At 69.7% G+C, this 54,430-nt stretch carries 56 protein-coding genes, 5 tRNA genes and 1 riboswitch (2 of these 62 running past the window's edge); of the genes, 35 read left to right on the forward strand and 26 right to left on the reverse strand.

Going from position 1 to position 54,430, the window contains the following annotated elements; genetic code table 11:
- Positions 1-46, reverse strand: partial view of an MFS transporter gene (locus ABN273_RS33225; RefSeq protein WP_349453034.1) — the beginning only. Its footprint begins 1,226 nt before the window's first position; 46 of the gene's 1,272 nt are visible here — the first part of the coding sequence; its start codon is at positions 44-46; its stop codon lies off the left edge, out of view.
- A gap of 188 nt (positions 47-234) precedes the next feature.
- Between ABN273_RS33225 and ABN273_RS33230 the strand changes: the two genes are divergently transcribed.
- Positions 235-417, forward strand: coding sequence for a hypothetical protein (locus ABN273_RS33230; protein WP_349453035.1), 183 nt, complete (start codon positions 235-237; stop codon positions 415-417).
- A gap of 1,435 nt (positions 418-1,852) precedes the next feature.
- Here ABN273_RS33230 and ABN273_RS33235 read toward each other — a convergent pair.
- The gene (locus ABN273_RS33235) at positions 1,853-2,053 is read right to left on the reverse strand and encodes a hypothetical protein (RefSeq protein WP_349453036.1); all 201 of its coding nucleotides are present in this window, start codon (positions 2,051-2,053) and stop codon (positions 1,853-1,855) included.
- 263 nt (positions 2,054-2,316) lie between these two features.
- On the opposite strand from ABN273_RS33235, the gene ABN273_RS33240 reads away from it, so the two are divergent.
- Positions 2,317-2,688, forward strand: a complete 372-nt coding sequence (locus ABN273_RS33240; RefSeq protein WP_349453037.1) for a hypothetical protein — start codon at positions 2,317-2,319, stop codon at positions 2,686-2,688.
- Here the strand turns inward: ABN273_RS33240 and ABN273_RS33245 are convergent.
- The gene (locus tag ABN273_RS33245; RefSeq protein WP_349453038.1) at positions 2,685-3,029 is read right to left on the reverse strand and encodes a type II toxin-antitoxin system prevent-host-death family antitoxin; all 345 of its coding nucleotides are present in this window, start codon (positions 3,027-3,029) and stop codon (positions 2,685-2,687) included. The genes ABN273_RS33240 and ABN273_RS33245 overlap by 4 nt on opposite strands.
- A 567-nt stretch (positions 3,030-3,596) precedes the next feature.
- Between ABN273_RS33245 and ABN273_RS33250 the strand changes: the two genes are divergently transcribed.
- A complete protein-coding gene (locus ABN273_RS33250) occupies positions 3,597-3,815 on the forward strand; it encodes a hypothetical protein (protein ID WP_349453039.1) in 219 nt (72 codons plus the stop codon).
- Here ABN273_RS33250 and ABN273_RS33255 read toward each other — a convergent pair.
- Positions 3,793-4,233 carry a MarR family winged helix-turn-helix transcriptional regulator gene (locus ABN273_RS33255; protein WP_349453040.1) on the reverse strand — a complete coding sequence of 147 codons (441 nt, stop codon included), beginning with the start codon at positions 4,231-4,233 and terminating at the stop codon, positions 3,793-3,795. The two genes, ABN273_RS33250 and ABN273_RS33255, sit on opposite strands and share 23 nt — an antisense overlap.
- A gap of 87 nt (positions 4,234-4,320) precedes the next feature.
- Here ABN273_RS33255 and ABN273_RS33260 point away from each other — a divergent pair, with 87 nt between their 5' ends.
- Entirely contained in the window at positions 4,321-4,734 is a 414-nt protein-coding gene (locus ABN273_RS33260; RefSeq protein ID WP_349453041.1) for a nuclear transport factor 2 family protein, read from the forward strand.
- Between the two features lie 96 nt (positions 4,735-4,830).
- A complete protein-coding gene (locus ABN273_RS33265; protein ID WP_349453042.1) occupies positions 4,831-5,919 on the forward strand; it encodes an epoxide hydrolase family protein in 1,089 nt (362 codons plus the stop codon).
- Positions 5,920-6,145: 226 nt separating this feature from the next.
- Here the strand turns inward: ABN273_RS33265 and ABN273_RS33270 are convergent, their stop codons facing one another.
- Positions 6,146-8,098 carry a tetratricopeptide repeat protein gene (locus ABN273_RS33270; RefSeq protein WP_349453043.1) on the reverse strand — a complete coding sequence of 651 codons (1,953 nt, stop codon included), beginning with the start codon at positions 8,096-8,098 and terminating at the stop codon, positions 6,146-6,148.
- Positions 8,095-8,802: an SGNH/GDSL hydrolase family protein gene (locus ABN273_RS33275; RefSeq protein ID WP_349453044.1), complete on the reverse strand. Its 708-nt coding sequence runs from the start codon at positions 8,800-8,802 to the stop codon at positions 8,095-8,097. Before ABN273_RS33275 ends, ABN273_RS33270 begins: the two co-directional genes overlap by 4 nt.
- Before the next feature lie 51 nt (positions 8,803-8,853).
- Between ABN273_RS33275 and ABN273_RS33280 the strand changes: the two genes are divergently transcribed.
- Both ABN273_RS33280 and ABN273_RS33285 read left to right on the forward strand, forming a co-directional pair.
- Positions 8,854-9,441: a TetR/AcrR family transcriptional regulator gene (locus ABN273_RS33280; RefSeq protein WP_349453045.1), complete on the forward strand. Its 588-nt coding sequence runs from the start codon at positions 8,854-8,856 to the stop codon at positions 9,439-9,441.
- 141 nt (positions 9,442-9,582) lie between these two features.
- On the forward strand, positions 9,583-10,464 hold the full coding sequence (locus ABN273_RS33285) for an SMP-30/gluconolactonase/LRE family protein (protein WP_349453046.1): 882 nt from the start codon (positions 9,583-9,585) through the stop codon (positions 10,462-10,464).
- Positions 10,465-10,610: 146 nt separating this feature from the next.
- Here the strand turns inward: ABN273_RS33285 and ABN273_RS33290 are convergent.
- From ABN273_RS33290 to ABN273_RS33325, 8 genes are all read right to left on the reverse strand, one after another.
- Positions 10,611-10,685, reverse strand: a tRNA-Pro gene (locus tag ABN273_RS33290).
- A 178-nt stretch (positions 10,686-10,863) separates the two neighbouring features.
- On the reverse strand, positions 10,864-11,880 hold the full coding sequence (locus ABN273_RS33295; protein ID WP_349453047.1) for a mechanosensitive ion channel family protein: 1,017 nt from the start codon (positions 11,878-11,880) through the stop codon (positions 10,864-10,866).
- A 56-nt stretch (positions 11,881-11,936) separates the two neighbouring features.
- Positions 11,937-12,932 (reverse strand): ribonucleotide-diphosphate reductase subunit beta, encoded by a 996-nt coding sequence (locus tag ABN273_RS33300; protein ID WP_349453048.1) that lies wholly within the window; start codon positions 12,930-12,932, stop codon positions 11,937-11,939.
- Positions 12,933-12,944: 12 nt separating this feature from the next.
- On the reverse strand, positions 12,945-15,200 hold the full coding sequence (locus ABN273_RS33305) for a ribonucleoside-diphosphate reductase subunit alpha (protein ID WP_349453049.1): 2,256 nt from the start codon (positions 15,198-15,200) through the stop codon (positions 12,945-12,947).
- Positions 15,201-15,221: 21 nt separating this feature from the next.
- A riboswitch (cobalamin riboswitch) is annotated at positions 15,222-15,415 on the reverse strand.
- A gap of 43 nt (positions 15,416-15,458) precedes the next feature.
- The gene (locus tag ABN273_RS33310; RefSeq protein ID WP_349453050.1) at positions 15,459-16,367 is read right to left on the reverse strand and encodes a Bug family tripartite tricarboxylate transporter substrate binding protein; all 909 of its coding nucleotides are present in this window, start codon (positions 16,365-16,367) and stop codon (positions 15,459-15,461) included.
- A 69-nt stretch (positions 16,368-16,436) separates the two neighbouring features.
- Entirely contained in the window at positions 16,437-17,207 is a 771-nt protein-coding gene (locus ABN273_RS33315) for an SAM-dependent methyltransferase (protein ID WP_349453051.1), read from the reverse strand.
- A 58-nt stretch (positions 17,208-17,265) separates the two neighbouring features.
- Complete coding sequence (glmS, locus tag ABN273_RS33320; RefSeq protein WP_349453052.1) at positions 17,266-19,086, reverse strand: glutamine--fructose-6-phosphate transaminase (isomerizing); 1,821 nt, start codon at positions 19,084-19,086, stop codon at positions 17,266-17,268.
- 13 nt (positions 19,087-19,099) lie between these two features.
- Positions 19,100-19,375, reverse strand: coding sequence for a hypothetical protein (locus tag ABN273_RS33325; RefSeq protein WP_349453053.1), 276 nt, complete (start codon positions 19,373-19,375; stop codon positions 19,100-19,102).
- A gap of 263 nt (positions 19,376-19,638) precedes the next feature.
- Between ABN273_RS33325 and ABN273_RS33330 the strand changes: the two genes are divergently transcribed.
- The 13 genes from ABN273_RS33330 (at position 19,639) to ABN273_RS33390 (ending at position 26,506) form a co-directional block, all read left to right on the forward strand.
- A complete protein-coding gene (locus ABN273_RS33330) occupies positions 19,639-21,624 on the forward strand; it encodes an N-acetylmuramoyl-L-alanine amidase (protein WP_349453054.1) in 1,986 nt (661 codons plus the stop codon).
- A gap of 91 nt (positions 21,625-21,715) precedes the next feature.
- A tRNA-Gly gene (locus ABN273_RS33335) sits at positions 21,716-21,787 on the forward strand.
- 15 nt (positions 21,788-21,802) lie between these two features.
- Positions 21,803-21,873: transfer RNA gene (locus tag ABN273_RS33340), tRNA-Cys, on the forward strand.
- Positions 21,874-21,924: 51 nt separating this feature from the next.
- Positions 21,925-21,996 (forward strand) — tRNA-Gly (locus tag ABN273_RS33345).
- Between the two features lie 19 nt (positions 21,997-22,015).
- A tRNA-Val gene (locus ABN273_RS33350) sits at positions 22,016-22,090 on the forward strand.
- Positions 22,091-22,299: 209 nt separating this feature from the next.
- Positions 22,300-22,554, forward strand: a complete 255-nt coding sequence (locus ABN273_RS33355; protein WP_349453055.1) for a hypothetical protein — start codon at positions 22,300-22,302, stop codon at positions 22,552-22,554.
- Positions 22,529-23,041 (forward strand): DUF6879 family protein, encoded by a 513-nt coding sequence (locus tag ABN273_RS33360; protein WP_349453056.1) that lies wholly within the window; start codon positions 22,529-22,531, stop codon positions 23,039-23,041. Before ABN273_RS33355 ends, ABN273_RS33360 begins: the two co-directional genes overlap by 26 nt.
- A 9-nt stretch (positions 23,042-23,050) precedes the next feature.
- Positions 23,051-23,899: a helix-turn-helix domain-containing protein gene (locus tag ABN273_RS33365; protein WP_349453057.1), complete on the forward strand. Its 849-nt coding sequence runs from the start codon at positions 23,051-23,053 to the stop codon at positions 23,897-23,899.
- Between the two features lie 59 nt (positions 23,900-23,958).
- Entirely contained in the window at positions 23,959-24,228 is a 270-nt protein-coding gene (locus ABN273_RS33370) for a hypothetical protein (protein WP_349453058.1), read from the forward strand.
- Between the two features lie 38 nt (positions 24,229-24,266).
- Positions 24,267-24,899: a hypothetical protein gene (locus tag ABN273_RS33375; RefSeq protein ID WP_349453060.1), complete on the forward strand. Its 633-nt coding sequence runs from the start codon at positions 24,267-24,269 to the stop codon at positions 24,897-24,899.
- Between the two features lie 125 nt (positions 24,900-25,024).
- Positions 25,025-25,237, forward strand: coding sequence for a DUF397 domain-containing protein (locus ABN273_RS33380; RefSeq protein WP_349453061.1), 213 nt, complete (start codon positions 25,025-25,027; stop codon positions 25,235-25,237).
- 73 nt (positions 25,238-25,310) lie between these two features.
- Complete coding sequence (locus ABN273_RS33385; protein WP_349453062.1) at positions 25,311-25,697, forward strand: hypothetical protein; 387 nt, start codon at positions 25,311-25,313, stop codon at positions 25,695-25,697.
- A 74-nt stretch (positions 25,698-25,771) separates the two neighbouring features.
- On the forward strand, positions 25,772-26,506 hold the full coding sequence (locus ABN273_RS33390; RefSeq protein ID WP_349453063.1) for an aminoglycoside 3'-phosphotransferase: 735 nt from the start codon (positions 25,772-25,774) through the stop codon (positions 26,504-26,506).
- A gap of 267 nt (positions 26,507-26,773) precedes the next feature.
- On the opposite strand, the gene ABN273_RS33395 is transcribed toward ABN273_RS33390, so the two are convergent.
- The 4 genes from ABN273_RS33395 to ABN273_RS33410 all read right to left on the reverse strand — a co-directional run bounded on the left by ABN273_RS33395 (position 26,774) and on the right by ABN273_RS33410 (position 31,651).
- Entirely contained in the window at positions 26,774-28,384 is a 1,611-nt protein-coding gene (locus ABN273_RS33395) for a hypothetical protein (RefSeq protein WP_349453064.1), read from the reverse strand.
- Between the two features lie 351 nt (positions 28,385-28,735).
- Positions 28,736-29,506: a DeoR/GlpR family DNA-binding transcription regulator gene (locus ABN273_RS33400; protein ID WP_349453065.1), complete on the reverse strand. Its 771-nt coding sequence runs from the start codon at positions 29,504-29,506 to the stop codon at positions 28,736-28,738.
- A 16-nt stretch (positions 29,507-29,522) separates the two neighbouring features.
- Positions 29,523-30,524: a 4-hydroxythreonine-4-phosphate dehydrogenase PdxA gene (gene pdxA, locus ABN273_RS33405; RefSeq protein ID WP_349453066.1), complete on the reverse strand. Its 1,002-nt coding sequence runs from the start codon at positions 30,522-30,524 to the stop codon at positions 29,523-29,525.
- Positions 30,525-30,535: 11 nt separating this feature from the next.
- Positions 30,536-31,651, reverse strand: a complete 1,116-nt coding sequence (locus ABN273_RS33410) for a four-carbon acid sugar kinase family protein (RefSeq protein ID WP_349453098.1) — start codon at positions 31,649-31,651, stop codon at positions 30,536-30,538.
- A gap of 177 nt (positions 31,652-31,828) precedes the next feature.
- Between ABN273_RS33410 and ABN273_RS33415 the strand changes: the two genes are divergently transcribed.
- Both ABN273_RS33415 and ABN273_RS33420 read left to right on the forward strand, forming a co-directional pair.
- Positions 31,829-32,749 (forward strand): aldo/keto reductase, encoded by a 921-nt coding sequence (locus ABN273_RS33415; RefSeq protein WP_349453067.1) that lies wholly within the window; start codon positions 31,829-31,831, stop codon positions 32,747-32,749.
- Positions 32,750-32,758: 9 nt separating this feature from the next.
- Entirely contained in the window at positions 32,759-33,523 is a 765-nt protein-coding gene (locus ABN273_RS33420; protein ID WP_349453068.1) for an HpcH/HpaI aldolase family protein, read from the forward strand.
- A 9-nt stretch (positions 33,524-33,532) separates the two neighbouring features.
- On the opposite strand, the gene ABN273_RS33425 is transcribed toward ABN273_RS33420, so the two are convergent.
- Positions 33,533-33,886 (reverse strand): VOC family protein, encoded by a 354-nt coding sequence (locus ABN273_RS33425; RefSeq protein WP_349453069.1) that lies wholly within the window; start codon positions 33,884-33,886, stop codon positions 33,533-33,535.
- A gap of 129 nt (positions 33,887-34,015) precedes the next feature.
- Here ABN273_RS33425 and ABN273_RS33430 point away from each other — a divergent pair, with 129 nt between their 5' ends.
- Positions 34,016-34,834, forward strand: coding sequence for a mechanosensitive ion channel family protein (locus ABN273_RS33430; protein ID WP_502911171.1), 819 nt, complete (start codon positions 34,016-34,018; stop codon positions 34,832-34,834).
- 51 nt (positions 34,835-34,885) lie between these two features.
- Here the strand turns inward: ABN273_RS33430 and ABN273_RS33435 are convergent, their stop codons facing one another.
- Genes ABN273_RS33435 through ABN273_RS33450 form a run of 4 tightly spaced genes read right to left on the reverse strand, consistent with a single transcriptional unit; the run spans position 34,886 to position 38,812 of the window.
- Positions 34,886-35,197, reverse strand: a complete 312-nt coding sequence (locus ABN273_RS33435; protein ID WP_349453071.1) for a DUF6401 family natural product biosynthesis protein — start codon at positions 35,195-35,197, stop codon at positions 34,886-34,888.
- A 27-nt stretch (positions 35,198-35,224) separates the two neighbouring features.
- Entirely contained in the window at positions 35,225-36,367 is a 1,143-nt protein-coding gene (pcaDC, locus tag ABN273_RS33440; protein WP_349453072.1) for a bifunctional 3-oxoadipate enol-lactonase/4-carboxymuconolactone decarboxylase PcaDC, read from the reverse strand.
- Positions 36,364-37,623: a lyase family protein gene (locus ABN273_RS33445; protein ID WP_349453073.1), complete on the reverse strand. Its 1,260-nt coding sequence runs from the start codon at positions 37,621-37,623 to the stop codon at positions 36,364-36,366. The genes pcaDC and ABN273_RS33445 overlap by 4 nt, the downstream gene beginning before the upstream one ends.
- 22 nt (positions 37,624-37,645) lie before the next feature.
- Positions 37,646-38,812 (reverse strand): 4-hydroxybenzoate 3-monooxygenase, encoded by a 1,167-nt coding sequence (locus ABN273_RS33450; protein WP_349453074.1) that lies wholly within the window; start codon positions 38,810-38,812, stop codon positions 37,646-37,648.
- 69 nt (positions 38,813-38,881) lie between these two features.
- Here ABN273_RS33450 and ABN273_RS33455 point away from each other — a divergent pair, with 69 nt between their 5' ends.
- Entirely contained in the window at positions 38,882-39,649 is a 768-nt protein-coding gene (locus tag ABN273_RS33455) for an IclR family transcriptional regulator (protein ID WP_349453075.1), read from the forward strand.
- Here the strand turns inward: ABN273_RS33455 and ABN273_RS33460 are convergent.
- Positions 39,618-41,378 carry a thiamine pyrophosphate-dependent enzyme gene (locus tag ABN273_RS33460; protein ID WP_349453076.1) on the reverse strand — a complete coding sequence of 587 codons (1,761 nt, stop codon included), beginning with the start codon at positions 41,376-41,378 and terminating at the stop codon, positions 39,618-39,620. The two genes, ABN273_RS33455 and ABN273_RS33460, sit on opposite strands and share 32 nt — an antisense overlap.
- 87 nt (positions 41,379-41,465) lie before the next feature.
- On the opposite strand from ABN273_RS33460, the gene ABN273_RS33465 reads away from it, so the two are divergent.
- The 7 genes from ABN273_RS33465 to ABN273_RS33495 all read left to right on the forward strand — a co-directional run bounded on the left by ABN273_RS33465 (position 41,466) and on the right by ABN273_RS33495 (position 48,390).
- The gene (locus ABN273_RS33465; RefSeq protein ID WP_349453077.1) at positions 41,466-42,359 is read left to right on the forward strand and encodes an SDR family oxidoreductase; all 894 of its coding nucleotides are present in this window, start codon (positions 41,466-41,468) and stop codon (positions 42,357-42,359) included.
- A gap of 115 nt (positions 42,360-42,474) precedes the next feature.
- On the forward strand, positions 42,475-43,053 hold the full coding sequence (locus ABN273_RS33470) for a helix-turn-helix domain-containing protein (protein WP_349453078.1): 579 nt from the start codon (positions 42,475-42,477) through the stop codon (positions 43,051-43,053).
- A gap of 34 nt (positions 43,054-43,087) precedes the next feature.
- Positions 43,088-44,206: an ABC transporter substrate-binding protein gene (locus tag ABN273_RS33475; RefSeq protein ID WP_349453079.1), complete on the forward strand. Its 1,119-nt coding sequence runs from the start codon at positions 43,088-43,090 to the stop codon at positions 44,204-44,206.
- Positions 44,207-44,212: 6 nt separating this feature from the next.
- Positions 44,213-45,088 carry an ABC transporter permease gene (locus ABN273_RS33480; RefSeq protein ID WP_349453080.1) on the forward strand — a complete coding sequence of 292 codons (876 nt, stop codon included), beginning with the start codon at positions 44,213-44,215 and terminating at the stop codon, positions 45,086-45,088.
- The gene (locus tag ABN273_RS33485; protein ID WP_349453081.1) at positions 45,085-45,879 is read left to right on the forward strand and encodes an ABC transporter permease; all 795 of its coding nucleotides are present in this window, start codon (positions 45,085-45,087) and stop codon (positions 45,877-45,879) included. The genes ABN273_RS33480 and ABN273_RS33485 overlap by 4 nt, the downstream gene beginning before the upstream one ends.
- Positions 45,866-46,975 (forward strand): ABC transporter ATP-binding protein, encoded by a 1,110-nt coding sequence (locus ABN273_RS33490; protein WP_349453082.1) that lies wholly within the window; start codon positions 45,866-45,868, stop codon positions 46,973-46,975. The genes ABN273_RS33485 and ABN273_RS33490 overlap by 14 nt, the downstream gene beginning before the upstream one ends.
- A complete protein-coding gene (locus tag ABN273_RS33495) occupies positions 46,972-48,390 on the forward strand; it encodes an NAD(P)/FAD-dependent oxidoreductase (RefSeq protein ID WP_349453083.1) in 1,419 nt (472 codons plus the stop codon). Before ABN273_RS33490 ends, ABN273_RS33495 begins: the two co-directional genes overlap by 4 nt.
- Positions 48,391-48,402: 12 nt before the next feature.
- On the opposite strand, the gene ABN273_RS33500 is transcribed toward ABN273_RS33495, so the two are convergent.
- Positions 48,403-49,290, reverse strand: coding sequence for an SDR family NAD(P)-dependent oxidoreductase (locus ABN273_RS33500; protein WP_349453084.1), 888 nt, complete (start codon positions 49,288-49,290; stop codon positions 48,403-48,405).
- A gap of 71 nt (positions 49,291-49,361) precedes the next feature.
- Between ABN273_RS33500 and ABN273_RS33505 the strand changes: the two genes are divergently transcribed.
- Positions 49,362-50,351: a LysR family transcriptional regulator gene (locus ABN273_RS33505; RefSeq protein ID WP_349453085.1), complete on the forward strand. Its 990-nt coding sequence runs from the start codon at positions 49,362-49,364 to the stop codon at positions 50,349-50,351.
- Here ABN273_RS33505 and ABN273_RS33510 read toward each other — a convergent pair.
- The gene (locus ABN273_RS33510) at positions 50,338-51,165 is read right to left on the reverse strand and encodes a helix-turn-helix transcriptional regulator (protein WP_349453086.1); all 828 of its coding nucleotides are present in this window, start codon (positions 51,163-51,165) and stop codon (positions 50,338-50,340) included. The two genes, ABN273_RS33505 and ABN273_RS33510, sit on opposite strands and share 14 nt — an antisense overlap.
- 103 nt (positions 51,166-51,268) lie before the next feature.
- On the opposite strand from ABN273_RS33510, the gene ABN273_RS33515 reads away from it, so the two are divergent.
- From ABN273_RS33515 to ABN273_RS33525, 3 genes are all read left to right on the forward strand, one after another.
- On the forward strand, positions 51,269-51,979 hold the full coding sequence (locus ABN273_RS33515) for an SDR family oxidoreductase (protein WP_349453087.1): 711 nt from the start codon (positions 51,269-51,271) through the stop codon (positions 51,977-51,979).
- A 35-nt stretch (positions 51,980-52,014) separates the two neighbouring features.
- Positions 52,015-53,412 carry a glutamate-cysteine ligase family protein gene (locus tag ABN273_RS33520; RefSeq protein WP_349453088.1) on the forward strand — a complete coding sequence of 466 codons (1,398 nt, stop codon included), beginning with the start codon at positions 52,015-52,017 and terminating at the stop codon, positions 53,410-53,412.
- A 64-nt stretch (positions 53,413-53,476) separates the two neighbouring features.
- A protein-coding gene (locus tag ABN273_RS33525; protein ID WP_349453089.1) for a hypothetical protein crosses the window boundary here: on the forward strand, positions 53,477-54,430 show its 5' portion. 75 nt of this gene lie beyond the right edge of the window; the window shows 954 of its 1,029 coding nt (coding positions 1-954); the start codon lies at positions 53,477-53,479; the stop codon falls past the right edge of the window.

Raw genomic sequence — 54,430 nt, forward strand, 5'->3', positions numbered from 1 at the left:
CGTCGACTGCAGCCGACCCGCCAAGGGCCTCCGTGGTACCGGTCATGCTGCGGGCTCCCTGGTGACTCCGGTGATCATTGGTGTTGGGCCTCCGCCGCCGACCGGAACCTCCAGTCCATACTTCGCGCAGGATATTGGGCCGGCCATCCGGGAACCGTTGCCAGCGCCGCGGCCATCTTCGGTGGAGGTGTCAAATGCTGGAAACAGTAGCTCCATTGGAAGACCTGCACGCTGGTGGACTGGGCCGCCGGCCGCACCTTCGTCTGGGTCGACGACGAAATCACCGACCATGACCGAACCTGGGTAGAGGCCCACCACCCAGGACGATCGCTCCTCCACCGCGTCGACCCGCGGTACGGCCTCACGGACACCGACTTCGCCGCCCTCGACCAGTGGCTCCAGCTCCACCAGGGCTGACTACCTCACAGCCAGGTCCAGGATCTTCCCAGAGGAAGAGCTCACCCGTACGACATCGGCATGCAGTACGGGCCTGCGGCTATCCGGCCTCGCCAAGGCCCCTGCGCAGGTCCTCGGCGAGAAGGTCTTCGATCTCGGCCTCGGCCTGATCTGGGCCAGCAACGCGGACCTGCGGGCCCCCACCCGGCCCACGACGAAAGCCCAACGTCACACCGACGACACTGAGCTGACCGGGTGACGACTCCGCCGACTACGGGGTTGAGGAACCCAGGAACAGCGGTTGGCGTCCAGAATGATCTTGAGCGGAACGTGACGTCCGGTTTCGGTGTGTGATCGTCTCGACTTCGAGATTCGGGCATCTGGCGCGATCGCCGCTTTGACGATGATCAGTGGTATCTCTACCGTTGTCACCCACGCCTGTGGGGTTTTTCTCTGATAACCAGGTCAGGGCGTAAACGGCGTTCGAGGAGCTGCCGTCGCTGTCGGCTCTGGAGAAGTTCTTCTTCCTGGACGCGTTCGATCGGGACGGTCCGTTACAAGGGGCTGTTCCTGGAGGATCCGCTGGCGGTGCCGTGGCCGGTGGTGGACTATCTGGCCGAGCAGCTGGGAATCCCCGCCACCAGATCAGGGGTGATCATCCAGGCCAAACTACCGCTTCACGAGGCCGAATCCAAGAATCGGGCTACTGCTGGCCATCCTCATCCGCGCGGGAATCGCGTACGCTGCGACGCTGCACTGGCGCGAACGCCACTACTCCGCCGGTTGAGGGCCAACTGCGGCCGGAGCGCCTTGTCAATAGCATGTAATCCACAGCTTGCATGCCCGTGGTCGACAGTATTGACCGTCGAACGAAAACACAGGGGAAGTGCCTTGTTTATCTCGCGCACGCCGGTACATTCATGACCATGAGTAGAGGAATCTTGGCCGCTGCCACAGCGGCTGCGTCTTTCGCGCTAATTTCGCTCACGCCCGGTGTCGCGAAGGCCGATCCCCCGCCCAGACTCTGCCACTCCACCGTGCATAAAACTACCGACTCGGTAATGGCAATCTGCTACAAAGGATCGGGGAAAGTGCGCGCCATCGCAATATGCACCAATGGCTCCACCAAGAAGGCCGTTCTCGGCCCTTGGAAGCCCATCGGCAAGTATTCGACCGCTTACTGCCCGGACAAATACCCCAAGGTCGTGGGCGGTAGATACAGCATCAGGACGTACTGAACCTCGCCGCCTGCCGCGTTCCGCGCCCACCGTGACCCGCACGACCTCCGAACCCGACGCGTTGTACGGCTGGACAGCCCTCGTCACCGCCCTCGCACAGCGCCTCGATACCGGGGTTGAGGAACCCGCGGACAGCCGTGGGCGGTTACCGCGAGTAACTTAGCTGGACGCTCCGGCAGGTCGTCCTGCGGTTGATCATTTCCGTTCAAGATCTGGCTTCAATCGCCGGGCTTAGTGGCCGTGACCGCGTCCCACATCGCGTCGGCGTACACCCACAGCACCTCCCGGGCGCGCACCTGGGCCCGGTCGAGCGGGTCCAGCTGCGCCAGCAACGCCGCGTCCAGCTCGGCGAGGTCGTCGGCCAGGTCGATCAGGTTCTGCTGGTGGCGGATGTTCCATGCATCGCTGTCGACTGTCACGACCGCCACGGTACGCCGCCGCCCAGGACGTAGCCAGGGCCGTCGTCGAGCACAGGACCACAGGCACCTGCTCCGCGCTCAGCCCGGCGGCTGCTGGCCGAAGGCTCTCCTCGGCCAGCGATGCGCCGGAGAGGCCACACCGCCGCTCGTCGGCCACCTTGAGATGTGGATCACACTTCTTCGGCCCCGCGTCACACTCAATCCCTTGCATCCGTCGTAAGAGGCGACTGGCAGAAAAGTTAGGCATGACAAAGGAGAAGCACGTGCGATTCAAGCGCTACACGACGGCGGCATTCGCTGGCATTGCCGCCGCCATGCTCATTGCTCCAACGGCTGCCTCGGCCGAGGCGAGCACGTCCGGAACGGCGGTAGCGAAAGCGGCCCCGGCGAGCACACTGGCCATCATCTGCCCAGCAAAGGTCCTCAGAACTACCTCGCGCTGGTTCCTAACCTCCGACGGCTTCGTCCGCTCCGGGTTTTTCCGGAAGGGCAGCCGGCTCAGCATTTACCAGGGAGAGATTCGCAAGCTTCCCAGCGGGGAGGTAGGCGTGAAGACGACCACGGTGGTGGGTCCCGTTCGCGCCTGGGTGAACCAGGGCGACATCGCCAGGACCGGCGAGGCTTGTCGTTCTTAGCCGCTTCTCACCCACCGCCCGCCGGATTCGGTGGTCAGCGGTGGGACGGCCGGGTCGTCGTTCTCCAGCGCCCGGTACAGCGTGGAGCAGCCGACGCCGAGCTCCCGGGCGATCTGGGCCGGCAACCGCTCGCCCAAGGCCTTCTCCTGTGCGCGCCGCTGCCGTTCGGCTTCCTGCTCGGCGAGGTGGCGCTGCCACACCGCGGCGGCCTCGACCGGCAGGAGCACGGCCTCGTTGCGGCCCGGGCCGCGCCGGGTGAGCGTCACCGGCTCGCCGCCGCCGGCCGCTTCGATGAGCTCGGCCAGGCGGGCGCGGGCGTCCCGAATCCCGATCTTCTTCATGATCCGCATTGTGTACACAACCGAACGTCGTTCTAGATCGTTTCACGCTAAGGCGGGCGGTCACCGGCGTCTGGCGTGTTTGGTCATGAGGTCGGCCAGCCGGTCCTGCAGGGTGCGTTCTGGCTGGTCCGCAGCGTCGGCGGTGCGCGCGGTGCCGGCGGCGCGGGCCTGCTGCGCGACCGGGCGCGTCGGGCCGGGCGTGCCTGGTAGCCGGCTGCGGGAACTATTGTCGTGCTTGGCCACGAGGGTGGCCAGCCGGTTCCGCAGGGGGCGCGCACCACCGTGGCGGGCCGGGCGTCGACCGGCGCCTTGTGAATAGGGTGAGGGCCTTTCGGTTGTGTGGATTGCGCCATCTGCCCGCCAACCAGGAACGGGTTGCGCCGCGATCTGCACGCGGAACCGGCCAAGCTCGACACCAGCGGCCGGCGGCCGCTGCGGCCTGCGCAGTTGCGCGGTTTGGGGCCGACGCCCTGAGCGGCCCTGCGCCGCGCTGCGAGACAGGCGCGGGCGAGGGGTGACGGCCCGCGCTGTGCGTGGGCCATCGTCGTGCGTTATGGCCCGACCTGAGTGAGGGCGGCGACGCTCGTCGTCCACCCCTCCTGCGGCCCCGCCGAGGAGCTGGAGCATCCGCAGGCGGCCGCCATGGTCTCGGCGCCGAACGCCACGGTGCGGCCCGCCGGCGGTCCGTGGCCCCTCGAACGCGGTCCGCGGCTCTCCGTCCTCGGCGAGGAGGGGGCATCCTTCGAGGCTCGAGCCGGCCTCCTCACCCCCGCTGGTGGTGCGTGAGCAGTTGAGTGAGCAGGCGGGTCAAGGTCCGCCGGTCCTCGGCCGGAAGCGGTCCAAGCAGGTCGTCCTGCACCTTGTCAAGCGCTCGGTCCATGCGTCGCAGTTGCCGATCACCCGCCGTGGTGAGGGTCACCATGTTGCGCCTTCGGTCATCCGGGTCCGGCGTCCGCTCGACGAGACCCTGCTCAGCCAGTTCGTTGATCGCCGCCACGACGTCGCTGCGGTCCATGTTGCACCGGCGGCCAAGCACGGCCTGACTGGCCACCCCGAACTCGTCCAGCGCGGCCAGGATTCGGTAGTGGTAGCCACGCGCCCCCACCTCGCCGAAGCCGTCGGACGCCAACCGGTGGGCGTGCACTGCCAGCTGGGTGAGCAGCCAACTTGGCTTCGCGGTCAATCGTGCGGGTGTCTCTTCCACGGCAACCACCCTACATCGTTGGCGCAGCCAATCAATCTATGTATAGTGGGTGGCGCCAATGTTGGAGTCGCCAACGAAAGGGACGTCATGTTTACGGATACTTTGCTCGCCGACCGTATCGAGATCGCCGACCTGTTCACCCGCTTCGCGCGCCTGCTCGACGAGAAGCGGTGGGAGGACGCAGACACCGTCTTCGCCGACGATGTGGCGGTGCACTCGCCGCGCGGGGGCGAACTGCACGGCATCGACAAGGTCGTCGGCTTCATGCGACAGGGTGAGGTCGAGGGGCAGCACACCCAGCACACGACTACCGACCTGCTGGTGAACGTCGAGGGCGACCAGGCGGCCGCCTCGGCGAACTCGCTCGTGTACTACTACCGCGATGGCCAAGCCCCCCACTTCACCGGCGGCCTGCGCATGACCTCAACCACCGTACGGACGCCGGCGGGCTGGCGATTCCGCGAGGTGCGGATCACGCCCGCCTGGACGCGCGAGAACTGATCTCTTTCCGGGAAGCTGTGGACACCCACGGGGGTGTGCCACGCACCACCGGCAAGCACGTCGTCTGTCCGAATGAATCCCCCTGGAGTCAAGACCATGATCAAGCCTTTCCGCATCGACATCCCCCAGGCCGACCTCGACGACCTGACCGACCGGCTCTCCCGTACCCGTTGGCCCAACGAGGTCGCCGACGCCGGGTGGGACTACGGCTTCCCGCTGGCGCGGCTCAAGGAACTGGCCGAATACTGGCGCACCGGCTACGACTGGCGCGAGCACGAGGCCAAGCTCAACGAGCTTCCGCACTTCACCACCGAGATCGAAGGCCAGAACATCCACTTCGTCCACGTCCGGTCTTCGAAGCCGGACGCGCTCGCGCTGGTCCTCACCCACGGCTGGCCCGGTTCGTTCCTGGAGTTCCTCGACGTGATCGAGCCGCTGTCGCGCGACTTCCACCTGGTGATTCCGTCCATCCCGGGTTACGGCTTCTCCGGGCCGACCCACGAGCGCGGCTGGGATGTCGTCCGGGTCGCGCGGGCCTGGGCTGAGCTGATGCGCCGTCTCGGGTACGAGCGCTATGGCGCGCAGGGCGGCGACTTCGGCTCGGGCATCTCAATGGCGCTCGGTGCGGTGGCACCCGAGCAGGTCGTCGGGGTGCACGTCAACTACCTGCCGACCCGGCCGGTCCCGGACGCCGACATTGAACTGTCCGAAACGGATGAAGCTCGGCTGGACAAGATCCGGCAGCTTATGGCGAATCGTCCGCCGTACCAGGCTCTACAGGCCCTCACCCCCCAGACCATCGGCTACGCGCTGACCGACTCGCCGGTCGGCCAGCTGGTCTGGATCGCCGAGCGCTTCGCACAGTGGACGGACCCTCGCTCGCAGATCAGTGACGATCGGATGCTCACCAACATCTCGCTGTACTGGCTGACCGCCACCGCGGCTTCCTCCGCACGGCTGCACCACGATGCTCCGCGGCGGATCGAGCCGTGCCCGGTACCGGTTGGCGTGGCGGTGTTCGCGCACGACATCACGCAGTCGGTGCGACCGCTGGCCGAGCGGCTGTACGACATCAGGCACTGGTCGGAGTTCGAGCGCGGCGGCCACTTCGCCGCGATGGAGGTGCCGGAACTGCTCGCCGAGGACATCCGGGACTTCTTCCTCACCCACATCAAGTACGACTAGCGGGTCGCCACCCGCCAGGAGGCCTTCGACAGGGCTCCGACGCCGAGCCCACCGCGCCCGCCGCGGTCGGCGACACCGTGCGCATCGCCGACGCGGCGCGGCCGTGCACCTGTGGGTGGCGGCCGGCGCGCGGTCGGGGATGGACCTGACCGCAGGACGCCCGCCAGCATGGTGACGAGAGTTCGTGCTGCGGAAGGCGCCGTCATCGATCGTGTTGCGTGCGTCGTCACCCCGTGCCGATCGTGGGATCGCCGCCGGTCCCCCCGTGGCCGTTCACCGTCTCGACGGCCTCGAGGTCCTGGGCATAGTGCTCGATCGCTCGCCGGTACCGGCGTACCTGGGGGTCCTGACTGGTGGTTGCGAGCAGCACCAGCAGGATACGCATGGCCTCGTGATGGTGGCGGGTGTTGTACAGGGCCATGGCGAGGAAGGCCCGTAGGGCGGCGTCGCCGGGGAACTCCTCGGCGCCTTGGCGGAGGGTCTTCTCCGCCTCCGTGTGGCGGCCGAGAATCCGGTAGGTGCTGCCAAGGCCGAGGAGGGCGCCGCGGCGGTCCTCGTCGGTGAGGTGCGATCCGGCGAGGCTGCGCTCGTAGAAGGGGACGGCGTCGGCTTCCAGGCCCAGGACGTCGTGGACCCAGGCCGTCTGGTAGGCGATCTCGGCGTCGTCGGGGTGTTCGGCGGCCAGGTCCAGCAGCCGCGAGCGGGCCTGGTCGGCATGGCCCTGTTCGCGGAGGCGTACGGCTTGCGCCAGCTTTGCGTCCCGCGGGTTCCCGACGTGAGGCCGCGCCCGAGGCAGGAGGAACACCAAGATCACCGCGATGACGGCCGCGGTGAAGGTGGCCAGCGACGCCATCGCCAGGGCATGGCCCGCGGATGCGGTCCTGTCGGTGGCGGCAGGGTCGAAGCTGGTGAAGAACACCGCCCCGATGACCGCGACGCCCAGCGCGCCGCCGATCTGCTGGGCGGTGGACAGCGCGCCCGAGGCGACGCCCGCGTCCTCCAGGTCGATCCGGCTCAGCACGGCGTTGAGTGCGGGTGTGATCAGCAGCCCGCCGCCGGCGCTCTGCAGGACGAGCGTCGGGATGACCGCGGCCGGGGTGTACGGGATGCCGCTGATGAGGAGCAGCGCGGTGGCGGCGTAGCCGAGCGCGAGCACGATCGCTCCGACCTCCAGGACGCGGCGGCCGTGGCGCGGGACCAGCTTGCCGGCGATGAGGCTGAAGACGAAGAAGGTGACCGCCGCAGGCGTGTAGACCAGGCCGGCCGCAATGGCCGACTGCCCCAGCCCGTCCTGCAACGAGACCGACAGCACGAGGTAGTAGGAGGTCAGCATGGTGTAGATGACGAAGATCAGGGCCACACCGACCGAGAAGGGCCGCGACCGGAACAGCGAGATCCGCACCAGCGGGGTGCCACCTCGCGCCGCGATCCGGCGTTCGAGCAGGACGAACAGGGCCAGGCAGGCAAGGCTCGCGGCCAGGCTGGCCCAAGCCCATCCGGGCCAGTTCGTCTGGGGGCCCTGGATGAGGGGGAACGTCACCAGGACCAGTGCGGCGCTGAGCACGGCCATGCCGGCCAGGTCGAGCCGGCGGGCGTGCGGCGCCGTGGACTCGGGCAACCGGTGGGCGGCGAGCAGCACCACGGCGAGCCCGATCGGCACGTTGATCCAGAACACCGACCGCCAGCCGGAGCCGAGCACGTCCGCGCCGATCAGCAGGCCGCCGGCCAGCTGTCCCACGATGGAGGCGGCCCCGAGCACCACCCCGAGCACGCCGAAGGCGCGATGCCTGTCCCGTTCGGAGACCACCACGGTGAGGAACACGTACGCCTGAGGCACCATCAGCGCCGCCCCCAGCCCCTGGGCGAAGCGGGCTCCGATGAGCAGGGCGGCGGTCGGTGCCAGCGCGCACACGACCGAGGCGCCGGTGAAGGCCGCCGTGCCGGCGATGAAGACGCGGCGGCGGCCGTACAGGTCGCCGAGGCGTCCCCCGGTGATGAGCAGGACCGCGTAGGTGAGCTGATAGCCGGCCAGGATCCACTGGAGCTCGCCCTCGCTCGCCCCGAGCTCCGCCTGGATCGACGGCCCGGCGACGATGACGATGAACGAGTCGAGGGTCGCCATGAACGCCCCGGCCAGCACGATCGAGACCGCACCCCACGACGTCTTCCGCACGCTCATGCCACCGTCTCCTCGCCCGCGGTCCCGGTCGTGATCCCGGTGGTGAGCAGGCGTGCCAGGCCTTTGATGATCTCGGTGGCCAGCACGGCCTGCCCGGCGGCGGCGAAGTGGATGCGGTCGGCGCTCAGCAGGTCCGGGCGGTCGTTGACCGGGTGGTCCCACATGTCGACCAGGACCGCGCCATGATCGGCGGCCAGGCCGCGGGTGATGTCGTTGACGCGGCGCACCCGCTCGCCCCAGTCCGCGAACCCCGGCACCACGAACGCGCGGCCGAGGGTGAAGGTCGTCAGCTGCGCCCCGGACGCGGCGGCGAGCTCGAACACCCGCGCCAGCGTGGTGGTGATGGCGGCGTAGTCCGGGACGGGCCGGAACAGGTCGTTGGCCCCGCAGGAGACATGGACCAGGTCGGGGGCGAATTCGGCGAGCCGGTCCAGCTGCGTGCCCAGCGTCCGGGCGGTGGTCGCGCCGACCTCGGCGGCCTTGAGGTAGGCCAGTTCGGGGTGGACGCGGCGCAGCACGTCGGCGACGCGGTCGGGCCAGCCGAGGCCGGCGTATCCGGGGCTGGGGTCGCCGGTCCCCGCCGCCAGGCTGTCGCCGACGGTGGCGAAGCGGCGCCAGGGCGCCCGGGCGAGAAGGTCTGCGGCACGTTCCGGCGGCAGGCAGAAGGGATCGGACTCTTCCGTCCGATGCGTTGTCGTGGTCACGAAATTAAGCGTACGATCGTTCGTACGTATTCACAACCGGGAAGGATCAGCATGACCACAGATCAACGCGTGGCGCGCGGAGCGCGCTCCAGGGTGGCCATCACCCGCCACGCCGTGGACGTGGCCTCCGTCGAGGGCTTGAGCGAGCTGAGCATCGGCCGCCTGGCCACCGACCTGGCGATGAGCAAGAGCGGGGTGGCGACGCTGTTCCGGAGCAAGGAGCAGTTGCAGCTCGCCACCATCGAGACCGCCCGCCAGGCGTTCCTGGACGCGGTCGTCCGGCCCGCCCTCGACGCGCCGCAAGGATCGGCCCGGGTGCGAGCACTCATCGAACGCTGGATCGCCTACGCCGAACAGCCGCTGTTTCCTGGAGGCTGCTTCTGGGCCGCGAACCTGCCCGTCTTCGACAGCCGCCCCGGCCCGGTCCGCGACGCGCTGCAGCGCCAGCGCCAGGCCTGGCTGGATCTGCTCGCCGAGCAGATCCAGCACGCCGCCCACGCCGGGGAGGCAATCGGCCGCGACGCCGATCTCACCGCGTTCCACCTCGATGCGGTGCTCACCGCGGCCAACACCGCCATGCGCCTGGGCGAACCGGACGCAGCGGACAAGGTGCGACGCCTGATCGACGAGCTCCTGTGAACGTCCGGCCGCTGCTGCGCCACGGGCCAAGACGAACGCGTCGATCGAACTGCGGCACGCGTCACGACGACGGCCTGCTCCGCACCCGAGCCAAGATCTCCGGTGACTTGACGAGCACGCTTTGGCATACCAGACATTTGCGTGTTTGATCTGTGGATGGCAAATTCCAAGATCCTCAACACCTTTGATCACAGCGCCGGAGAGATGGCGGAGAACCTCGTGATCCTCGCCGACGGGACGATCTGCGCGACGCTGCTGCTGGCGGGTGCCGTCTGGTTGTCCAGTGGTGAGCAGGAACAGGTGGTCCCGGAGCACACGGGCGCGATCGTGGTCGGGCTTGCCTCGGACGCCGACGACCGGCTCTATGCCGCTGTGCGCAGCGCGAGTGACACCGTGGCGGGAATCTGGCGGCGCGAGGCTCCCCACCGCTGGATTCGATTCGCCGCCGCGGAATCTCGGGCGGGGCTCAACGGCATTACCTTCGCCGAGGACGGCACTCTGTTCGCGGCAGACTCCGTCCATGGCGAAATCCTCTGCTGTCCCCCCGGCGATGACACGCTGCGGCTCTGGCTCGCCGACGAGCGCCTGGCGCCGACGTCGCCGGACGACCCGGTGTCGGCCACGGGCGTGAACGGGCTCAAGGTCTGGGACGGCGACCTGTGGGCGACCAACACGGCCCAGGGGACCGTCCTGCGCATCGGCATCGACGACGGGCGTCCGGGCGCGCTGACGCGGGTGCACACCGGCATACCCGCCGACGACTTCGCCTTCGACTCCGCCGGCACGCTGTACCTCGCCGTCCACCCACGCGACACCGTCCTGCGCATCACCCCGGACGGCGCCATGACGGTCCTCGCCACCGAGGCTGACGGACTGGACGGCCCGACCGCGATCGCCGTCATCGACGACGGGCTTGCCGTGACAAGCCTGGGAATGCTCGGCTCGAGGCATGAGCCCAACATCGTCCGCCTCACCCTGGACGTGGCCGGTCCCGCACTGCCCCGCCCGCGAATGCCCCGCTGACGACCAGGCGAGGTGCCGGGCCGGCGCGGCTGGACCCCGGGCGTGGCTGGCGTGGGCCGGCCCGGGGCGGGGGCTGGGTCCGGCCGGGGGGCGCCAATCCCGTCGGCCAGGCCGTGGCCCGCGGCCCTTTCCTTTCAGGGCCGCTGTCCGAGTGGCAGGATTCGAACCTGCGGTGCTCCTGCTCCCAAGGCAGGCGGGCTGACCAAGCTGCCCACACTCGGTGGTCAACGAATAAGCCGCCCCGGTAAATCCGAGACGGCTCTCCGAAACAATTCGAGGGTTTATCCGGAAAGCCTTCGCGGCGGCTCGGGAAGGGCCAGGAGGGTGCTCACTTCGCCGCCTTTCTCAGTTGCTGGACAATGTCCACGGTAAAGGCCTGATCGGCCCCGCGCCACATATTTAATTTTGCCCGCGGGATTCCGGGGTCGCCACGCGGAAGCGGGGCAGGGAGTCCGGATAGTTGTCCCTGACGTAGTTGACCAGGAACTCGCGTACGTCGCACTTGAGGTCCCACGAGGACGGCGAGTCCGCGGCGCTCATCAGGGCGCGCAGCTCCACCAGGCCGTTCGGCAGCACGTCGGTGACCTGGAGCGTCCAGTCCTTCTGGTCCCACAGCGGGTTGCCCTGCAGGAACTCGTACAGCGCCTCCCGCAGTTTCGGCACCGGCACCGACCAGTCCACGCGCAGGAAGACGACGGCGAGGACGCGGCTGCCGTGCCGGGTCCAGTTCTCGAACGGGTTCTGGGTGAAGTAGGACACCGGCAGGACCAGGCGGCGCTCGTCCCACAGGCGCAGGACGACGTAGGTGAGCGTCAGCTCCTCGATCCTGCCCCATTCGTCCTCCACCACGACCACGTCGTCGAGCCGGAGCGCGTCGCTGAAGACGAGCTGGAGGCCGGCCAGGGCGTTGCCGATGGTGGGCTGGGCGGCGATGCCGACGATGGCGCCCGCGATGCCCGCCGAGGCCAGGATGCCCGCGCCGAGCGCGCGGACCTGGGGGAAGGAGAAGAGCATGGCGCCGATCGCGATCACGATGATGACCGCGGCGGCGATGCGGCGGACCAGCGCGATCTGCGTCCTGATCCGCCGCGCCCGGCGGTTGCGCTCCCCTTCGACCAGCACCAGCCGGTCGAGTACGACGTCCGTCAGCGCGTACGACGCCTGCACGATCAGCCAGGTGACCGCGGCGATCGTGGCCAGGCCGAGCACCCGCTGCACGGTGGCCGCGACGCTCCGCTCGGTCAGACCGGAGCCGAACATCCCCGGCCCGAAGACGGCGTTGCAGGCCACCACGGCCGCCACCGAGAACGCGGGCCACGTGCAGTGCTCCACCAGGTGCCGGGCGAGCGCCCACTTGCGCCCGACCTTGTTCAGCACCCTTCGCACCAGCTCAACCAGGAGGATCGACCCGATCACCGAGATTACGAGAATCGGCCAGTCCGCCGGAGACTGCACGCCCTTGCCCCCAATGTCTAGAACGTCTCGTCAAAGGTCACATTGCCCTCAACTGCCACTTGATAAGCAGAGACCCGCCGTTCGAAGAAGTTGGCCAGCTCCTGGACGTCCTGCAACTCCATGAACGCGAACGGGTTCGCCGAGCCGTACCTCCTGGGCAGGCCCAGCCTGGCCAGCCGCTGGTCGGCGACGTACTCGAGATACTGGCGCATCTGCTCGACCCCCATGCCGGGCATGCCGTCCCCGCACAGGTCCTCGGCGAAGGCCAGCTCGGCGGCCACGGCCTCCTCCAGCATGAGAGTAACCTGCTTGCCCAGGTCATCGTCAAAGAGATCCGGTTCCTCCGCCCGCACCGTGTCCACCACGCTGAAGGCGAACTCCATGTGCATGGACTCGTCGCGGAACACCCAGTTCGTCCCGGTGGCCAGGCCGCCGAGCAGGCCCCGGGAGCGGAACCAGTACACGTACGCGAAGGCGCCGTAGAAGAACAGGCCCTCGATGCAGGCGGCGAAACAGATCAGGTTCAGGAGGAAGCGCCGGCGGTCGTCCCGGGTCTCCAGGCGCTGCAACGCGTTGATCGAATCGATCCACTTGAAGCAGAATTCCGCTTTGTCGCGGATCGAGGGAATGTGGTCGATCGCCGCGAAGGCCATCACCCTCTCGTCGGGGTCGGGAAGGTACGTGTCCAGCAACGTCAGGTAGAACTGGACGTGCACGGCCTCCTCGAACAGCTGCCTGCTGAGATACAGGCGCGCCTCAGGGGCGTTGACGTGCTGGTAGAGGTTGAGCACGAGGTTGTTGGCCACGATGGAGTCGCCGGTGGCGAAGAACGCGACCAGCCGGTTGATCAGGTGCCGCTCCTGGGGCGTCATCTTGGCCAGGTCGGCGAGGTCGGAGTGGAGGTCCACCTCCTCGACGGTCCACGTGTTGCGGATGGCCGCGCGATACCGTTCGTAGAAGTCGGGGTAGCGCATGGGCCGGAGGGTGAGGTCCATTCCCGGGTCGAGCAGCATGGAAGTCTCCTTCTACTGGCAGGCTTCGCAGGTCTCCGGGTTCTCCAGGGAGCAAACCGAAGCCGCGACGGTGGTCTGGGCGATGCGGGTGGCGGGGCGGGAGCGCAGGTAGTAGGTGGTCTTCAGGCCCCGCTTCCAGGCGTAGGCGTACATCGACGAGAGCTTGCCGATGGTCGGGCTGGCCATGAAGAGGTTCAGGGACTGCGACTGGTCGATGTACGGCTGGCGGGCGGCGGCCAGGTCGATCAGCGCCTTCTGCGGCAGCTCCCAGGCCGTGCGGTAGAGCACCTTGAGGTCGTCCGGGATGCCGGGGATCTCCTGGACCGAGCCGTCGGCCCGCTTGATGGCGTCGCGCATCTCCTGCGTCCACCGCCCGCGCGCCTGCAGATCGGCCACCAGATACCGGTTGACCTGCAGGAACTCCCCGGACAGGGTCTCCCGCTTGAACACGTTGGACACCTGCGGCTCGATGCACTCGTAGCAGCCGGCGATGGAGGCGATCGTGGCGGTCGGCGCGATGGCGATCATGAGCGAGTTGCGCAGGCCGGTCACCCCGATCTTCTCCCGCAGCGCCTGCCAGCGCGGCGCGGCCCCGGCGCCGTAGTGGTCCGGGTGCAGCACTCCCCCGGCCGCCCGCGTGTCGGCGTACGACGGGTGCCGGCCGCGCTCGGCCGCGAGGTCGGCCGAGGTGTCGTACGCGGCCAGCGCGATCTCCTCGGCGATCTGCGTGGACAGCTCCAGCGCCCGCGGCGAGTCGAACGGCAGTCGCAGCGCGAAGAACACGTCGGCCAGGCCCATCACGCCGAGCCCGATCGGCCGCCACCGCTTGTTCGCCGACTCGGCTTCGGGAGTGGGATAGAAGCCCAGGTCGATGGTCCTGTCCAGGAAGCGCACGGCCGTGCGCACGGTGCCGCGCAGCCGCTCCCAGTCCAGGTCCCGGTCACTGTCACCGCCGGCGAGATGGGCGGCGAGGTTGACCGAGCCGAGGTTGCAGACCGCGGTCTCGGCGTCGCTGGTGACCTCCAGGATCTCGGTGCAGAGATTCGACAGGTGGATGACGTTCTCGGGGCGGGCGGTCTGGTTGGAGGTGCGGTTGGCGGCGTCCTTGAACGTCATCCAGCCGTTGCCGGTCTGGGCGAGCGTGCGCATCATCCGGCCGTAGAGGGTCCTGGCCGGGAGCTGCCGGACGTACCGCCCGGCGGCCTCGTACGCGCGGTACGCCGCCGTGAACGCCTCCCCGTACAGGTCGGTGAGGTCGGGCACCTCCTTCGGGTCGAACAGCGACCAGACCTCGTCCGCCTCCACCCTGCGCATGAACTCGTCGGGCACCCAGTTGGCCAGGTTGAGGTTGTGGGTGCGGCGGGCGTCCTCGCCGGTGTTGTCGCGCAGCTCCAGGAACTCCTCGATGTCGGCGTGCCAGGTCTCCAGGTAGACGCAGGCCGCGCCCTTGCGCCGCCCGCCCTGGTTGACCGCCGCGACGGAGGAGTCCAGCGTGCGCAGCCAGGGGACGATGCCGTTGGAGTGGCCGTTCGTGCCCCGGATCAGGGAGCCGCGCGAGCGCACCCGGGTCCAGGCGATGCCGATGCCTCCCGCGTACTTCGACAGCCGCGCCACCTGCCCGTACCTGTCGTAGATCGCCTCCAGCTCGTCGCGCGGCGAGTCGAGCAGGAAGCACGACGAGAGCTGCGGCCGGCGCGCGCCCGAGTTGAACAGCGTGGGTGAGCTGGGCAGGTACGACAGCGTGGACATGAGCGCGTAGAGCTCGGCGGCCTCCGCGACCGACTCCGACAACCCGCAGGCCACGCGGAGGAAGAAGTGCTGCGGCCGCTCCAGCACCGCCCGCGTCTCGGGGTGGCGCAGCAGGTAGCGGTCATAGACGGTGCGCAACCCGAAATACTCGAACCGGTCGTCCGCCTCCGCCGAGATCAGCGCGTCCAGCTCGGCCGCGTGCGCGGCGACGAACTCCGCCAGCCCGTCCTGGATCAGCCCGGCCGCGTGGGTGGCGGCGATGGACTCGGAGAACGACCGCACCCCGTGCGCGGCCGCCTCGTCGGCGATCTCCTCGGCCAGCAGCCGGGCGGCGACCCGGGAGTTGGCGGGATCGGCGATGACCCGGGCGGCGGCCTCCTCGATGGCCAGACGACGGTCGATCCCGATGATCTGCGTCACGTGCTCTCTCCTCGCGAGCTCGTCCCCCGTGAGGGCGCGCGAGAGCACGACGGCAGGCAGCACCCGCCGGTTCGCTCCCCGGCCCTCCCTCGAGGCCATGGTCACTTCACGCCGGGCGGGCAGCCCGGCATGTCGCAGGCAGGTCTTCGGGCTCGCGGGCGCGCAAGTGCTCCTACTGGCCGTCGCTTCCCAGATCGCTCCAGTGCGAATGACGGCGGTCGTTCCCGCTCACCGCTGCGGGGCAGCCCCGGAATCGCACCGGGTTCCCTTTTACTCCGCCTCAGGAGAGGCGAACCAGCGACGAGGAGGATCCTACATCTAGTAGCCGTTCCCGCAACCGACCCAGCATGTTGTGGCTCAGGGCTTGTCGAGCAGTCCGAGATCCCGCAGGACGGCGCGGGTGCGCTCGACCTCGGAGCTCAGCCACAGCTCGAAGTCGTCGCCGCTCAGCGGGATCGAGACCCACCCCTCGGAGCGGCAGGCCGCGTCCCAGGCCGGCGAGCCGGTCACGTCGTCGCACATGCGGATGGCCGCCTCGCGCGCTCCGTCCGGCATGGCCAGGGGGCCGAAGGCCGCCACCCAGTCCGCGAAGTCCACCCGTACGCCGGACTCCAGCAGCGTCGGCACGTCCAGCTCCGCCACCCGCCTGGCCGAGGACACCGCGAGCACCCGGACCCGGCCCGCGCCGATGCCGGCGCGCCAGTCGGCGAGCAGGCCCGCGGCGGCCTTGGCCTTGCCGGACAGCAGCGCGGTGGCGGCCTCCTGGCTGCTGGGATAGCCGGTGTAGTCGACCTGCCTGGTGTCCGCGCCGAGCCCCTTGGCGATCAGCCCGAACAGCAGGTGGTCGGGCTCGCCCTCCGGCCCGCCCGCCAGCGGCATCTGGCCCGGCCGGGCGAGCAACTGGGCGCCGAAGTCCTCGAAGTCCCTGAATCGGGAGTCACCGGGTACGACCACGACCTCGACATCGCCGCTGAGCCGCGACAGCGGCGTCGTGGTGTCGAGGAGGGTCTGGGCGCTGTTCACCTCTGCGGCGGCCAGCGCGGGCAGGCCGGTCAGCGTGACCTTCGTGCCGGCGCCGATCTGGTATCCGGTCGCGCGGGCCACGTCGGCGAACACGTGCCCGACGCGTGTCCAGCGGCGCCCCTCCGGGTTGATCGAGAACCGGGCGCGCAGGCCCGGCACGCCTCCGGTGGCGCGTTCCGTGCCGCAGCCGGCCGCGCACGCGGCCACACCCAGCCCCCATGCGAAGAACCGTCGACGGCGCATGTGCCTCTCTCCCCCGAACTACCGCTTACTGGGGGTTATTGGCAATTTACGCAGAGATACACATATCTCTCACAAAGGCTTCTTCCCGGCCCCGGCCATGAGCGACGACGGCAGCGACCAGTCGCCGACCAGCTTGGGCCGGTCGGGACGCCAGTCGACGGCCTGTACGAGCCCTGGGGGCTCCAGCGGGAAGTCGCCGAAGAACGCGCGGATCTCGGCGGGCGTGCGGTCGGTGCCGGAGCCCGGATTCTCCGTGGCGGCGCCCCGGTATCGCTGACCGTCCTCCAGCCGGCCCATCGACGTGGCGTGGGTGATCACGAGGTAGCTGCCCGGCGCCAGCCTCTCGCACAGACGGGCCACCGCCCGCTGCGGCCGCGCCGAGTCCGGCAGGAAGTGCAGGATCGACACCAGGAGCACCCCGACCGGTTTGCGCAGGTCCAGGAACCTGCCCGCCTGGGCCAGCACCGCGTCGGGATCGAGGAGGTCCGCCTGAACGAAGGCGGCCCTGCCCGGAGTTCCGAGCAGGGCCCTGGCGTGTGCGGCGACGACGGGATCATGATCGACGTAGACGACCCCGGCCTCCGGCGCCACCTCGTGCGCGCTACCCTGGGTCGGCAGCCCGCTGCCCAGATCGAGGAACTGGCTCACCCCGGCGGCGGCGACGTAGCGCACGGCGCGCTGGAGGAAGGCCCGGTTCGCGTGGGCCAGCGGGACCGCCTCCGGGATCAGCTCGGCGAGCTGCTCGATGGCCTGGCGGTCGACCGCGAAGTTGTCCTTCCCGCCGAGCATGTAGTCGTACATGCGTGCGAGATTGGGCGTCTCATGGTCGAACTGCCGCACGTATCGAATTTATGCCGTCCGCAGCAAGATAACGAGGTTTGAGGCCAAATTGGCCTCTTTATTCGACCGTGACACTCTTGGCTAGATTGCGCGGCTTGTCCACATCGCGGCCGAGCGCCACGGCGGCATAGTACGCGAGCAGCTGCAACGGGATCGTGAGCAGGATGGGGTCGAGCTCGATCTCGTTCTTGGGGATCACGATCACGTCGTCGGCCAGCTTGGCGTCGGGCTCGCGGTGGCCGACCATGATGACCTGGCCGCCGCGCGCGCGGATCTCGCCGAGCGTGGTGAGGTTCTTGTCGAGCAGCTCGTCGTCGGGCACGATCGCGACCGTCGGCATGTCGGGGCCGATCAGCGCGAGCGGCCCGTGCTTGAGCTCGCTGGCCGGGTACGCCTCGGCGTGCACGTACGAGATCTCCTTGAGCTTCTGCGCGCCCTCCCTGGCCACCGGGTAGCCGCGCACGCGGCCCACGAACATCATGCTCGGGTGCTTGGCGTACTTCTGCGCCAGCTCGGCGATCTTGTCGCCCTGCGCGAGGATCTCCTCGATCTGCCCGGGCAGCCTGCGCAGGCCCGCCACGATGCGCCGCCCGTCGGCGGGCGACAGGTCGCGCACCCTGCCCAGATGCAGCGCCAGCAGCGCGAACGCCACCGACGTCGAGGTGAACGCCTTCGTCGAGGCCACCGACACCTCGGGCCCCGCGTGCAGGTAGATGCCGCCGTCCACCTCGCGGGCGATGGCGCTGCCGACCGCGTTGACGATGCCGATGACGCGGCCGCCCTTGCGCTTGAGCTCCTGCACGGCGGCGAGCGTGTCGTACGTCTCCCCCGACTGGCTGATCGCGACGTAGAGCGTGTCGGGGTCGACGACCGGGTTGCGGTAGCGGAACTCGCTGGCGGGCTCGGCGTCGGCCGGGATCCTGGCCAGCTCCTCGATGAGCTGCGCCCCGATCTGCCCCGAGTAGTACGCCGACCCGCACCCGATGATCTTCACCCGGCGGAAGGAACGCGTCTCACGGGCGTCCATGTTGAGGCCGCCGAGGTGGGCCACGTGGAAGCGCTCGTCGAGCCGGCCGCTCATCGTGCGCGTCATCGTCTCGGGCTGCTCGGAGATCTCCTTGAGCAGGTAGTGCTCGTAGCCGCCGGTGTCGTAGTGCCCGGCGTCCCAGTCGACGGTCAGCGGCTCCTTGGCCGTCTCGCGGGCGTCGCTGGCGAAAGTGTGGAAGCCGTCGGCCTTGAGCACGGCCAGCTCGCCGTCCTCCAGGTGGACGACCTGGCGGGTGTAGCGGATGAGCGCGGCCACGTCGGAGGCGGCGAACATCTCCTTCTCGCCGATGCCCACCACGATCGGGCTGCCGTTGCGCGCCACGACCACCTCGCCGGGCCGCTCGGCGTCGATGACCGCGATGCCGTACGTGCCGACGACGCTCTTGAGCGTCTTCCTGACCGCCTCCTCCAGGGTGTCGTTCTCGTCGACGGCGCGGGCGATCAGGTGCGCGAGCACCTCGGTGTCGGTCTCGGAGGCGAACGCCACGCCGTCGGCCTCGAGCTTGGCGCGCAGCTCGCCGGCGTTCTCGATGATGCCGTTGTGCACGACGGCGATGCGCTCGTCGGCGGACAGGTGCGGATGCGCGTTCACGTCGCTCGGCACGCCGTGCGTGGCCCACCGGGTGTGCCCGATGCCGAGGGTGCCCTTGAACCTCGCCGGCATCACCTTGGCCAGGTCAGCCACGCGGCCCTTGACCTTGCGCACCTTGAGCCCTCGGTTGGACACCACGACCCCGGCCGAGTCGTAGCCTCGATACTCCAGCCGCTGCATGCCCTCCAGCAGGATGGGGGCCGCGTCCCTCGGGCCGACGTAGGCCACGATTCCGCACATAGAGGTCTCCTCTTTATCCGTAAATGATCCTGCGCAGCTGCCGCAGGGACAGCTCGGGTGCCGCTACCCGGCGACCGCGTAATTCGCGGGCGATCCTCGGAAAGATCTCGTCGTTGGTGTGGCCGCGCGACTTCAGCTCTCCGTGACGGCGGCGGACGTACTCCTCGGCTGACTCGGAGAAGTACGACAGCACGTCGGCGACCACTCGCGCGGCCTCGCCCGGGCCCAAGGGGCTCGTCTCGGTGAGGTGAACGATGAGGTCTTCGTAGGGATGCCGGGCGGTGGACACAGAGGAGGACACTACGCATCTGGAACGAGACACGCCAACATGCTGCCCGATATCGGGCAGAAATTAACTCCAACAGCTCTCTAGAGGAGGTCGTTGCGGCCCCAATCTTTAGCGAACCACCCGCAAGTGACCGGCCGGCCGGCCACCCCAGGAAGCAGCCGATCGGGGCGGTCTCATGTGTATCATCCGACCCGTCTGACACATCCCTTTCGGGGAATGGCTACGGTGAGTAGTTGCATCGTGACGTTCCCAAGGGAGTGGTCATGCACATCTGGCTCGCCGCCACCTTGATCGCCGCCACGCTCACTTGGCCTGCCTCCGTGCCCGCGCGCGACCACCTGGCGCGACCCGACGGCCCCGGCACTGCGACCGCGTCGAAACGGCAGACCGACTCCGCCGCGAGCCCGTCGAAACGGCGGACCGGCTCTACCGCGAGCCCGTCGAAACGGCAGGCTGACTTCGCCGTGGCCGCCCGGCAGCACGGCGTGCCGGAGAGCGTGCTGCTCGGCGTCTCGTACCTGGAGTCCCGCTGGGACGCCAACGGCGGGTCGCCCAGCACGGCGGGCGGCTACGGGCCGATGCACCTGGTGGACACGTTGCCCGCCGTCCACCGTGGGCTGGGTGACGCGCTCGGCGACGCCCGCGGAGACGACGCCCGCCCGATGTCCCGTACGGTCACCGCCGCCCCTCCCCTGTCGGCGCTGCGCATGGCCGACCCGCCCGCCACGCTCCCCCAGGCCGGGCGCCTGATCGGGGCCGACCCCGCCAGCCTGCGGGCGGACCCGGCCGCCAACATCAGGGCCGGCGCCGCCCTCCTCGCCTCCTACCAGGACCGCCCGAGCGCCGACCCCGTCGACTGGTACGAGGCCGTCGCCCGCTATTCGGGCGCCGAGGACGCGGCCACGGCTCATGAGTTCGCCGACGAGGTGTTCTCGGTGATGCGAGAGGGCGCGGAACGCCGTACCGATGACGGTTTCCTGGTGCGGCTCGACCCCGTGCCCGACCTGCCGGCCCCCGAGGAGAAGAAAACCGAGAATGTGGGCAAAGCGGGCAACACCGGGCAGGTGGAGTGCCCCGAGTCCCTCGCCTGCGAATGGATGCCCGCCGCGTACGAACGCTTCGGCAAGAAGAAGAGCGGGAACTACGGCAACCACGACCACCTGAGCCGGACCCGGACCGTCGACTACATCATCATTCACGACACCGAGGGGACCTACCGGGGCATCCCATCCATGGTCGGCGATCCCAAGTACGTGAGCTGGCACTACACGATCCGCTCCGGCGACGGGCATGTCGCCCAGCACGTGCCGACGAACGACATCGCCTGGCACGCGGGCAACTGGGATGTCAACACCCGTTCGATAGGGGTCGAGCATGAGGGCTACCTGGCCAAAGGGGGCACCTGGTACACGGAGGCGATGTATCGCTCGTCGGCCAAGCTGGTCGAATACCTGGCCGGCAGGTACGACATCCCGCTCAACCGCGCCCACATCCTCGGCCACGACAACGTGCCCGGCAGCACCCCGAAGGCCGTCTCCGGCATGCACCAGGACCCGGGGCCGTACTGGGACTGGGCCCACTATTTCGACCTGCTGAACAAGCCGCTCAAGGGCGCCAAAAACGGCGATTCCATCATGATCCGCCCGCCGTACGGCGAGAACCGGCCCCGCTTCACCGGCTGCGGCACCGCCAAACCGGGCAAGGACTGCCCGGCGCACGGCGCCACCACGGTCTGGCTGCACAAGGAGCCGAGCGAGTCGTCTCCCCTGATCAGCGACCCGGGCAAGCATCCGGGCAAGCCCGGCACGTACAGCGTGTACGACCACAGCGCCCGCGCCTCGACCGGCCAGCGCTACGCCGTCGCGGCCCGGCAGGGCGACTGGACGGCCATCTGGTACCTGGGCCAGAAGGCCTGGTTCTACAACCCGCCCTCGAAACCCACCGCAGTCCCCGCCAAGGGCCCTCTGGTCACTCCGCTCAAGCCCGGCACCAAGGTGTACGGACGCGCGTACCCGGAGAAGTCCGCCTACAAGCTGGCGTCCCACCAGCCGCTCACCCCGCTCCAGTACAAGATCGGGCCCGGCCAGACGTACACGGTGGGCGACACGGTGACCGGCTCCTACTACGCCGCCGGCGCCTTCAGCCCGGCCAAACACGTCACCACCACCGGCCAGCTCCGCTACTACCAGATCCAGCTCGGCCATCGGGTGATGTTCGTGATGACCAAGGACATGCGCCTGATCGAGTGAATTTGGCTCCACGCGGCTCTCGCTGCGCACGGGCACTCCGGGAAAGCGATATGGTTTTCCCGTGGCCTGGCGCACGTCGTCCGGGGTTCACGCGGAAGTGGCTCAGTGGTAGAGCATCACCTTGCCAAGGTGAGGGTCGCGGGTTCGAATCCCGTCTTCCGCTCGGAGCAAGACTCCTGGTGGAGTGGCCGAGAGGCGAGGCAGCGGCCTGCAAAGCCGTCTACACGGGTTCAAATCCCGTCTCCACCTCGGCCCGGCCGGCGGACCCCTCGGGATCCGCTAAAGTAAACACAGCACCACGCGGAAGTGGCTCAGTGGTAGAGCATCACCTTGCCAAGGTGAGGGTCGCGGGTTCGAATCCCGTCTTCCGCTCTGAGTTCTAACTCAATATGGACGATTAGCTCAGCGGGAGAGCGCTTCCCTGACACGGAAGAGGTCACTGGTTCAATCCCAGTATCGTCCACCAGGCTCTCTAGCAAATTCAGGTTGCCCCAGATCGCGGCACATGCCGGGATTCTGGGGCTTCTTGTTGTTCCGGGTTGATCACCGGCAGTTGTCAGCACCGGTGCTGACTTTGCGCCGACCGTGATGGCCCGCGATCCGGCGGCCTCTCTTGACGACCCTCCAATTGCCCTTCAGGCTCGCGTGTGTGCAAGTCCGCGCACATTCGGAGCAGTGGAGGCCATCATGGCGCTACGGTTCATCGGCATCGACGGCACCCGCGAGCACGGCGGTTGCCCCTCCGTCTGGGTCGATGACGAAGACGGAAGCTTCGTGATCCAAGGAATCATGGTCACGGATCCATCCGAGGTGGAGCAGGTGGTGGCGCGCAGCCCGCTCGCACCGGGCGAAATGATCGTTAGGCTTCCAGCGCACATGCGTGGCTACCTTCTGGAGGCATGTGGTGAACGCGGCCCCGACGTTGGATGAGTTGCTCCGGCGCTGTACGCGCTCAGCGGTGCACCTGGAGATGCGGGACGGCCACGGCTACTCAAGCCCTGGCTATCGTGCGTGGCGGGAGGGCTCGCCCTTCGATCGCACCGACTTCGACGCTCCCTGGGTCAGCCTGACCAAGGAGACGATCGGCCGAGGCGTCGTGGTACGCCGTGCCCGCATCGTCTCGGAGCCCGTCAGCGACTACATCCGCTACGAACACTCCGCCACACCGTACGCCAATCTCGCAGGTGGCGAGTTGGTTCGCTGGCTCCCCCGGGGCAAGGCATCCGATCTTGCTTTGCCTGGCAATGACTTCTGGCTCTTCGACGGACGACTCGTACGCTTCGGTCTGCACTCCGGAGATGGTGAGGCAACCGGCTACGAGGACTCCGACGATCCTGCCGTGGTCAAGCTGTGCGCTTCGGCCTTCGAGGCCGTCTGGGAACGCGGCATCGACCACGCGGACTACCGGCCTGCCTGATCTCCGCACGTGTCTACATCATCTTCGTCCAGCGCACACGAGGCCCGCCTGGCCATCGGGAAGCGCCTCCGAGAGATCCTCCGGGACTCGGGCACCACGGCCAGGGCGCTGGCTCAGGCAGCCGGTTGGGACGAGTCCAAATGTTCTCGCCTCACCAACGGTCGCACCCTGCCATCCGATGACGACATACGGATCTGGTGCCGCATCTGTGGCGTTGAGGACGAGATCCCCGATCTGATCGCCGCGAGCCGCGACGCCGACAGCATGTACATGGAGTGGCGGCGGTTGCAGCGCAGCGGCATGAAGCGCCTGCAAGAGACTCGGGTCTCCCTATACGAACAAACCCGCCTATTCCGCTTCTACTGCTCGCAGTTCATGCCATGGCCGCTTCAGACGCCGGGCTACATGCGGGCCGTCTTGTCGGCATTCGCTGATTTCCATGAGGCACCACGCGACATCGATGAGGCAATCGCGGCCCGTGCTGCTCGAAGCCGCCTGCTCTATGAGGGGGATCACCGCTTCGCGATCGTCCTGGAAGAGTCCGTTCTTCATGATCGGATCGCTGACGATGACGTCATGGCCGGGCAGCTCGGCCAACTCCTGGAAGGCATGTCGCTCCCCTCGATATCCCTCGGGATCATCCCCTCAGACGCTCGCCGCAAGCTGTGGACCATGGAGACCTTCTCGATCTACGACGACAAACGCGTGTTCGTGGAACTTCTCTCAGCGGGCGTGACGGTCACGCAGCCACGGGAGATCGCCTTGTACATCAAGGGGTTCACGGAACTGGCCTCCAACGCGATATACGGCAACAAGGCACGCGCCCTGATCACGGCCGCGCTCGCATCTCTTGGCTGACCGCGCAAGTTCGTACAAGTTCATTGAGTCTCGAAACGGCCCACTCCTACCGTCGAGGAATGGCCCGCACACACACGACAGCATCGGCCGATCACCTGCTGGGACAGCCGATATCGGAGGAGAAAGCGGCGGCCCAGAACGCGGCCTTGGATCGGGTTCTGGAGCATCTGACGGCCGCAGGGGTTCACGCTGAACTGATCAAGCGGCTTGCGGTCGAGTGCGCGATCAAGCCGGATCCGTCCGCCGCGACGCTTTGGTATCCGCGAGGCATGGACAAGGAGCCTCGGCCGGACAAGATCGAGGTTGTCTCAGAAGACCGTCCCAAGTGAGTGGCGGCGCTGATCCCCGGCACCTGGGACCGCGCGTCATGAGCCTGATCATGAAGGTCAGTGAGACCGGTTTTCGCTACCCGTACGTGATCGGGTGGACCGGAGAGGTCCAGGAGCACCGGTTGCAGTGGAAGCAGCATCGCGACGGCGAGACGCTGGCCTATGTCGATCATCGCCGATCCGACTACGCACTGGGGGCATTGCGCCTGCGACAGGGCCAGAAGATGACGGGGCGGCCGGACTTCAAGACGATGAACACCCGTCGCCAGTGGCGGTCCATGGATAAGCATCTGTGCCAGGTGTGCGCCGGGTCGGCAGTGGACCGGGACACGGGCCGGATCTGGTGGCTGCTGTCGTCCGGATACGGAGACGATGGCGACGGCTACACCAACGCGCCCCCGACTTGCCGCGCCTGCATCCCCGAGGCGATCTCGCAGTGCTCACACCTACGCCGCAACGCTGCCGTGTTCACGGTGGCCGCTTCCTACCCGTACGGAGTGCGGGGGGATGTGTTCTTGCCGTACCTGCCGCCTGTTGCGCCGTTCGAGCGCAACGCGCTGGTGCGCTTCACCGATGACGAGATCGCGCATTGCATCGCGCGGGAGTTGGTGGTGCGGCTACATGACGTGCAGCCCGCCGTGACGGACGGTGATGGGCAGTGGCTCCCATGACTGTGCCGTACACGCCCCATCGTTGGACTCCCTACAGACGCGCGACTGGTGACTGCCCAAACAAACCCGTCGCCAGCCGTGTCACCACCTCGGGTCATCCGACCCGAGCGAAGGAGGGCAGATAGATGGATCTGTACGCGAAGGATCTCGGCCTGCTGGATTTCCGCCGCCTGTGCGGCGGCAATCAGCAGGAAGAGGAGATGGAGTCTTGCGTGGAGATCGCACCGATTCCAGGTGTGAGCGACGCATTCGCCCTGCGGGACTCCAAGAACCCAGATGCCGGGACACTCCGGTTCACAGGTGAGGAGCTTCGCGCCGCCGGGATGCACACCATCTAGTACCGCCATCCACGACGGCCCCTGCCCGCCTGAATCAGGCAGGGCCGTCTCTCCTTCGACTGTATGGGGATTGATGCACTGGCACGCCTACACCTGGGTCGGCCACGGCCAGGACCTCAAGCACGAGGCTGAGCGACGCCCCAGTTCACCAACCTTCGCGACCTCGCCCCTACCGCCGATGCGCACAGGCGACTGGCTGGCCAAACCACGGACGAGGATCGCCGAGACGTTCGATGACATGGACAAGGCCGGGGAGTGGATGGCGGGTGAGTACGCGCCGCTTCGTCCCGAGAGCGACACGATCCCCCTGCAACACCGCCTCGCCGTGGCCACCGATCTCCTGCCACGTGGCGTGGATGTCCAGTGGGGCGAATGGCTCCACGGGGGACGCTTCATCACTGTGGGCATGATCTGTTGCCCAAACCGGCACGTGAACCATCCCTGCCCGACGGTTCGCTAGAGGCCGAAGGCCGGACCTGCCGTACGTCACCTGCTTCACGTACATGGGCCTTAGGTTGGAAGAGAATTTGATCTATGCAACTCCCTGATCAACTTCGCTGGCTGATCGAGCAGGACGCCTCCTGGTCAGGAGATCACGAAGGAGCCAGTGGTACGGCCCTGCGGGTCACGTCAGGAGCGAAGGTCTTCTACGTCAAGCACGGTCCCCTCGCCAGAGCCGAGCACCTGCGGCTGCGCTGGCTTCACGGACGCGTTCCTGTTCCCGAGGTGCTCGCGTTCGAAGACCCTGTTCTCGTTCTCGCCGACGTGGGCGCTCCAACCCTGGAAGCCGCCGCGCCCGCCGACATCGGCGCCATTCTGGGCCGGACGCTGCGTATGCTGCACGAGTTGCCGATCGCCGAGTGCCCTTTCGACGGCCGGCTGCCGACGGTTATCGAACGCGCCGGCGCCAACGTACGCGACGGGCTCGTGGACCCGGACGACTTCGATGCCGACCATCTGGGGCTGACCCCTGAGGAGATCCACGGACGACTGCTGGCCATGCGCCCGCGTGCCGAGGACCTTGTCGTCGCGCACGGGGACTACACCCCGTCCAACGTGCTGCTGCCTGCCTCGGGAGAGCCCGTCGTCATCGACGTTCCGGGACTGGGTGTGGCCGACCGGTACCGCGACCTCGCCATCGCCCACAGGGACTTGACCGAGGACCATGGGCCGGCGGCGTGGGAGGAGTTCCTTTCCGCCTATGGCCTCGTCGACCACGTCGAGGAAGAGCGGTTGTACTACTACCGGCTGCTGGACGAGCTTCTCTGACCCAGGACAGCGACCACGCCTCCGATTGGTGAGACGAACGACAAGAGGCGTCGGTCGATGCCCACCGTCTGGCGCAGGCGCCTCCGAGCTCACGGAAGAACGTGGCGCCCCGCCGGACGCTAATGGGAACTACCGGGTCCGCTGATCGGGCGGTCCCAGAGCACAGCGGGTTCGTGCGGCGGCCGAGGGCAGGGACGGACGGCCTGGACGAAGGTAGGCCGGAGCGGCGTTGGCCGTGCCCAGTGAGGCGCGGCCAACGCTCATCGCCTACGCGCCACGGAGCCGATCGGCGAGCTGCGCCAGGTAGAGGGAGCCAGGTGCCAGCCCCGACCGGTTGCTCCCCTCCACATAGCCGGTCTGGTGGTTGGTGTACCAGTTCTGCCCGGTGACGATGCCGGTAGTGCCGATGGCGAAGTTCTGGGCGGTCGGTGGAGTCTGCACGCACAGCTTCTTGCCGTTGTCGACGGTGCAGTTCCACGCCACGCTGTTCACCGAGGACCAGCCATGCCCATCTCCCCTGTCTCCGCGATTGTGCAGGGCCAGGACCCAATCGTTCTCGCTCTGGCTGGACAGTTCCTGGATGTTGTCGTACAGGAGCCCCTGACTCCACCGGTGATGGCCGCCGGTCTCGTTGTAGCCAAGCTTGCTGTACCCGTTCAGCCACACATTGCCCGAGCAGGTGCTGGTCCCCGTGCCGATGAAGGCGTGCCGCGCGTGGAACGCTATCAGGTCGTTGAAGAGGACCTGCTGGGCCATGCCACCGGCGCAGAAGCTGTACCGCCTCCCTCCGATGATCTCGGAGCGAGGTTGGACGGCCCGAACCCGCTGCACGGTAACCCGCGTGCTGCGCTGCACCCAGACGCCGGAGACCGAGAAGTGCAGGAGCGCGGCGTTCATGACCCACGCGTCCTCGACCCTGCTGACGAAGATGCAGCTCTGCGGGTGGTCCTCGCTAGTGCTCGACGGATCGCCCATGTCGATGCGGAGGTCCTCCACACCGACATTTCGGACGAGCCCGGCCCGGTCCCAGACGTATACATAGGACTGGGACAGGGACCGTCGTAGATCGTTGAAGACGGGGGCGCAGATGATGATGTCGTTGCCGACGATCTCCCGGATGTACCTGTTGTACATGATGGGCAGCTCGCCGGGGGCCCAGGGAGCTTCGTTCACCACGCCCCCGCCGTTGATCGCCTCGGTCCACTCCTGGGTGTGCGGGTGATAGATGATGATGTTGTCGCCGACCTTGAGGTTGGCCGTCGATGCCAGGGTGATCCGGCGCTGTCCGGACGTGACCAGGCTGGAGGTGATGCCGGTCTTGGTGCCGGGCACCTCCGATTCCCAGCCGCCGGACGCACCACCGACGAAGAGGACCGCGCTCCTGCTCCCGTCGCCCTTACCGGTGATGACCGTGTTGGCCGACGGGTCGGCTTCCTTGCCGACCCCGCGCAACACGACACCGTCGCGCTTCATCCGGAGCGTGCCGTCGACGATGTAGTGACCGGCCTTGAGGAGCAGCGCCCCTCTGAACCCGTTGGCGCCGAGCGGCATCGCGCCCACCTCGTCGAGCGCGGCCTGAATGTGCGCGGTGTTGTCACCATCGACAGGGCCGATCTCCTTGACGACCGGGACGGACGGGATCGGCGTCTGGCCATTGCGGTACCCGGCCCAGCTGAAGTCCGGGATCACCTTCCCTCGTGAATCCGGCTTGTAGACAAGCCGGCCGTCGGCGCCCGGGTAGACGAGCTGGGAATGCCATGTATCCGCATGCGCCGCGTCGGGGGCCAGCACGTCGCGGGTCAGGGACATCGCCGCCCCCGCGACCACGGCGCCGCCACCGATCCTGAGCAGGCTGCGGCGCGATAGAGATCCAGACATGGCGTGTTTCTCCTCCGAAGGGGCCCCGGGCCCAACTCTCCGACCACCGGGGCGGGGTCGGAGCTTGTCCGTTGAGTCAGTGAAAGACATACGGAGGGTAGAAGAGGCCGGTATGTTTCCCGTATATCGCCGGGGTCATCCCGAAGCTGTCCACCTCGCCGATCGCGACGACCGCGTGCGGTGGCACAAAGCGTGGACGCCGTAGCAGACGAGCTGCGTGTTCGCCGAGGACACGTGCTGGGGGTCTACCGTGCCGATCGGTAACCAGTCGAGCAGTGCGGCTGCCATCGCACGTTGTCGAGTGTCCCGGCGGCTTTGCGCGCTGGCGCCGGGCGCGTGGATTCGGCCCGCCTACAGAGTGGCGACTATGGTTTCCACGCCGCTCGCGGTGAAGGGGGCCAGGGACTCCGGGGTGGCGGTGGCGTCCGTCACCAGGGTCCAGGTGTCCGGCATGCGGGCCCAGGCGTGGAACGGGCGGCGGCCCAGTTTCGCGGCGTGGACCAGCAGGTAGACGTGGCGGGAGCGGGCCATCATCAGCTCCTTCAAACGGGTCTGCTGCAGGCTCGCCTCGCAGATGCCGTCCTCCGCCGTCACCCCGTCCGCGCCCAGGAACACCCGGTCGAACGTCATCCTGCTCAGCGCCGCCTCCGCCAGCGGGCCGATGAAGCCCTGGCTCACGTGGCGCAGCGTGCCGCCCAGGCATTCGACGTGGACGCCCGTCGCCCCCGCCAGCTCCTGGAGGGCGTTCAGGCCCGTCGTGGCCACCGTCAGGTCCACCGCTTGGCGCAGCTCGTGGGCCAGGGCGCCCGTGGTCGAGCCGGCGTCCAGGAGGATCGTCTCGCCGGGGCGGATCTGGGCGGCGGCCCAGACCGCTATGGCGCGTTTCGCCTCGAAGGCCTCGCCGATGCGCTGTCTGAGCGAGGCCTCCGGGTGGGTGACCACGGCCATGGCGCCGCCGTACGTACGGGCCAGCAGGCCCGCGGCCTTGAGGTGGGCCAGGTCGCGGCGGATGGTGGAGGCCGTCACGCCCAGCTGGGCCGACAGCTCCTCGACGCTGGCCAGGCCCGTGGTGGTGGCCAGGCGGACGATCTCGTCCCGGCGAACCTGTGCTGCGCGGCCCATCGATGGTCCCTTCCCCTCACCGGCCCTGCGCGGACGACAGCTCGGCCGCCTGGCGGAGGGCTTCGATCATGCTACCGGCGTCCGCCACGCCCTTCCCCGCGATGTCGAACGCGGTGCCGTGGTCCACGGAGGTCCTGATCACGGGCAGGCCGACCGTGATGTTGACGCCTGCCTCCAGACCCAGGATCTTCACCGGGCCGTGGCCCTGGTCGTGGTACATCGCGACGATCAGGTCGTAGTCGCCGCGGCCCGCCAGGAAGAACGCCGTGTCGGCGGGCAGCGGGCCGTGGACGTCCATGCCCTCGGTCTGGAGGCGCTCGATCGCGGGCACGATCTTCTCCTCCTCCTCGCCGTACCCGAACAGGCCGTTCTCTCCCGCATGCGGGTTGATGCCGCAGACGCCGATCTTGGGGCGGGCGACGCCGGAGCCGCGCATGGCCGCCTCGCCCCGCCGGATGGTCCGCTCCACCAGGCCGGGCTCGATCCGGGCGACCGCGTCGATCAGGCCGATGTGGGTGGTGACGTGGATGACCTTGACCTTGGCGGTGGAGAGCATCATCGACACCTCCTCGGTGCCCGTGAGGTGGGCGAGCAGTTCGGTGTGGCCGGGGTAGACGTGCCCGGCCGCGTGCAGGGCCTCCTTGTTCAGCGGGGCCGTGCAGATCGCCTGCACGTCGCCGGACATCGCCAGCTCGCCGGCCAGCCGTACGTACTCGTAGGCCGCGTGGCCCGCGACCGGCGACACCTGGCCCCAGGGCAGGTCGTCGGGGAGCAGGCCGGGGTCTATGACGTTGATGCGCCCCGCCCGGAACTCCGCGTCCCCGACCCCGGGCACGGTGACCACCTCCGGTCGCACGCCGATGAAGCCGGCGGCCTTGCGCAGGCGTCCGGCGTCGCCGATGACCACGGGGCGGCAGAACGTGGCGGTCTCCGGGGCCAGGAGCGCGCCGACGATCACCTCCGGCCCCACGCCGGCGCCGTCCCCCATGGTGAGGGCGATGAGAGGGGTACTGCTCATGTCAGCCAATGTCAGCCTTTCGAGTCCGAGAGATGGGCGGCCATGCGGAGGAGGCTGTCGGCATCCCCGAAACTGCCCGGTCTGGTGACCACGGAGTGACCTTGAGGGGTGCGGCTGTGGACGGCGCCGTGGTGGACCTGGTCCAACGGGATCAGCTCGCGCACGCCCAGCGCGTCCAGGACCTTCCTGGCGGTCTCCCCGCCGGTCAGGACCAGGTCGGCCGGGAGCCCGCCGAGCGCCGCACGCACGATCTCGCCGAGTGTGCGGGTGAGGGTGGGTGGGGCCGGTCCTCGTACGGTCAGCACAGCCGGCCCGGCGACCAGAGCGTCTCGTACGAGTCTCGCGGCAGCGGGGGCAGCGGGTCCTGTGGCGCCGAGGTCCGCCGCGTCGAGCGCGACGTTGCTGAAGCCGTGTTCGATCAGCAATCCGACCTGCTCGGCCGCCCCCGGCTCCGCCGTGCCCACCACTACCAGCAGCCGGCCGTTCCCGCGCGACGCCTCGCAACGACCGGGCTTCCCGCCGAGAGCGCGGCCGAGGGCGGTGGCGAGGCCGCCGGAGCCGACCAGGCGCGTACGAGGGGAGCACCTGAGCGCGGCCGCCACGATGGCGTCCAGGTCGGCGTCCGTCTCCGCGTCGCAGACGGCCACCCGCCCGGCGGCCGCGATCTCCGCAAGGTCGGCGCCCGGGGGCGCATGAACCCACGGGACATCACCCAGCGCCTCGGCCACAGAGGCGGGCGCGGGGCGAGGTTCGGCCCGCCATGCGCGCGTTTCGCGCAGCGGCACCCTCTGTACATACGGCACCCCGCCCACGACCGTGCGAGCGGCCGATGGCAGGGCTGGAGCGAACACGACCGGAGCGTCCAGGCAGGCGGCTACCGTGGCGGCGACGTCGCCGCGCAGCAAGGAGTCGACCTTGACGAACACCCGTCGGTCGCCCGAATGCAGCAGCGCCTCCCGTACCAGGTCATAGGCGCGCGGATGGTGCCGGCTGTCCAGGTCCGCGACGAACACCGGAGCGTCACCCTCCGGCACCCCCGACAGCGCGATCCGTGCGGGGCGGGCGGGCGACATGAGTGCCGCCGCCGTCTCCGCCGCACCGGTCAGGTCATCGGCCAGGGCGAACATGCGGCCCACGCTCCACCCCCAACTGCGTGAATCACGCGGCGAGTATTGCACGAAACGCGCACGCTATGCCACAGTTGCCGGCAAGTGACGCGGAGGTTTCCCGCACCCTCTCCTGAACGACGCGCGCCGCGGCGACCCGGCGCACGTCGTCCTCGCGGCAGCGAAAGGAGCCGATCGATGACCCCCGAACCGGTGCTCGGCACCATGACGTTCGGCGACACCGTGGACGCGAGGACGGCCGGGCGGATGCTCGACCACGCCCTCGACGCCGGGGTCACCGGCGTGGACACGGCCAACGGCTACGCGGGCGGAGCCGCGGAGGAGATCCTGGGCGAACTGCTGCGGAGCCGCCGGGACCGCGTCGTGCTGGCCACCAAGGCGGGCATCCCCCATCCGGACGCCGGCGATCACGCGCCCCTGTCTCCCGCCGGGCTGCGGGCCAGTCTGGAGGGCAGCCTGCGGCGGCTCAAGACGGAGCACGTGGACCTGTTCTACCTGCACCAGCCCGACCGAGCCACGCCGCTGGACGACACCCTGGCCACCGTCGCCGAGCTGATGGCCGAGGGCAAGATCGGCAGCCTGGGCGTGTCCAACTACGCCGCCTGGCAGATCGCCGGGATCAGCCCTCTCCCGGTCGTCGCTCAGCAGCTGTACAACCTGCTGGCCAGGCGAATCGAGGACGAGTACGCCGAGTTCGCCCTCACCAGCGGCCTGCGCACCATGGTCTACAACCCCCTGGGCGGCGGCCTGCTGACCGGCCGGCACCGGTTCGACCAGGCTCCGGGGACGGGCCGCTTCGGGGACTCGCGGGTGGCGGCGATGTACCGGAAGCGGTACTGGGACGCGGACCTGTTCAAGGCCGTCGAGGCGCTCCAGGCGATCACCGAGGATGCCGGGCTGCCGCTCGCCGAGCTGTCGCTGCGCTGGCTGGCCGGCAATCCGGTGGTGAGCGCGGTGCTGCTCGGCGCCTCCAGCGTCGACCACCTGCGTGCCAACCTCGCCGCTCTCGCCGCGGGACCGCTGCCCGCCGACGTGGCCGCCGCCTGCGACGCGGTGGGCGACACCCTCCGGGGCCCGATGCCCGCCTACAACCGATAAGGAGCACTCATGACCGCGGCCGAGCTGGCCAGAAAGATCCGCAACCGGGAACAGTGCGTCGGCTACTGGGTGGTGCTCGACGCCCCTGTCGCCACCGAACGTCTGGCCAGGCTGGGGTACGACTACGTCGCGCTGGACGCACAGCACGGACTGATCGGCAACGCGGGGCTGCTGTCCAACCTCATGGCCATCGACGCGGGCGGCCGCTCGGTCGGCCTGGTGCGCGTCGAGTCCGGCGAACCGGCGGCCATCGGCCGGGCGCTCGACTTCGGCGCGGGCGGCGTGATCGTACCGCTGGTGGACACCGCCGAGGACGCCGCCCGCGCCGTGTCCGCCGCCCGTTACCCCGCCAAGGGCCGCCGCTCGTACGGCCCCATGCGCTCTATGCTCAGGATCGGCCCCACCCCGGCGGAGGCGGACGAGAGCGTGCTGGTCCTGGCCATGATCGAGACGCCGGACGGGCTGGCCGACATCGAGGCGATCTGCGCCACGCCGGGCCTGGACGGCGTGTACGTGGGCCCGTCCGACCTGTGCCTGGCCGTGGGCGGCAGGTTCCCGAACGACCCCGAGGTCGCCGACGTGTTCGAGGCCGCGCTGGTGAAGGTCAGCACGGCCGCCAGGGACGCCGGGATCGCGGCCGGGATCCACAACCCCTCGGGCGAGCTGGCCGCCCGCCGCCTGGCCGAGGGCTTCACGTTCGCCACCGTCGCCTCCGACCTCGTCCATCTCGAGCAGGCCGCGGCCGCGCATCTGAAGGCCGCGAGGGGCGAATGAGGATCCTCATCACGACGCCCACGTTCGCCAAGCACTCCGACGAGCCCCTGCGCGTGCTCCGCGAAGCGGGCTGCACCGTCGAGACGGGTGGCCTGGACCGGATCGCCGAGGCCGACGCGGTGATCGTCGGGTCTCGGCTTCGACGTCGTCCGTCTCGATGTCGATGTGGAACCTGGGCGCGTCGTCCACCGCCTGGACCGCCACGGCGAGACCGGGAACGGCCCCGTGCAGCGAGGTGAACTGCTCGTATCCGGGGAGCGGGCTCGCGGTGGCCCCGAGCGCCCCCGACCAGAACGCCGCCGCCTGCTCGGCCTCGGCCGCGGGGGTGTCGACGAGAAGGGCGTAGACCCGGCTGCGGTGCATGCCGATCACCCTAGCGGCCGGCCCGATGCGATGTCGCCTTGTGCGAAGTTTCGACTGCGCTGCGTGCATACACCGATTCGGTACGGGTAGCGCCGTTGCATTGGCTCCTCGAAGGAGGAAACCGTGGAAATCAACATAGGCCAAGGCATTTCAGACGCCTGGCGGGCGATCGCGACGTTCGTTCCGAGGCTGATCGCGATGCTGGTGATTCTCTTCATCGGCTATCTCGTGGCCAAGGCACTGGAGAAGATCGTCAACAAGATACTCGAACGCGTCGGCTTCGACCGGGCGGTGGAGCGCAGCGGCGTGCAGCGGTGGCTGGAGCGGAGCAAGTACGACGCCAGCAGCCTGCTCGCGAAGATCGTCTTCTACGCGATCCTGCTGGTCACGCTGCAGCTGGCCTTCAGCGTGTACGGGCCCAACCCGATCTCGTCGATGCTGAACGGCGTGGTCGCCTGGCTGCCCATGGCACTGGTGGCCATCGTGATCATCGTGGTCGCGGGTGCGGTGGCCAAGGCCGTCAGGGACATCGTCGAAGGCATGCTCGGCGGGCTCTCGTACGGCCGCTGGCTGGCGACGGCCGCTGCGGTCTTCATCTGGGCACTGGGCATCATCGCGGCGCTCAACCAGATCGGCGTGGCGACCACCGTCACCACTCCGGTGCTGGTCACGGTGCTCGCCACCCTCGGTGCGATCGCGGCGATCGGCTTCGGCGGCGGGCTCGTCCGGCCGATGCAGCAGCGCTGGGAGCGCTGGCTGGGCCGCATCGAGCAGGAGGCGCCACAGGCGAGGGCGCACGCCGAGGCGTACCAGAGGGGCCGCGAGGACGCCCGGGCGATGGCGGCGGAGGAGACCACCCCCATCCGCACGGGTCCGGCGACCCCGCCGCGCTCGGAGATGCCGCCGCGCACGGACATGCCGCCGCGCTCGGAGATGCCGCCGGATTGACCGTGCCCGGCGGGCGTCACGCTCGGGCACGGCGTCCGCCGCACGGCGTGGTCAGGCGGGGAGGCCGTCCTCCAGGAAGCCCTGTTCGCGGGCCAGCCAGCAGACGGCGGTCAGGCGGAGCGCCGCCGCGTCCGGCTCGCCGGTGAACACCCAGCCGCGGTGCCGTAGCTCGTCGAGGAAGCCGAGCAGGTAGTCGCCCAGCGTCTCCCGGTCGATCGGGATCGCGTCACGCAGCACCGCCGCGTGCTGGTCGACCGCGGCCACCAGCCCCGGGTCGCGGTCCATCCGGGCGAGCTGGGCGTCGCCCAGCGTGTTCATCAGCCAGCGCAGGGGCGAAAGCGCCCACCCTTCCTCAAAGACCACCAACCAACTGTAAAGCATCTCCCAAGGTCAGCGGCTTTCCGTGTCGATTTCGGCAAGGGTACGGCGGGCCACCGCGAAGGCGGCGTTGGCGGCCGGAACCCCGCAGTAGACGGCCGTCTGGAGCAGCACCTCCTTGATCTCGTCCCGCGTGAGCCCGTTCCGTAAAGCCGCGCGGACGTGCATGGCGAGCTCCTCCAGCTGCCCCCGGGCCACGAGCGCGGTGAGCGTGACGCAGCTGCGGGTGCGCCGGTCGAGGCCGGGCCGGTTCCAGATCTCGTTCCAGGCGTAGCGGGTGATCAGCTCCTGGAAGTCGCGGGTGAAGTCCGTGGTGGCGGCGACCGCCCGATCGACGTGCGCGTCCCCGAGGACCTCGCGCCTGGTGCGCATCCCCGCCGCCAGGCCGTCCTCGGCGGGAGGAGGCAGCGCGGACGATTCGTGGCCGCCGGAGAGATGACCGACGATGGCGGCGGTGACCGCCTCGGGGCGTTCCACGTTGGCCAGGTGCGAGGCGCGCGGCACCACCGTCAGGAACGCTCCCGGGATGTTGTCGGCCAGTACGAGCGCCTGGTCGAGCGGCGCGGCCGGGTCCTGCGAGCCCGCGATGACCAGCGTGGGCGCGGTGATCTCCCCCAGGCGGCGCGTCAGGTCGAAGCCGGCGATGGCCTCGCAGCAGGCGGCGTACGACTTGGCGTCCACCTCCACCAGCTGGTCGAAGACCCACTGGCCGTCGAAGCCGGGCGTGAACCAGCGGGCCTTCAGTGTCGGGACCAGCGCCGCCACCCCCTTGCCGCGCACCAGCGCCGCCCGCCCCAGCCACGGCCCCGGCTCGCCGAACCTGGCCGACGTGCAGCACAGCACCAGCTTGCGCACCCGGTGCCGCTCCCGGGCCGCGACGGTCGTGGCGATCGCGCCGCCGAGCGAGATGCCGCCGACCGCGAACTGCTCGGTCTCGACGAGATCCAGCACGGCCCGCGCCAGGTCGTCGACCGTGAACCCGGCCGCGGCCGGTGGCGAGCCCCCGTGGCCCGGCAGGTCGTACCTGAGGACCCGCCAGGAGTCGGTGAGCGCGGGCAACTGGGGCTGCCAGATCTCCATCGTGGTCCCCAGCGAGGGCCCGAGCACCAGCAGCGGCGCGTCGGACGGGCCGTCGACGCGGTGGTGGAGTTTCAAGGTTGCTCCCGATAGGTGGCGAGAACGCGATCGACCAGCTCAGCAGCCGCCCCCAGGTACGCCGCTGGATCGAGCAGCTCATCGGGGACATCGAGCCGCGGACCCGCCGCGGCCAGTGCCTGCTTCAGCGCCTTCTGGCCGAGGTGGGCGGCGAGGCGTTCGGCCAGCAGGCGGCCCCCGGTCAGCTCGGCGTTGGCACGCATCCGGTCGGGGAACACCCGCAGCCCGGCCACCAGCTCCGCAGCGGTCTCGGCCGCGCCGCCGGTGAGCCGGAGCGCCTCGCGCAGCGGCAGCCACTCCGCCTGCCAGGCCCCCGCGGCTCGCTCGTGCTCGCCGACCTGCCCGAGCACCTGCGTGTACGCGGGCACCTGGAGCGCGGCCGACCGCACCAGCACGGACAGCGCGGGGTTGCGCTTCTGCGGCATGGCCGACGAGCCGCCGGTGGAGGACTCGGCCACCTCCCCGACCTCGGTCTGCGCCATGAGGACGATGTCGGTGGCCGGCTTGCCGAGCGCCCTGGCGGTGCCGGCGAGCGCGGCCCCCAGCTCGGTGACGGCGGAGCGCTCCGCGTGCCAGGGCGCCGCGGGCGCCGCCAGCCCGATCTCCTCGGCGAACACCTCGACCAGCGTCAGCGCGGTGACCGGACCGGCGCCCGCCCGCTCGGCGAAGGCGGCCAGGGTGCCGGCCGCGCCGCCCAGCTGGGCCGGCAGGCGCAGCTCGCGGAGCCGGGCGCGGGCGCGCAGAAGACCGGCCAGCCACCCGGCCGCCTTCAGCCCGAACGTGGTCGGCACCGCCTGCTGCCCCAGCGTGCGCGCGGCCATCACCGTGCCCTTGTGCCGCTCGGCCAGCTCGCCCAGATCCCGCATGATCGCGCTTAGATCGCCCACGATGGCACGTATCGCCCGCGTGGCCACGAGCATGGCCGCGCTGTCCAGGATGTCCTGGCTGGTCGCCCCCAGGTGCGCGTACGAGGCCGCGCCCGGCAGGGCCCGCCGCAGGTCCGAGACCAGCGGCACGACGGGGTTGGCCGACTGGCGGGCGCGTCTGGCCAGGTCGGCGGGGTCGAGGACGAGCGCGGCGGCCGTCCTGTCGATGGCCGCGGCCGCCTCGGCGGGGATGAGCTCCAGTCGCGCCTGCGCGCGGGCGAGCGCCGCCTCAGCCTCCAGCATGGCCCGCAGCCAGGCCGCGTCCGAGGTGATCTCCTCCGCTCGAGTGCCCGCCCAGACCGGGGCGAGCAGGCCGCCGTCAGCACTCAATGAAGCCTCCGACCCTGATGTATCACGGCAACCCCACGTAGTTCTCCGCCAGGGTGGTCGCCGCCGCCTCCGACGAGGTCACGTAGTCCAGGTACGAGAGCTGCAGCCGCCGCCCGTACGGATCATCGTCCTCGAACGTGTGCAGCAGCGTCGTCATCCACCACGAGAAGTGCTGCGCCCGCCACACCCGCTTCAGGCACGCGGCGGAGTAGCCGTCGAGCAGCTCGGTCGAGCCGTCCGCGAAGTACGCGGCCAGCGCCTCGGTCAGCACGCGAACGTCCGCCACGGCCAGGTTGAGCCCCTTGGCGCCGGTCGGCGGCACGATGTGAGCGGCGTCCCCGGCCAGGTAGAGCCGCCCGTACTGCATGGGCTCGGCCACGAACGCCCGCATCGGCGTGACGCCCTTCTCCATGATCTCGCCGGTCGTCAGCGTGAAGCCGGGCACGCTCTCCAGCCGCGCCTTCAGCTCGGCCCAGATCCGCTCGTCCGGCCAGTACTCGGCCTTCGTATCGGCCGGGACCTGCAGGTAGAAGCGGCTGACGGTGGGCGAGCGCATGCTGTGCAGCGCGAAGCCGCGCTCGGTCCTGGTGTAGATGAGCTCCTCCGAGGAGGGCGCCACCCTGGCCAGGATGCCCAGCCAGGCGAAGGGATAGTCCCGCTCGTAAACGCTCAGAACGCCCTCGGGGATGGCCGGCCTGGACACGCCGTGGAAGCCGTCGCACCCGGCGATCACGTCGCAGTCGAGCCGCTCGCCGCCGAACGTCAGGTACGGACCAGAGTCCAACCCGGGCTCCAGGGAGTGCAGGGCCACGTCCTCGACCTCGAACCGCACGTCGCCGCCCGCCGCGAGCCTGGCCGCGATCAGGTCCTTGACCACTTCCTGCTGGCCGTACACGGTGATGGACCGGCCCGGCACGAGCTTCTCGAACGCGACGCGGTGGCCCGCGCCCCCGTACCTCAGCTCGATGCCGTGGTGCGGCAGCCCCTCGCGCAGCAGGCGCTCACCGACGCCCGCCTCGACCAGCGTGTCCACCGTGCCCTGCTCCAGCACCCCGGCCCGCACCCGCCGCTCGACGTAGTCGCGGCTGCGCTGCTCCAGCACGACGGAGGAGATGCCGCGCAGGTGGAGCAGATGGGACAGGAGCAGTCCTGCGGGGCCTGCCCCGATGATCCCGACCTGAGTTCGCATGAGGGAAGCATCCTGCCTCGACCGTGATTTGGCCGAGGCCCTCCTTCCATTCAGTGGAAGAATGGCCGCATGGCAGGCGGGTCGCGGGAGCCGGGGCGTTCGGTGACGTCCAAGGTGCTGGCCGTGCTGGGCGCGTTCGACCCGGCGCATCCGCAGCTCACGCTGACCGAGCTGGCCAGGCGCAGCGGGCTGCCGCTGAGCACGGCGCACCGGCTGGTCGCCGAGCTTGAGGAGTGGCAGGCGCTGAGCCGCGCGCCCGACGGGCGGCTGCGGGTGGGGCTGCGGCTGTGGGAGCTGGGCCAGCTCGCGCCCGGCCCGCTCCACGACCTGGCGCATCCGTGGCTGCAGGAGCTGTTCGCGAGCACGGGCGAGAACGTGCACCTGGCCGTGCGTGACGGGCTCGAGGTGCTGTACGTGGACAAGGTGTACGGCAGGCGGGCGGTGCCCATCGTCTCCAGGACCGGCGGCCGGCTGCCGATGCACCCGACGGGCGTGGGCAAGGCGCTGCTGGCGTACGAGCCGGACTGGTTCGTGAAGTCCTACCTCGCGCGCAAGCTCGAACGCCCGACCCCGCACACGATCACCGAGCCGGGGCGGCTGGCCAGGGAGCTGGCGGCGGTACGGGCCCAGGGATACGCGCTGACGTACGAGGAGATGACCCTGGGCACGTGCTCGGCGGCGGCGCCGATCCTGGTGGACGGGCGGGCCGTGGCGGCCGTGGGCATCGTGGTGTCGTCCCGGCGCGCCCGCGAGCTGCCCCGCCTGATCGATCCGCTGCTGAACGCCGCGGCGGGGATCGCGAAAGCTAGTCCCCCAGCTTCTGGATCCGGTCCTTGAACAGGGTGGTCGCGATGGCGGCCTTGTGCGGCTGCCCCTTGAGGAACGCCTGCGCGAAGTTCTTCGCCTGCTCGTAGGAGACCTTGCCGGGCATGGGCGGCTCGTTCGGGTTGACGTCCACGTCCACCAGCGCCGGGCCGTCATGCGCGAGCGCCTGCCCGATCGTCAGGGCCACGTCCTCCGACTTGGTGACCTTGGCCCCGAACCCGCCGCACGACCGGGCCCAGGACGAGAAGTCGGCTTCGGGCTCGGGATAGCGCACGCCGTGCTCCGGGAAGCCGAGCACCATCTGCTCCCACAGGATCTGGCCGAGCGAGTTGTTGTTGTTGATGATCACCTTGATCGGCAGCCGGTGCTGGATCGCCGTCAGGAACTCGGCCATCAGCATGGAGAAGCCGCCGTCGCCGACGTACGCGATGACCTGCCGGCCGGGGAAGGCGTGCTGCATGGCGATGGCGTACGGCAGTCCCGGCGCCATCGTGGCGAGCGTCCCCGACAGGTAGAACCGGCGCTCGCCCCGGATCGTCCAGTGCCTGGCCGCCCAGGTGGCGACGGTGCCGCTGTCGCAGGTCAGGATGGCGTCGTCGCGGGCGAGCTCGTCCACGACGGACATGACGTACTGCGGCGCGATGGGATCCCTGTCCGGATTCTCCAGAGTGTCCATCTCGGCCCGCCACTTGCCCATCATCGTCTGATATTTCGAGAGATGAGCGCTTCGGTCCCGATAGGCCAGCAGCGGCAGCAGGGCCTGAAGCCCTTCCTTCGCGTCGCACACCACGGGCACGTCGGTCGCGATCCGGGCCCCCGCCCTGGTCGGCTCCGCCTCGAACTGCACCACCCGCGCCGTCTCCGGGAGGAACTTCGTGTAGGGGAAGTTCGTCCCCACCATGAACAGAACGTCGGTGTCGTCCATCAGTTCCTCGCTCGGCCGGGTGCCGAGCAGCCCGATCCCGCCGGTCGTGTACGGCGAGTCGTCCGGGATGACCGCCTTGCCGGGCAGCGTCTTGACCACGGGCGCCCCGAGGGCCTCGGCCACGGCCAGCACCTCCTGCCTGGCGTGCAGCGCGCCCTGCCCGACCAGCATGGCGGGGCGTTCGGCCTGGTTGAGCACCTCGGCCGCCCGCTGGAGGTCCTCCTGCCGCGGGATGCCCGACGGCCGCAGGTAGACGGGCATGGTCTGCGGCGCGCGCGCCGGCGCCACGGTCCGGTACGGCTCCGCCGCCGCCTCGGACACCTGGATGTCGTTGGGCACCGTGAGATGGGAGACGCCGCGCCGCGCGTAGGAGGTCCTGATCGCCAGGTCCACCAGCGAGGGCAGCTGCGCCGGGTTGGTGATCATCATGTTGTACTCGGTCACGTCGGCGAAGAGCCGGTCCAGGTGCACTTCCTGCTGGTAGCCGGTGCCCAGCACGGACGTCTCCTGCATGCCCGTGATCGCCAGCACCGGGACGTGGTCCAGCTTGGCGTCGTAGAGGCCGTTGAGCAGGTGGATGCCGCCGGGCCCCGAGGTGGCCAGGCACACGCCGATCCGCCCGGTGGCCTTCGCATAGCCGGTGGCCATGAAGGCCGCCGCCTCCTCATGGTGGACGAGGACGAAGCGCACCCGGTCACGGTGGCGCCGCAGCCCCTCCATGATGCCGTTGATGCCGTCGCCCGGCAGGCCGAAGACGGTGTCGACGCCCCACTCGGCGAGCCGTTCTATCAGGGATTCCGCTGCGATTCGAGCCATGGGAGCGGCACTACCCTGCTCGTCCACTTACAGACGCTTTTACCAGATTCCTTGTCATTTCCTGAGATTCGCGGGTAGGGGGGCGGCATGCGCATTCTGGTCACGGGAGCCACGGGCACGCTTGGCGGCGCGCTGGTGCCCGCTTTGCTCAGAGCGGGCCACCGGGTGCGGGCGCTGAGCCGTACGAAGCGGGAGAGCCGCGGGAACGTCGAGTGGATGTGGGGCGACCTCGTCTCCGGCAACGGCCTGGCGGACGCCGTCCGGGACGTCGACGTGATCGCGCACCTGGCCACGGGCGGCCGCAAGGGCCGCGGCGCAGTGGACGTGACCGGGACGCGCAAGCTGATCGCCGCCGCCCGCGAGTCGGGGTACCCGCACCTGCTCTACACCTCGATCGTCGGGGCCGACCGCGTCGCCATCGGCCATCTCAGGCACAAGCTGGAGGCCGAGCGCCTGATCTCGGAGAGCGACCTGGGCTGGACGGTCCTGCGCGCCACCCACTTCCACCAGTCGCTCGACCAGCGGCTCAGCGACTTCGAGTCGCTCCCCGTGCTCACCGTGGACCGCACGGTGCCCTGGCAGCCGGTCCACGCGGGCGAGGTGGCCACCCGCCTCACCGAGCTGATCGCCGCGGGCCCCGCGATGGACGAGGTCGAGTACGGCGGCCCCGAGGTGCTCAGCACGGAGGAACTGGTCAAGACGTGGCTGCAGGCCAGGAACCTGCACCGCCCCTGCCTGCCCGTCCGCTTCCCCGGCAGCCTGTACGCGGCCCAGCGTGCGGGCGACCTCCTGACGGACGCCGAGCCCAAGGGCCGCATCACCTGGCACGAGTACCTCTTCCCACCGCAGCCCGAGCCTTCGGACGACTTCGCCGCCGAGCACACCGCCTCGCCCACCAGCCCGGCCAACCAGCCGGAGCAGGACCCCGACCTGCACGTCTACGGCGGCGACGAGGGTTACGAGCGCCCGACGCGGGGTTGAGCCTCCCTTTACACACTCGTTACACATCTCCCCCTTGATGGGGATTCGACTACGTATGTACGGTCCTTTCATTGCCACTTAACAACTTGTTCAGTGCAGCCAGTCGAGAGGTTCGATGACGGAGTCGGAGAACACCCGCTTGGGTGCGCGAATCCGGGCCTACCGCAACATGCGCCGCATGACCGTGCGCGCGCTCGCGGCGGAGGCCAAGGCGAGCGCGAGCTTCATCAGCCAGTTGGAGCGCGGGCAGACCAGCTCCAGCATCGGCATGCTCCGGCGGATCGCCTCGGCTCTCGGGCTCACGGTCGCGGATCTGTTCAACGAGGAGGATGAGGTCGGCCACCGCGTGGTGCGCCGCGAAGCACGTCCGGAGCTGCAGACGGCCCCCGGCACGCGCAAGTTCCTGATCTCCCAGCGCCCCCTCCAGAACGTGGAGGTGTACGCCGGGGAGTTCGATCCGGGCTCGTCCACCGGGGACGAACCGTATTCCCATGGCGACTCCCAAGAGATCTTCGTGGTGCTCCGCGGGCGGATCACACTCTGGCTCGGCTCCAACGGCTCCGCCGCCGCACATGTGCTGGAGCCCGGGGACAGCGTGGAGTACCGCACGTCCGTCCCGCACCGGGTCGTCAACGAGAGTGATGAGACCGCCGAGATTCTCTGGATTGTCGCCCCGCCCACCACCAACGCCTGAACCCCACTCATACCTGCCACCAAGGGGGTAACCCATGCCGAAGCATCCGAAGCGACTGGCCACCATGGCCGGTGTCGCGGCTTCGCTCCTGTTCGCGGCGGCCTGCGGGGCCGGCTCGGCGGCGCCTGCCTCGATCGACCTCGGATCGGGGCCCGCCAAGGCGGGCACGATCAAGAAGGACGCGCTCAACGGCCTGAACATGACCTTCGTCTCCTACGGAGGCGCCTACCAGGAGGGCCAGCAGAAGGCCGCGGTCGACCCGTTCGCACAGGAGTCGGGCGCCAAGATCCTCCAGGACGGCCCGACCGACTACGCCAAGATCAAGGCCCAGGTGGACTCCTCCAACGTCACCTGGGACGTGATCGACACCGACTCCATCTGGGCGGAGGCCCAGTGCGGCAAGCTCCTCCAGCCGCTCGACTACAAGATCATCGACAAGTCCAAGGTCCCCGACGGCCTGTCCACCGAGTGCAGCGTCCCGGCGATGCAGTACGGCATGGTGCTCGTCTACAACAAGAACAAGTTCGGCTCCAACCCGCCCAAGGGCTGGAAGGACTTCTTCGACACCACGAAGTTCCCCGGCAAGCGCGCCATCGCCGGCAACCCCGGCGACTCGGCGCCCGGCCCGTTCGAGGCCGCGCTGGTCGCCGACGGCGTCGCCCCCGACCAGCTCTACCCGCTGGACGTCGACCGGGCCACCAAGAAGCTGCAGTCGGTCCGCTCCAGCCTGGTCTTCTGGAAGACCGGCGCGGAGGCCCAGCAGCTGCTGGAGTCCGGCGAGGTGGACCTGGCGATGATCTGGAGCGGCCGGGCGTACGCCGCCGCCAAGAACGGCGCGCCGTACCAGGTGTCGTGGGACCAGTGGATGCCGGTCATGGACTCGCTGACCGTGCCGAAGAACGCCAAGAACCCCAAGGCCTCGATGGCGCTGATCAACTACTACCTGGGCGCGCAGCAGCAGGCCAAGCTGACGGAGCTGACCTCGTACTCGCCGATCAACACCGACGCCAAGCCGAACCTCGACCAGCTCGGTCAGTCCTTCCAGACGAACGCTCCGGGAGTGGCGGAGAAGGCACTCAAGATCGACTCCAAGTGGTGGGCGGAACACCAGCCGGAGATGATCGAGAAGTGGTCGGCCTGGCTCGGCGGCTGATCGCCCATGGCCTCCACTCTGCAGGCGGTCGCACCGCCCGCCGCCGCCAAGCAGCCGGCGGATCCTGAGCGCCGCCCGGCGCTGCTGATCCTGCCGGCGCTGGTGGCGCTCGCCGTCTTCTTCCTGTATCCGCTGGTCTCGATGGTGATCAGCGCGTTCACCGATCCGGCGCCCGGGCTCGGCAACTTCACCTGGTTCTTCGGCGAGGCCCAGAACCTGCGCGTGCTCGGCCGCACCTTCACCACCGCCCTGTGGGTGACGGTGATCGCGCTGGTCGTGTCGTACCCGTACGCGTACGCGATGACGATCGCCGGGCCGCGGGCCAGGGCCGTGCTGACGCTGCTGGTGCTGGTGCCGTTCTGGACCAGCCTGATGGTGCGGACCTTCGCGTGGGTGATCCTGCTGCAGGACACCGGCGTGGTGAACGACGCGCTGGGCCTCATCGGGCTGGGGCCGTTCAGCCTGATCCGCACCCAGGCGGGCGTCGTGATCGGGATGGTGCAGCTGCTGATGCCGTTCATGGTGCTGCCGCTCTATGCCGTGATGAACGGGATCGACCGGCGGCTGCTCACCGCCGCGGGCAGCATGGGAGCGCACCCCGCCAAGGCCTTCGCGACCGTGTACATGCCGCTGTCCCTGCCCGGGGTGTCGGCGGGCTGCCTGACCGTCTTCATCAGCGCGCTCGGCTTCTACGTCACCCCCGCGCTGCTCGGCTCCCCCACCGACGCGCTGCTCTCGCAGCAGATCTTCACGCAGGTCAACGGGTTGCTGAAGTGGGGGCGCGGCGGCGCCATGGGCGTGGTCCTGCTCGGGCTCACGCTCGCCATGATCGCCCTGCTGGCCGTCACGCTGCGCCGGGCGGGAAAGAAGGTCACCGGATGAGCGCACGTGCAGGCCGCGGGGTGCTGTGGGCGTTCTGCGCCCTGGTCGGCTTCTGGCTGGTGGCGCCCGCGCTGATCGTGGTGCCGCTCAGCTTCACCTCGAAGGCGTCACTCAAGTTCCCGCCCGACGGCTACTCCACCCGCTGGTACGAGCACTTCTTCGGCGACACGGCCTGGATGTCGGCCCTGTGGACCTCGTTCGAGGTGGGCCTGCTGGTCACGGTCGTGGCCACGGTGCTCGGCACGGCCGCGGCGCTCGGCCTGACCAGGGCCAGGATGCGCGGGCTCGCGCTGGTCCAGGGGTCGATGCTGGCCCCGATGATCGTGCCCGGCGTCGTGCTGGCCATCGGCGTCTATGCCGTGTTCCTGAAGCTGCAGCTCGTGGGCACGCTGATGGGCTTCGTCATGGCGCACACCGTGCTCGCGCTGCCGTTCGTGATGATCCCGGTCACCGCGTCGCTGAGCGGGTTCGACCGGCGGCTGGAGAGCGCGGCGGCCAGCCTCGGCGCGGGGCGCTGGACGACGTTCCGCACCGTAACACTGCCGCTGGTCGCGCCGGGCGTGGCCGCGGGCGCGCTGTTCGCGTTCGTCACGAGCTTCGACGAGGTGGTCGTCTCGCTGTTCATCCAGAGTCCCTACCTGCAGACGCTGCCGGTGAAGATGTACGCGAGCGTCACCCGCGAGACTGACCCGACCATCGCCGCGGCGGCCACGATGATCATCGTGTTGACCACGAGCCTCGTGCTGATCGCCACCTTCTTCGTCGCCAGGAGGTCACGTGTCCACCAGTAACGATCTCGCCGCCCGCGGCGCCGGCATCGAGCTGAGCGGGCTGACCAAGCGCTACGGTGACTTCGTCGCCGTGGACGACGTCTCGCTGTCGATCAGGCCGGGCGAGTTCATCACGCTGCTCGGGCCGAGCGGCTCGGGCAAGACGACCACACTCAACATCATCGCCGGCTTCGACCGGCCCACCTCCGGCGAGCTGACCGTGGACGGCACCGCCATCGCCGCGACACCGGCGCACAAGCGGGACATGGGTATGGTCTTCCAGCATTACGCCCTGTTCCCGCACATGACGGTCGCGGAGAACATCGCGTACCCGCTCAAGCAGCGCAAGGTGCCCAAGGCGCGGCGCGCCGAGCTGGTCGCGGCGGCGCTGGCCACCGTGCACCTCGGCGAGTACGGCCACCGCTACCCGCGCGAGCTGTCCGGCGGCCAGCAGCAGCGCGTGGCCGTGGCGCGGGCGATCGTCTACAGCCCGCGCGTGCTGCTGATGGACGAGCCCCTGGGCGCGCTGGACAAGAAGCTGCGCGACTGGCTCCAGCTGGAGATCAAGCGCATCCACGGCGAGCTCGGCATCACGTTCGTGTACGTCACGCACGACCAGGACGAGGCGCTGGTCCTGTCGGACCGCATCGCGGTGTTCAACCGGGGCCGCATCGAGCAGGTGGGGCCCGCCGAGGAGCTGTACGAGCGGCCCGCCACGCTGTTCGTGGCCCGCTTCCTCGGCGAGTCGACGATCCTGCGCGGCGACGTCACGCCCGACGGCATCGGCGTGTGCGCGCGGCTGCTGCGGGCGCCGGGCACCCTGGCCGGGAAGGCGGGGGCGCTCGTCGTACGGCCGGAGCGGCTGACCCTGCGCAAGGCCGGCTTCGACCCCGACCCGGGGTGGAACGCCCTGCCGGCCACCGTCACCGGCGAGATCTACCTGGGCTCCAGCAGGAAGCTGGAGCTGAGGCTGCCCGACGGCTCCGCGGCGCTGGTGCGCGAGCAGGCCGGCAACCTCAGCGACGCGCGCGGCGGTGACGAGGTCACCCTCACGTGGCGTGTCGCCGACTCCGTGCTGCTGCCCGACTCGCCCGATGTGGAGGCTGTACTCACATGACCGGAATCCCGCTGACCAAGGATTTCGCCAACGGCGGCGTCTCCTTCTGGTACCGCCAGATCGGCCTGCCGGACCGGCGCCCCGCGCTGCCCGGGCCGCGCTCGTACGACGTGGCGATCGTCGGCGGCGGCTACACCGGCCTGTGGACCGCGTACTACCTGAAGAAGGCCGAGCCGGGGCTGCGGATCGCGATCCTGGAGAAGGAGTTCGCCGGGTTCGGGGCGTCGGGGCGGAACGGCGGCTGGCTGTCGGCGGAGTTCGCCGGGTCGCGCAAGCGGCACGCCAAGGCGCGCGGGCGGCAGGCCATGATCGACCTGCAGCACGCCATGTTCCGCTCCGTGGACGAGGTCATCGAGGTGACCCGCGAGGAGGGCATCGACGCCGACATCCACAAGGGCGGTCTCATCCACGTCGCGACGAACCCGGCCCAGCGGCGCAGGCTCCGCGAGGAGCTCGAGGACCTGCGTACCTGGGGGTACGGCGAGGCGGACATGCGCCTGCTGGACCGCGACGAGCAGCGCGAGCGCGTGCAGGTGGCGGGCACGCTCGAGGCCACCTACTCGCCGCACTGCGCCCGCATCCAGCCGGCCAAGCTGGCCGTAGGCCTGGCCGAGGCCGTGGCCCGGCTCGGCGTGGACATCTTCGAGGACACGACGGTGACCGCGATCCGGCCGCGGCGGGAGGGCGCCCAGGCGGCGGCGATCACCATCCGCGGGGTGGTCTCGGCGGACTACGTCATCCGCGCCACCGAGGGCTTCACCGCCTCGCTGGCCGGGCAGCACCGGCAGTGGCTGCCGATGAACAGCTCCATGATCGTCACCGAGCCGCTGCCCCCCGAGGTGTGGAAGCACATCGGGTGGCAGGGCAACGAGCTGCTCGGGGACGAGGCGCACGCCTACATCTACGCGCAGCGCACCGCCGACGACCGCATCGCGATCGGCGGGCGGGGCGTGCCCTACCGGTACGGCTCGCGTACCGACGTCAGGGGCGCCACGCAGCCGCAGACGGTGGCGCTGCTCTGGCGGATGCTGGCGAAGCTCTTCCCCGCGGCGGCGGACGCGCGGATCCAGCACTCCTGGTGTGGCGTGCTGGGAGTGCCGCGCGACTGGTGCTCGACGGTCCACCTGGACCACGCGACGGGGCTCGGCTGGGCGGGCGGCTACGTGGGCAGCGGCGTGACGACCACCAACCTGGCCGGGCGCACGCTCCGCGACCTGGTGCTGCGCCAGGACACCGAGCTCACGGCCCTGCCCTGGGTGGGCCGCCAGGTGCGCCAGTGGGAGCCGGAGCCGCTGCGGTGGACGGGGGTTCAGCTGATCTACGCGCTGTTCCGGGCCGCCGACCGCCGGGAGAACGACCACGGCACCACCACCTCGCCGTACGCCCGCCTGGCGAACCTGATCTCGGGCCGCTGAGCCGGCGATCGCTCACGGGATGACGAGACGCTCCTGCTCGGTGGGCGGTGTCCCGCCGTACCAGGGCAAGGGCTTGCCGAAGCGGACCAGCTCCCCGTACAGGGCGGGGTCGGCGCCCTCGCCGAGCACCAGGTCGAGCACGGCCCGCGCGGCCTGGGCCGGCGTCTGGGCGTGGCCGTAGTCGCTGAACCAGGGCCGCGAGGCCCGGGTGTCGACCATGCCGGGGCAGACGGCGGCGATCATCGTGCCGGTGGCGAGGTCGCGCTCGCGGCGTTCGGCGGCGACCGCGCGTACGGCCGCCACCTGCGCCACCTTGGAGGGCACGTTCAGCCAGCGCGGCCAGCCGGCTTCGTCGAGCGTCTTCGCGTGGATGGCGCTGCGCCAGGATTCGACGGCCTGCTCGACCTCGTCGAGTGAGGCGCCGTCGAACAAGTGGTGCAGCCTGGGGTCGAGGTGGCCGAGGGCGCCCAGGGTGCTGGACACGACGACGAGCCGCCCGCCGGGCTTCAGTATCGGCCCGTACGAGCGCAGGATCGTGTGGGTGGCGACGTTGGCGACGTCGATGAACTCGTCGGCCTGCTCGGCCTGCGACCTGTCGGGCGTGTTCGGGGCGATGGCGTTGGAGATCACCACGTCCACCCCGCCGTGGCGCTCGCGCAGCTCATCGGCCAGCCCGGCCACGGCGCCGGAGTCGGTGACGTCGAGGACCCGGCCCTCCACCCGGCTACGCGTGCCGGGCGACTGCGCGACCTCGCGGGCGGCAGCCACGACCCGCCGGGCGTCGCGTCCGGTGAGCAGGACGAGGTCGTCCGTGGCCATCCGGGCGGTCAGCCCCTCGACGAGGGCGCGGCCGAGGCCCTGGTTCGCGCCGGTCACCAGGGCGATGCGTGGATCGTTCATGCCGCCACGTTAGGAGCCGTCTCGATCATGAGTCCAACGAAAGTTGCGCACACCTGGTATGCGTATACGTCATGGACTTCAGCGACGTGTCGCTGACCGCGCTGCGCGTCTTCCGCGCCGTGGCCGAGCAGGGCACCTTCACCGCCGCCGCGACCGCGCTCGGCTACACGCAGTCGGCGGTGTCCCGGCAGATCGCCTCCATCGAACGGGCCGCGGGCGCGGAACTGCTGGAGAGGCGGCGCGACGGCGCCCGGCTGACCGCCGCCGGCCGCATCGTGCTGCGCCGGGCCACCGTCGTGCTGGACCAGATCGACGTGGCCGCGCGCGAGCTGTCCGGCCTGCCGGCCCAGGCCGGAATCGTACGGGTGGGCTGGTTTCCCAGCGCGGGCGCCGTCCTGCTGGCCCGGGCGCTTGCCGCGCTGCGCCGTACGGACCCCGCCATCACGGTCGTCACCCGGGAGGGCAGCACCCCGGCGCTCGTGCGCGCGCTGCGGACCGGCAGCCTGGACCTGGCCTTGCTGGCGTCGTCGCCGCCGTTCCGCCCGCCGGACGCCGAGTCGCCGCCGCTGGTCCTCCAGACGCTCGCCGAGCGAGGTCTGCGCCTCGCCGTGCCCGCCGCCCACCCGCTCGCCCACGGCGACTACGTCGACGTGGCCGACTTGCGCGGGCAGTGCTGGATCGCCGGTCCCGCGGGGGACGACCTCGTGATGGGGGTGTGGCCCGGGCTGGACGAGAAGCCCGAGATCGTGCACACCGCCCGCGACTGGCTCGCCAAGCTGCACCTCGTCGCGGCCGGCTTGGGCCTGACCACGGTGCCCGCCCTGCTGGCCCCGGCCGCGCCGACGGGCGTACGCGTGCTTCCGGTCAGGGGCGGCCCCCAGGAGCACCGCCGCCTGCTGCTCGCCCGCCTCCCGCACCCGCTGTCGGACCCGGTCACCCGCGTCGCGGACGCCCTCCGCGGCGCGGCGCTCGACATGGACACGCTGGTCGGCGACGCAGCGGCACGCGGCCCCGGGGACGCCCGAGGTCTCCGCGGCGACCGTCCGGTCAGCTCAGGGTGAGTTGCCGCAGGTCTCGCAGGGCCTGGTGGGAAGGTGAGCCGGGTTCGGCGGTGTAGAGGACGAGGCGGAGGTCGTCGCGGTCAGGCACGGCCATCACCTGGCAGATCACGTCGATCTCCCCGACCACCGGGTGGGTGACGCGCTTGCGCTGCTGCCTGCGGAGCTCGACCTCGTACCTGGACCACAGCTCGGCGAAGTGCGGGCTGAGCGCGAGCAGCTCGGTGACCAGCGCCTGGAGCTTGCGGTCGTCGGGGTAGCGGCCCGCGGCCGCGCGCAGGTCGGCCACCGAGGCGCGGGCGAAGCGGCCCCTCTCCTCGTCGTCGAGGTGCTCGGCGATGTCGGGGGACATGAAGACCCAGCGGATGACGTTCCTGTTCTCGGCCGTCACGCTGTCGAGGCCGCCCATGAGGGCGCCGGCCAGGGGGTTCCAGGCGAGGATGTCGTACCTGGCGTCCAGCACGTACGCGGGCACCTCCTCCATGAAGGAGATCAGGTGCAGCAGGCTCTGCGGGACGTCCTCCCTGATCCGCGGGCTCTCCACCGCCTGCCCGGCCAGGTGGAACAGGTGGGCGCGCTCGTCCTGGCTCAGCATGAGCGCCCTGGCCAGCGCGTTGAGCACCTGCCGCGACGGATGCGGCCCCCTGCCCTGCTCCAGCCGGATGTAGTAGTCGATCGACATGCCCGCGAGCTGTGCGACCTCCTGGCGCCGCAGTCCCGGCGTGCGGCGCCGCTCGCCGTCCGGCAGGCCGACCTCGGCCGGGGTGACGTGGGCGCGCCTGATGCGCAGGAAGTCGGCGAGGCCGTCACGGTTCATGGCTCCATCCTCGGCGATGGCGGCCCCCAGGTGGGTGGTACCGCTGATACCAGGCTTTCCCGGTCTCTCCTGGACCCGGTGCGACCTGCGGGAACGTGGACCCATGACGAAGATCGCGCTCATCACGGGCGCCAACAAGGGAATCGGCCACGAGATCGCGCGGCTGCTGTCCGGGCAGGGTGTCACCACGATCGTGGGGGCCCGCGACGAGGAGCGCGGGCGGGCCGCCGCGGAGCGGCTCGGACAGCCGTACGTGCGGATCGACGTGACCGACGAGGCGAGCGTGACCGCCGCCGCGAAGTGGATCGAGCAGGAGTACGGAAAGCTGGACATCCTGGTCAACAACGCCGGGATCAGCGGCGACATCACCGCCGTCACCCCCAGCACCACCTCGGTGGCGGCGGTCAGGGAGGTCTACGAGACGAACGTGTTCGGCGTCATCGCGGTGACCAACGCCATGCTGCCGCTGCTGCGGCAGTCGGAGGGCGGGCGGATCGTGAACATGTCGAGCGAGCTGGGCTCGCTGGCCATGGCGCTGGACCCGGACAGCCCCTTCTGGCAGGCCAACATCATCGCCTACAACTCCTCCAAGACCGCGCTCAACATGATCACCGTCTGCTACGCCAAGGAGCTGATGGACAGCCCGATCAAGGTGAACGCGGCCAACCCGGGCTACTGCGCCACCGACCTCAACGGGCACACCGGGTTCAGGACCGCCGAGCAGGGCGCGGCCATCGCCGTGCGGCTCGCGACCCTCGCCGCCGACGGCCCCAGCGGGGCCTATTTGGAAGACGCCGGCGTGCTCCCCTGGTGAGGTGTCAAACCTAGTGAATCGGACAGAAGGGGGTGATGGGACGAGATCTGGATAGAGAGCGATTTACCGAGGCGGAGTACGCCGCCTTCGGCGAGCGCATCCAGGAGCAGCTCGGCGTGCTGCGCGAGCTGCTCGCAACCCCCGGCTTCGGCCAGGGCCCGGTCACGGTCGGGGCCGAGCTGGAGCTGTTCCTGATCGACGGGCGGGGGCGGCCGTTGTCGCGCAACAGCCAGGTGCGCGACGCCCTCGGCGACCCGCGCGTGGTGCTCGAGCTGGGCCGCTACAACCTCGAGGTGAACCTGACCCCGACGCCGCTGGCCGGCGAGCCCTTCGCGCGGCTCGGCGACGAGGTGCAGGAGACGATGACCATGGTGGACGGGGCCGTGGCGGGCGGGGGCGCGCTGCCCATCGGCATCCTGCCCACGCTGGACGCCGAGGACTTCACGGTCGGCGCGATGAGCGACCAGAACCGCTACCGGGCCATGAGCAGGGGCATCAGGCGGCTGCGGCTGGAGCCGTTCCTGGTGAAGATCGACGATCTGGAGCTGTCGGTGGAGGACGTGATCCTCGAAAGCGCCAACACCTCCTGGCAGGTGCACATGCGCACGCCGCCCGAGCGGTTCGCCCGGGTGTTCAACGCCGCCCAGCTCGCCGTCGGCCCGGTGCTGGCGGCGTGCGGCAACTCGCCGTTCTTCCTGGGCAGGCGGCTCTGGGAGGAGACCCGGATCGCGCTGATGGAGGAGGCCGCCGACGACCGGGACGTGCAGCGGCGCGAGCGCAGGGACGGGCGCGTGACGTTCGGCTCCGACTGGGTGCGTGCGGGCGCTTACGAGCTGTTCGAGCGGTACGTGCGGGACTACGACCCGGTGGTGCCCGACCTGACCGACGACGCGGAGCCGTACGAGGTGCCCGAGCTGCGGCTGCACCAGGGCACGATCTGGCAGTGGAACCGGCCCGTCTACGACCCGGCGGACGGCGGCCACCTGCGGATCGAGATGCGCGCGCTGCCGGCGGGGCCTTCGTGCGCGGACATGGCGGCGAACACGGCGTTCCTGCTCGGGCTGACGTTGTCGCAGGCGGAGCGGGATCTGACCGGGTACCGGTTCGCGGAGGCGTACCAGAACTTCTACCGCGCGGCCATGCACGGGCTGGACGCCAAGCTCTCCTGGCCGGGTCACGACGCCGAGTTCGAGGCCGCAGAGCTCGTGCTCCGGCTGCTGCCCGAGGCGCGGGAAGGGCTGCTCGCGGCCGGGGTGACACCGTCCGACGCGGACCGCGCGCTGGGCGTGATCGAGCAGCGGACCAGGCTGCGCCGCACGGGGGCGGTGTGGCAGCGGGAGGCGCTGGAGCGGTTCCGCGGTGACCGGGAGCGGCTCGTGCTGCGCTACCGCGAGCTCGCGCTTTCGGGGCTGCCGGTACATTTGTGGCGCTGAACGCAAACATCCGTTGCTTGTCGTCCGTCAAACTTGGTCAAAAGGACGGCAAAGTGAGGATCAAATGGCGGCAACGGGGATGGTTCCCACGGACAAGGCGCGCTTCGCCTTGCGACGGGAGACGGGCGACCTGGCCGAGGGGGCGGCCAAGCTGGCGGGTGAGATCGGCAGCACCGGCGTGGAGGCGGTGCTGGCGCAGGCCAACCGGGTCGCGGCGCGCAAAGGCGCCCCGGGCGCGCTCGGGGCGATGAGGCCCCGGCCCGTCGACTGGTACGCCTTCGACGACAAGGACCAGGACACCGCCGACTGGTATCCGCAGGGGCTGACCTGCTCCGACGAGTCCGGCTCCATCGGGGTGCCGGCGTTCCTGGCGACCTGGTACTTCAAGCCGGACGCGGGCGAGCGGGGCATCAGGGTGTCCTTCCTGAGCCCGCAGACCCTGAAATATCAGCATGCGCTGCTGGTTGAGGCGAAGCCGGATGGCTCGTACGGGCCGATCAACATCCACGCGGGCGGCATCGCGTGCGACGGCGACCTGGTCTACGTCGCCGACACCAAGAGAGGGCTGCGCGTCTTCGACCTGAACCGGGTGCTGGACCTGCGTACCGCCCAGAGCGACCTGGGCGATCCCAAACGGGTCGGGCGGCACGACGGCAAGTTCCACGCGTTCGGCTACCGGTACGTGATGCCGCAGACCGACTTCTGGCGGGTGGCGACGGCGGGGCCGCTCTTCTCGTTCGTCTCGATCGACCGCAGCGGCGGCACGCCGCGGCTGGTCAGCGGCGAGTACCGGGAGGACGACCCGGGCGGCTGGGTGGCCCGCTGGGACCTCGGCATGTCCGGCGGCGAGCCCGCCGACGCCTTCGTGATGGGACATCCCAAGATCCAGGGAGCCATCTCGTGGGGTGGGAAGTGGTACCTGAGCCAGGCGGCCGGCGCGGCCGCCAACGGCAAGTTGCTCGTCTACACCGACGGCAAGCTGGAGACGAGGGGGTTCCCCGTCGGGCCGGAGGACCTG

This window comes from Nonomuraea sp. B19D2, assembly GCF_040137845.1.
In the GTDB taxonomy this organism is placed as follows: Bacteria; Actinomycetota; Actinomycetes; order Streptosporangiales; family Streptosporangiaceae; genus Nonomuraea.

Excerpts from the sequence above, each read along its gene's own strand:
- ABN273_RS33310 (WP_349453050.1), bottom strand. The coding sequence starts at position 16,367 with ATGCGCCGTCGACGGTTCTTCGCATGGGGGCTGGGTGTGGCCGCGTGC.
- ABN273_RS33330 (WP_349453054.1), top strand. The coding sequence starts at position 19,639 with ATGCACATCTGGCTCGCCGCCACCTTGATCGCCGCCACGCTCACTTGG.
- ABN273_RS33415 (WP_349453067.1), top strand. The coding sequence starts at position 31,829 with ATGACCCCCGAACCGGTGCTCGGCACCATGACGTTCGGCGACACCGTG.
- ABN273_RS33475 (WP_349453079.1), top strand. The coding sequence starts at position 43,088 with ATGCCGAAGCATCCGAAGCGACTGGCCACCATGGCCGGTGTCGCGGCT.
- ABN273_RS33375 (WP_349453060.1), top strand. The coding sequence starts at position 24,267 with ATGAGCCTGATCATGAAGGTCAGTGAGACCGGTTTTCGCTACCCGTAC.
- ABN273_RS33400 (WP_349453065.1), bottom strand. The coding sequence starts at position 29,506 with ATGGGCCGCGCAGCACAGGTTCGCCGGGACGAGATCGTCCGCCTGGCC.
- ABN273_RS33465 (WP_349453077.1), top strand. The coding sequence starts at position 41,466 with ATGCGCATTCTGGTCACGGGAGCCACGGGCACGCTTGGCGGCGCGCTG.
- ABN273_RS33420 (WP_349453068.1), top strand. The coding sequence starts at position 32,759 with ATGACCGCGGCCGAGCTGGCCAGAAAGATCCGCAACCGGGAACAGTGC.
- ABN273_RS33265 (WP_349453042.1), top strand. The coding sequence starts at position 4,831 with ATGATCAAGCCTTTCCGCATCGACATCCCCCAGGCCGACCTCGACGAC.
- ABN273_RS33380 (WP_349453061.1), top strand. The coding sequence starts at position 25,025 with ATGGATCTGTACGCGAAGGATCTCGGCCTGCTGGATTTCCGCCGCCTG.
- ABN273_RS33470 (WP_349453078.1), top strand. The coding sequence starts at position 42,475 with ATGACGGAGTCGGAGAACACCCGCTTGGGTGCGCGAATCCGGGCCTAC.
- ABN273_RS33390 (WP_349453063.1), top strand. The coding sequence starts at position 25,772 with ATGCAACTCCCTGATCAACTTCGCTGGCTGATCGAGCAGGACGCCTCC.
- ABN273_RS33495 (WP_349453083.1), top strand. The coding sequence starts at position 46,972 with ATGACCGGAATCCCGCTGACCAAGGATTTCGCCAACGGCGGCGTCTCC.
- ABN273_RS33385 (WP_349453062.1), top strand. The coding sequence starts at position 25,311 with ATGCACTGGCACGCCTACACCTGGGTCGGCCACGGCCAGGACCTCAAG.
- ABN273_RS33485 (WP_349453081.1), top strand. The coding sequence starts at position 45,085 with ATGAGCGCACGTGCAGGCCGCGGGGTGCTGTGGGCGTTCTGCGCCCTG.
- ABN273_RS33300 (WP_349453048.1), bottom strand. The coding sequence starts at position 12,932 with ATGCTGCTCGACCCGGGAATGGACCTCACCCTCCGGCCCATGCGCTAC.
- ABN273_RS33370 (WP_349453058.1), top strand. The coding sequence starts at position 23,959 with ATGGCCCGCACACACACGACAGCATCGGCCGATCACCTGCTGGGACAG.
- pdxA (WP_349453066.1), bottom strand. The coding sequence starts at position 30,524 with ATGAGCAGTACCCCTCTCATCGCCCTCACCATGGGGGACGGCGCCGGC.
- ABN273_RS33450 (WP_349453074.1), bottom strand. The coding sequence starts at position 38,812 with ATGCGAACTCAGGTCGGGATCATCGGGGCAGGCCCCGCAGGACTGCTC.
- ABN273_RS33505 (WP_349453085.1), top strand. The coding sequence starts at position 49,362 with ATGGACTTCAGCGACGTGTCGCTGACCGCGCTGCGCGTCTTCCGCGCC.
- ABN273_RS33260 (WP_349453041.1), top strand. The coding sequence starts at position 4,321 with ATGTTTACGGATACTTTGCTCGCCGACCGTATCGAGATCGCCGACCTG.
- ABN273_RS33520 (WP_349453088.1), top strand. The coding sequence starts at position 52,015 with ATGGGACGAGATCTGGATAGAGAGCGATTTACCGAGGCGGAGTACGCC.
- ABN273_RS33510 (WP_349453086.1), bottom strand. The coding sequence starts at position 51,165 with ATGAACCGTGACGGCCTCGCCGACTTCCTGCGCATCAGGCGCGCCCAC.
- ABN273_RS33480 (WP_349453080.1), top strand. The coding sequence starts at position 44,213 with ATGGCCTCCACTCTGCAGGCGGTCGCACCGCCCGCCGCCGCCAAGCAG.
- ABN273_RS33305 (WP_349453049.1), bottom strand. The coding sequence starts at position 15,200 with ATGGCCTCGAGGGAGGGCCGGGGAGCGAACCGGCGGGTGCTGCCTGCC.
- ABN273_RS33245 (WP_349453038.1), bottom strand. The coding sequence starts at position 3,029 with ATGAAGAAGATCGGGATTCGGGACGCCCGCGCCCGCCTGGCCGAGCTC.
- ABN273_RS33455 (WP_349453075.1), top strand. The coding sequence starts at position 38,882 with ATGGCAGGCGGGTCGCGGGAGCCGGGGCGTTCGGTGACGTCCAAGGTG.
- ABN273_RS33395 (WP_349453064.1), bottom strand. The coding sequence starts at position 28,384 with ATGTCTGGATCTCTATCGCGCCGCAGCCTGCTCAGGATCGGTGGCGGC.
- glmS (WP_349453052.1), bottom strand. The coding sequence starts at position 19,086 with ATGTGCGGAATCGTGGCCTACGTCGGCCCGAGGGACGCGGCCCCCATC.
- ABN273_RS33515 (WP_349453087.1), top strand. The coding sequence starts at position 51,269 with ATGACGAAGATCGCGCTCATCACGGGCGCCAACAAGGGAATCGGCCAC.
- ABN273_RS33270 (WP_349453043.1), bottom strand. The coding sequence starts at position 8,098 with ATGAGCGTGCGGAAGACGTCGTGGGGTGCGGTCTCGATCGTGCTGGCC.
- ABN273_RS33410 (WP_349453098.1), bottom strand. The coding sequence starts at position 31,651 with ATGTTCGCCCTGGCCGATGACCTGACCGGTGCGGCGGAGACGGCGGCG.
- ABN273_RS33500 (WP_349453084.1), bottom strand. The coding sequence starts at position 49,290 with ATGAACGATCCACGCATCGCCCTGGTGACCGGCGCGAACCAGGGCCTC.
- ABN273_RS33280 (WP_349453045.1), top strand. The coding sequence starts at position 8,854 with ATGACCACAGATCAACGCGTGGCGCGCGGAGCGCGCTCCAGGGTGGCC.
- ABN273_RS33425 (WP_349453069.1), bottom strand. The coding sequence starts at position 33,886 with ATGCACCGCAGCCGGGTCTACGCCCTTCTCGTCGACACCCCCGCGGCC.
- ABN273_RS33460 (WP_349453076.1), bottom strand. The coding sequence starts at position 41,378 with ATGGCTCGAATCGCAGCGGAATCCCTGATAGAACGGCTCGCCGAGTGG.